The sequence below is a fragment of the Allobosea sp. P1_B10 genome (assembly GCF_056406735.1).
In genome coordinates this window covers 56,274-107,495 of the sequence record NZ_JBFTZP010000012.1, presented here as the reverse complement: position 1 = coordinate 107,495, position 51,222 = coordinate 56,274, and the positions used below count along the sequence as shown (strand labels likewise).

Annotated in this window: 46 protein-coding genes and 4 pseudogenes; 27 read left to right on the top strand and 23 right to left on the bottom strand. The window is 63.8% G+C overall.

Features of this window, described 5'->3' with window-relative positions; all coding sequences use genetic code 11:
- The coding region (locus tag AC1D2L_RS21205) for a helix-turn-helix domain-containing protein (RefSeq protein ID WP_476847881.1) at positions 1 to 157 on the bottom strand (157 nt) is incomplete at its 3' end.
- Between the two features lie 92 nt (positions 158 to 249).
- On the opposite strand from AC1D2L_RS21205, the pseudogene AC1D2L_RS21200 reads away from it, so the two are divergent.
- Positions 250 to 507 (top strand): annotated as a pseudogene (locus tag AC1D2L_RS21200) (integrase core domain-containing protein); the annotation flags it as partial.
- A 128-nt stretch (positions 508 to 635) separates the two neighbouring features.
- Here the strand turns inward: AC1D2L_RS21200 and AC1D2L_RS21195 are convergent.
- A complete protein-coding gene (locus AC1D2L_RS21195; protein ID WP_476847870.1) occupies positions 636 to 1,937 on the bottom strand; it encodes a DUF1214 domain-containing protein in 1,302 nt (433 codons plus the stop codon).
- Between the two features lie 26 nt (positions 1,938 to 1,963).
- Positions 1,964 to 2,923 (bottom strand): SphA family protein, encoded by a 960-nt coding sequence (locus tag AC1D2L_RS21190; protein WP_476847869.1) that lies wholly within the window; start codon positions 2,921 to 2,923, stop codon positions 1,964 to 1,966.
- Positions 2,924 to 3,121: 198 nt separating this feature from the next.
- Here AC1D2L_RS21190 and AC1D2L_RS21185 point away from each other — a divergent pair, with 198 nt between their 5' ends.
- Positions 3,122 to 3,610, top strand: a complete 489-nt coding sequence (locus tag AC1D2L_RS21185) for a cupin domain-containing protein (protein WP_476847868.1) — start codon at positions 3,122 to 3,124, stop codon at positions 3,608 to 3,610.
- Between the two features lie 210 nt (positions 3,611 to 3,820).
- A complete protein-coding gene (locus AC1D2L_RS21180) occupies positions 3,821 to 4,072 on the top strand; it encodes a helix-turn-helix domain-containing protein (RefSeq protein WP_476847867.1) in 252 nt (83 codons plus the stop codon).
- Between the two features lie 553 nt (positions 4,073 to 4,625).
- On the opposite strand, the gene AC1D2L_RS21175 is transcribed toward AC1D2L_RS21180, so the two are convergent.
- From AC1D2L_RS21175 to AC1D2L_RS21160, 4 genes are all read right to left on the bottom strand, one after another.
- Positions 4,626 to 5,453 carry an ABC transporter permease gene (locus tag AC1D2L_RS21175; protein ID WP_476847880.1) on the bottom strand — a complete coding sequence of 276 codons (828 nt, stop codon included), beginning with the start codon at positions 5,451 to 5,453 and terminating at the stop codon, positions 4,626 to 4,628.
- 5 nt (positions 5,454 to 5,458) lie between these two features.
- Positions 5,459 to 6,430, bottom strand: coding sequence for an ABC transporter permease (locus AC1D2L_RS21170; RefSeq protein ID WP_476847866.1), 972 nt, complete (start codon positions 6,428 to 6,430; stop codon positions 5,459 to 5,461).
- Positions 6,431 to 6,491: 61 nt separating this feature from the next.
- Complete coding sequence (locus AC1D2L_RS21165) at positions 6,492 to 8,099, bottom strand: ABC transporter substrate-binding protein (RefSeq protein WP_476847865.1); 1,608 nt, start codon at positions 8,097 to 8,099, stop codon at positions 6,492 to 6,494.
- A gap of 50 nt (positions 8,100 to 8,149) precedes the next feature.
- Positions 8,150 to 9,517 (bottom strand): M20/M25/M40 family metallo-hydrolase, encoded by a 1,368-nt coding sequence (locus tag AC1D2L_RS21160; protein WP_476847864.1) that lies wholly within the window; start codon positions 9,515 to 9,517, stop codon positions 8,150 to 8,152.
- A 119-nt stretch (positions 9,518 to 9,636) separates the two neighbouring features.
- Between AC1D2L_RS21160 and AC1D2L_RS21155 the strand changes: the two genes are divergently transcribed.
- The 8 genes from AC1D2L_RS21155 to AC1D2L_RS21120 all read left to right on the top strand — a co-directional run bounded on the left by AC1D2L_RS21155 (position 9,637) and on the right by AC1D2L_RS21120 (position 17,737).
- Positions 9,637 to 10,536: a LysR substrate-binding domain-containing protein gene (locus AC1D2L_RS21155; protein ID WP_476847863.1), complete on the top strand. Its 900-nt coding sequence runs from the start codon at positions 9,637 to 9,639 to the stop codon at positions 10,534 to 10,536.
- A 276-nt stretch (positions 10,537 to 10,812) separates the two neighbouring features.
- Positions 10,813 to 11,712: a MurR/RpiR family transcriptional regulator gene (locus AC1D2L_RS21150; RefSeq protein WP_476847879.1), complete on the top strand. Its 900-nt coding sequence runs from the start codon at positions 10,813 to 10,815 to the stop codon at positions 11,710 to 11,712.
- Between the two features lie 64 nt (positions 11,713 to 11,776).
- The gene (locus AC1D2L_RS21145; protein ID WP_476847862.1) at positions 11,777 to 13,363 is read left to right on the top strand and encodes an ABC transporter substrate-binding protein; all 1,587 of its coding nucleotides are present in this window, start codon (positions 11,777 to 11,779) and stop codon (positions 13,361 to 13,363) included.
- Positions 13,360 to 14,217, top strand: coding sequence for an ATP-binding cassette domain-containing protein (locus AC1D2L_RS21140; protein ID WP_476847861.1), 858 nt, complete (start codon positions 13,360 to 13,362; stop codon positions 14,215 to 14,217). Before AC1D2L_RS21145 ends, AC1D2L_RS21140 begins: the two co-directional genes overlap by 4 nt.
- Positions 14,214 to 15,203: an ABC transporter ATP-binding protein gene (locus AC1D2L_RS21135; protein ID WP_476847860.1), complete on the top strand. Its 990-nt coding sequence runs from the start codon at positions 14,214 to 14,216 to the stop codon at positions 15,201 to 15,203. The genes AC1D2L_RS21140 and AC1D2L_RS21135 overlap by 4 nt, the downstream gene beginning before the upstream one ends.
- On the top strand, positions 15,200 to 15,925 hold the full coding sequence (locus AC1D2L_RS21130; RefSeq protein ID WP_476847859.1) for a glycerophosphodiester phosphodiesterase: 726 nt from the start codon (positions 15,200 to 15,202) through the stop codon (positions 15,923 to 15,925). Before AC1D2L_RS21135 ends, AC1D2L_RS21130 begins: the two co-directional genes overlap by 4 nt.
- On the top strand, positions 15,925 to 16,857 hold the full coding sequence (locus tag AC1D2L_RS21125) for an ABC transporter permease (RefSeq protein ID WP_476847858.1): 933 nt from the start codon (positions 15,925 to 15,927) through the stop codon (positions 16,855 to 16,857). The genes AC1D2L_RS21130 and AC1D2L_RS21125 overlap by 1 nt, the downstream gene beginning before the upstream one ends.
- Position 16,858: 1 nt before the next feature.
- Entirely contained in the window at positions 16,859 to 17,737 is an 879-nt protein-coding gene (locus AC1D2L_RS21120; protein ID WP_476847857.1) for an ABC transporter permease, read from the top strand.
- Between the two features lie 457 nt (positions 17,738 to 18,194).
- On the opposite strand, the gene AC1D2L_RS21115 is transcribed toward AC1D2L_RS21120, so the two are convergent.
- Entirely contained in the window at positions 18,195 to 19,790 is a 1,596-nt protein-coding gene (locus tag AC1D2L_RS21115) for an arylsulfatase (RefSeq protein WP_476847878.1), read from the bottom strand.
- A 466-nt stretch (positions 19,791 to 20,256) separates the two neighbouring features.
- Between AC1D2L_RS21115 and AC1D2L_RS21110 the strand changes: the two genes are divergently transcribed.
- On the top strand, positions 20,257 to 20,664 hold the full coding sequence (locus tag AC1D2L_RS21110; RefSeq protein ID WP_476847856.1) for an ester cyclase: 408 nt from the start codon (positions 20,257 to 20,259) through the stop codon (positions 20,662 to 20,664).
- A 482-nt stretch (positions 20,665 to 21,146) separates the two neighbouring features.
- On the opposite strand, the gene AC1D2L_RS21105 is transcribed toward AC1D2L_RS21110, so the two are convergent.
- Complete coding sequence (locus AC1D2L_RS21105; protein WP_476847877.1) at positions 21,147 to 22,532, bottom strand: DUF1254 domain-containing protein; 1,386 nt, start codon at positions 22,530 to 22,532, stop codon at positions 21,147 to 21,149.
- Between the two features lie 252 nt (positions 22,533 to 22,784).
- On the opposite strand from AC1D2L_RS21105, the pseudogene AC1D2L_RS21100 reads away from it, so the two are divergent.
- From AC1D2L_RS21100 to AC1D2L_RS21075, 6 genes and pseudogenes are all read left to right on the top strand, one after another.
- Positions 22,785 to 22,937, top strand: a pseudogene (locus AC1D2L_RS21100) (IS3 family transposase); the annotation flags it as partial.
- A 300-nt stretch (positions 22,938 to 23,237) separates the two neighbouring features.
- Positions 23,238 to 24,272, top strand: coding sequence for an extracellular solute-binding protein (locus tag AC1D2L_RS21095; RefSeq protein ID WP_476847855.1), 1,035 nt, complete (start codon positions 23,238 to 23,240; stop codon positions 24,270 to 24,272).
- Positions 24,205 to 24,837 (top strand): annotated as a pseudogene (locus tag AC1D2L_RS21090) (ABC transporter ATP-binding protein); the annotation flags it as partial. The gene AC1D2L_RS21095 and the pseudogene AC1D2L_RS21090, both read left to right, overlap by 68 nt.
- Complete coding sequence (locus tag AC1D2L_RS21085) at positions 24,741 to 25,538, top strand: TOBE domain-containing protein (protein ID WP_476847876.1); 798 nt, start codon at positions 24,741 to 24,743, stop codon at positions 25,536 to 25,538. The pseudogene AC1D2L_RS21090 and the gene AC1D2L_RS21085, both read left to right, overlap by 97 nt.
- Positions 25,535 to 26,374: an ABC transporter permease gene (locus AC1D2L_RS21080; protein ID WP_476847854.1), complete on the top strand. Its 840-nt coding sequence runs from the start codon at positions 25,535 to 25,537 to the stop codon at positions 26,372 to 26,374. The genes AC1D2L_RS21085 and AC1D2L_RS21080 overlap by 4 nt, the downstream gene beginning before the upstream one ends.
- A 32-nt stretch (positions 26,375 to 26,406) precedes the next feature.
- Complete coding sequence (locus tag AC1D2L_RS21075; protein ID WP_476847853.1) at positions 26,407 to 27,177, top strand: ABC transporter permease; 771 nt, start codon at positions 26,407 to 26,409, stop codon at positions 27,175 to 27,177.
- Here AC1D2L_RS21075 and AC1D2L_RS21070 read toward each other — a convergent pair.
- The gene (locus AC1D2L_RS21070) at positions 27,145 to 28,137 is read right to left on the bottom strand and encodes a LysR substrate-binding domain-containing protein (protein ID WP_476847852.1); all 993 of its coding nucleotides are present in this window, start codon (positions 28,135 to 28,137) and stop codon (positions 27,145 to 27,147) included. The genes AC1D2L_RS21075 and AC1D2L_RS21070 overlap by 33 nt on opposite strands.
- Positions 28,138 to 28,377: 240 nt before the next feature.
- Here AC1D2L_RS21070 and AC1D2L_RS21065 point away from each other — a divergent pair, with 240 nt between their 5' ends.
- The 3 genes from AC1D2L_RS21065 to AC1D2L_RS21055 are packed head-to-tail and all read left to right on the top strand — an operon-like array spanning position 28,378 to position 32,368.
- Positions 28,378 to 30,081 (top strand): class I adenylate-forming enzyme family protein, encoded by a 1,704-nt coding sequence (locus AC1D2L_RS21065; protein ID WP_476847851.1) that lies wholly within the window; start codon positions 28,378 to 28,380, stop codon positions 30,079 to 30,081.
- Entirely contained in the window at positions 30,078 to 31,526 is a 1,449-nt protein-coding gene (locus tag AC1D2L_RS21060; RefSeq protein WP_476847850.1) for an amidase, read from the top strand. The genes AC1D2L_RS21065 and AC1D2L_RS21060 overlap by 4 nt, the downstream gene beginning before the upstream one ends.
- Complete coding sequence (locus AC1D2L_RS21055) at positions 31,523 to 32,368, top strand: amidohydrolase family protein (RefSeq protein WP_476847849.1); 846 nt, start codon at positions 31,523 to 31,525, stop codon at positions 32,366 to 32,368. The genes AC1D2L_RS21060 and AC1D2L_RS21055 overlap by 4 nt, the downstream gene beginning before the upstream one ends.
- A 148-nt stretch (positions 32,369 to 32,516) precedes the next feature.
- Here AC1D2L_RS21055 and AC1D2L_RS21050 read toward each other — a convergent pair whose 3' ends face one another.
- Positions 32,517 to 33,170, bottom strand: a complete 654-nt coding sequence (locus tag AC1D2L_RS21050) for a GntR family transcriptional regulator (protein ID WP_476847848.1) — start codon at positions 33,168 to 33,170, stop codon at positions 32,517 to 32,519.
- Between the two features lie 236 nt (positions 33,171 to 33,406).
- On the opposite strand from AC1D2L_RS21050, the gene AC1D2L_RS21045 reads away from it, so the two are divergent.
- From AC1D2L_RS21045 to AC1D2L_RS21025, 5 genes are read left to right on the top strand one after another with little or no spacing between them, the layout of a single operon-like run.
- Positions 33,407 to 34,855 carry an amidohydrolase family protein gene (locus AC1D2L_RS21045; protein ID WP_476847847.1) on the top strand — a complete coding sequence of 483 codons (1,449 nt, stop codon included), beginning with the start codon at positions 33,407 to 33,409 and terminating at the stop codon, positions 34,853 to 34,855.
- A gap of 24 nt (positions 34,856 to 34,879) precedes the next feature.
- On the top strand, positions 34,880 to 36,343 hold the full coding sequence (gene hydA, locus AC1D2L_RS21040) for a dihydropyrimidinase (protein WP_476847846.1): 1,464 nt from the start codon (positions 34,880 to 34,882) through the stop codon (positions 36,341 to 36,343).
- A 32-nt stretch (positions 36,344 to 36,375) separates the two neighbouring features.
- The gene (locus AC1D2L_RS21035; protein ID WP_476847845.1) at positions 36,376 to 37,041 is read left to right on the top strand and encodes an aspartate/glutamate racemase family protein; all 666 of its coding nucleotides are present in this window, start codon (positions 36,376 to 36,378) and stop codon (positions 37,039 to 37,041) included.
- A 25-nt stretch (positions 37,042 to 37,066) separates the two neighbouring features.
- Positions 37,067 to 37,996, top strand: a complete 930-nt coding sequence (locus tag AC1D2L_RS21030) for a dihydrodipicolinate synthase family protein (protein ID WP_476847875.1) — start codon at positions 37,067 to 37,069, stop codon at positions 37,994 to 37,996.
- Positions 37,996 to 38,778, top strand: coding sequence for an SDR family oxidoreductase (locus AC1D2L_RS21025; RefSeq protein ID WP_476847844.1), 783 nt, complete (start codon positions 37,996 to 37,998; stop codon positions 38,776 to 38,778). The genes AC1D2L_RS21030 and AC1D2L_RS21025 overlap by 1 nt, the downstream gene beginning before the upstream one ends.
- A 42-nt stretch (positions 38,779 to 38,820) precedes the next feature.
- Here AC1D2L_RS21025 and AC1D2L_RS21020 read toward each other — a convergent pair whose 3' ends face one another.
- The 12 genes and pseudogenes from AC1D2L_RS21020 to AC1D2L_RS20965 form a co-directional block, all read right to left on the bottom strand.
- Positions 38,821 to 40,272, bottom strand: coding sequence for an ABC transporter substrate-binding protein (locus AC1D2L_RS21020; protein WP_476847843.1), 1,452 nt, complete (start codon positions 40,270 to 40,272; stop codon positions 38,821 to 38,823).
- Positions 40,273 to 40,283: 11 nt separating this feature from the next.
- Positions 40,284 to 41,306 (bottom strand): ABC transporter ATP-binding protein, encoded by a 1,023-nt coding sequence (locus AC1D2L_RS21015; protein ID WP_476847874.1) that lies wholly within the window; start codon positions 41,304 to 41,306, stop codon positions 40,284 to 40,286.
- Positions 41,303 to 42,322 carry an ABC transporter ATP-binding protein gene (locus tag AC1D2L_RS21010; RefSeq protein ID WP_476847842.1) on the bottom strand — a complete coding sequence of 340 codons (1,020 nt, stop codon included), beginning with the start codon at positions 42,320 to 42,322 and terminating at the stop codon, positions 41,303 to 41,305. The genes AC1D2L_RS21015 and AC1D2L_RS21010 overlap by 4 nt, the downstream gene beginning before the upstream one ends.
- A complete protein-coding gene (locus tag AC1D2L_RS21005; protein ID WP_476847841.1) occupies positions 42,319 to 43,212 on the bottom strand; it encodes an ABC transporter permease in 894 nt (297 codons plus the stop codon). The genes AC1D2L_RS21010 and AC1D2L_RS21005 overlap by 4 nt, the downstream gene beginning before the upstream one ends.
- A 10-nt stretch (positions 43,213 to 43,222) precedes the next feature.
- Entirely contained in the window at positions 43,223 to 44,188 is a 966-nt protein-coding gene (locus AC1D2L_RS21000; protein ID WP_476847840.1) for an ABC transporter permease, read from the bottom strand.
- Positions 44,189 to 44,309: 121 nt separating this feature from the next.
- Positions 44,310 to 45,881, bottom strand: coding sequence for an ABC transporter substrate-binding protein (locus tag AC1D2L_RS20995; RefSeq protein WP_476847839.1), 1,572 nt, complete (start codon positions 45,879 to 45,881; stop codon positions 44,310 to 44,312).
- 49 nt (positions 45,882 to 45,930) lie between these two features.
- The gene (locus AC1D2L_RS20990; RefSeq protein WP_476847838.1) at positions 45,931 to 46,323 is read right to left on the bottom strand and encodes a VOC family protein; all 393 of its coding nucleotides are present in this window, start codon (positions 46,321 to 46,323) and stop codon (positions 45,931 to 45,933) included.
- Between the two features lie 288 nt (positions 46,324 to 46,611).
- Positions 46,612 to 46,707, bottom strand: a pseudogene (locus tag AC1D2L_RS20985) (short-chain dehydrogenase); the annotation flags it as partial.
- A 400-nt stretch (positions 46,708 to 47,107) separates the two neighbouring features.
- Positions 47,108 to 48,577 (bottom strand): phage terminase large subunit, encoded by a 1,470-nt coding sequence (gene terL, locus AC1D2L_RS20980; RefSeq protein WP_476847837.1) that lies wholly within the window; start codon positions 48,575 to 48,577, stop codon positions 47,108 to 47,110.
- The gene (locus AC1D2L_RS20975) at positions 48,546 to 48,950 is read right to left on the bottom strand and encodes a DUF5681 domain-containing protein (RefSeq protein WP_476847836.1); all 405 of its coding nucleotides are present in this window, start codon (positions 48,948 to 48,950) and stop codon (positions 48,546 to 48,548) included. The genes terL and AC1D2L_RS20975 overlap by 32 nt, the downstream gene beginning before the upstream one ends.
- Entirely contained in the window at positions 48,943 to 49,197 is a 255-nt protein-coding gene (locus AC1D2L_RS20970) for a DNA methyltransferase (RefSeq protein ID WP_476847835.1), read from the bottom strand. Before AC1D2L_RS20970 ends, AC1D2L_RS20975 begins: the two co-directional genes overlap by 8 nt.
- On the bottom strand, positions 49,116 to 50,255 hold the full coding sequence (locus tag AC1D2L_RS20965) for a ParB N-terminal domain-containing protein (RefSeq protein ID WP_476847834.1): 1,140 nt from the start codon (positions 50,253 to 50,255) through the stop codon (positions 49,116 to 49,118). The genes AC1D2L_RS20970 and AC1D2L_RS20965 overlap by 82 nt, the downstream gene beginning before the upstream one ends.
- 66 nt (positions 50,256 to 50,321) lie before the next feature.
- Here AC1D2L_RS20965 and AC1D2L_RS20960 point away from each other — a divergent pair.
- A protein-coding gene (locus AC1D2L_RS20960) for an IS5 family transposase (RefSeq protein ID WP_476847833.1) occupies positions 50,322 to 51,087 on the top strand; the annotation gives its coding sequence in 2 pieces (ribosomal slippage) (positions 50,322 to 50,647 and positions 50,646 to 51,087; 768 coding nt in all).
- Positions 51,088 to 51,222: the final 135 nt, after the last annotated feature.

The window sequence follows — 51,222 nt, the reverse complement described above, 5'->3', positions numbered from 1 at the left end:
CGTGGTCGAGCGACCCCGTCTGCGCCTTCAGCTTGCGCCACTTCGAGACGCAGGACGGGCTGATCTTCAGCGCCACGCCGATCGAGCGGATGCTCTCACCGGCATCGAACCGCGCCAGAGCCCGCTCGCGGAGATCTTCAGAGTAAGGTCGCGTCATCTCTGCCGGCCGCCTTCTCCCGGCAGACATCTTGAACCACGATCAAGCTGATTTGCGAATCCCGATTCCGATAAAACTCAGCGCGCTCTAGCAGTCCTTGGGAGAACGGCTACTGCGAGAGCTTTAACTCCAAGCTTCGTGACGAGCTTCTGAACGGCGAGCTGTTCTACAGCCTCGCCGAGGCCCGGATCGTCATCGAGGGCTGGCGTCAGCACTACAATACCCGGCGCCCACACTCCTCGCTCGGCTATCGGCCGCCCGCGCCGACCGCCGTGGTCTGGCCGGCCGCGCAAACCCAACCCGCTTCGCCGGCCATCTCAACCGTGGCCGCCAAGCCCACCATGCATTAGATTAGAACTGAGCCACCAAATGGGGGCAAGCCAATCCTGGGCAACGCTCGCGACCGTAAAGGTCGCGAGGGCAGGCAGGACTGCGGCGAAGAGACGACGGATCTTCATGGTCTCCTCCGAAGTCTTGGCTAGCGCTTGATAATAGGCGGAGGGAAATAAGTTCCGTTCGCAACGCCCTCAGTCGGGCGATAGAAGCGAAAGGTAAGACGATACTTGCTCGCCTTCGGGGTCGGCAGCCAATTCCCATCGGGAGCGTCCGCAGGCTTCTGATCGGCGAAGAACAATGTCAGCTCGCCATCTGGACCGTATTCAAACTTCGATTGATTATTGATCAGGAAACGGCTCAGGGGATTGGGCAACACGCGGAAGCGATGGCTGTCGACCGCGATGACCGACCAGAAGAACGTGGCGTACTGGGCTGGCAACTGGTCTTTCGGGAAGGTCAACGTGTAAACGTTGTCGCCGTTGAGTTCGTTGCCGGCCTGGTCCCTGCTTCCGCGATAATACAACACTTCGGGCTTGATGTTGGCCCAGATGCCGCCGTTGTTGATCAATGTCCGTGCGACATAATCGAGACCGTATTCGCCCACGACTCCGGGGCGGGCCCAGCCGTTATGGGCTGTGCCGTGGCCGAGTATCTCTCCCGCCTTGGCTATCGTCGCGAAAGCCTTGGTTCTGATCACTTGGTCGACGCGTTGACGCTCGGCCGGATCACTGATCGCCGCGGCTATCGATCGCGCCTTCGCCTGGAGGGTTTCCAACCCGACGCTGAGATCCGCCTCGCTGTCGAGGGCCGCATTGGCACTGTCGAAAGCCTCCGCGCCGGGCAGCGCTTCGGGCTCGAACATGATCGTCTTGGCGATCTCCGGGGGAGTGGGCGTGCCGGTCGCGCGAAGCGTGAACTGGTTCTGCAAAGCTGTCGCCGCATCTGGGTCGGAGCCCAGCTCGATGCGCGCGAGAACGCGTGAGGACTTCACCGGTAGATTGATCCGGGTCACTCCGGGGGCAAGGTCGACCTTGGAATCACGATAGCAGGCCGCGAACTCGCCGAAGGGCCGCTTGGGAAAGAGCCGCTCGTTGATGTTGGCAACCGTTTCGCCCCACCCGTTCAGGAAATGGACGGTGTAGTAACGGCCCTCGACCTTGGGAACAGTGACGATGGTGCAACTGCTTTCGTCAGCAGCGACCCATGCTTCGGAGTAGGCCACGTCGAGGTTCGGATTGGGCCAGTCCACCGCACCGGGCTTGCGATGGATGATCTCGTTCCACTTGAACCCCTCCTTGAAGTCGAGCTGCTGCTGACGGGCGACGAGAAGCCGCCCAAGGACATAGATGTAGGCGTTGCTGATGTCCTCGTCGGTCGGACGAGGAGCCTGCGCGGATGCTGCCGTCGACAGGACAAGCAGTGTTGCGATGATCAACTTGCGCATCTCAGCCCTCCGTTATGGGGCAATCGTTATATCGAACCGGGTTTTCCGGCCTTGGGCGTGGTTCCAAGGGGGAAGGCGATGCTCAGAAGCCCCATGGTCCCCTGGGCGCGGTTGGCCACCTCGACCTCGCGCATGACCTTCAAGCGAGTTGTGATCGGAACACCGCCAACCTCGAAATTATAACTGATACTGCCGCCGACTGCCGTCACGCGCCCCTTATGCGATCCGACGAGAACGCCGCCACCGCTGTCGCCGCTGGTCTGCTGGTAGTGACCGACGAGCAGACCGATCGACCACTCCTTGGTCAGGTTTTTCGTCACCGCGAGGTCCGCGTGGAAGGCATTGCCGCTCTTATAGTCGGTCGCCTTGTTGGTGCCGTTGATCTCGAACCCGACGGTGGTCGAGATATCGAGGCCGATGGCAGGATCGAGATAGGTCAGCGAGGCTGAGAGGTCACCGATCCAACGATTGAATGCCAGATTGGAGAGCTCTCCTTCCTGGTAGGCCCCGGCGGGGACGCTGACGGCAGCAGCCGTTGCCCAGTGGAACTTGCCCGAATGCCATCCGAGCGCCGCGGACACTATCGGATCGCCGATATTGAAGGTCGCGTCCCGCTCGCTGATGCCGATCGTGCGCCCCAGGCGAGGCGATGACACGACAACTCCGGCGCTGACGCGTGGCACGCCGATCGGCAGCGAGGCGCCGATGGCGAGGTTGCCGCCGAGTATCTCGACCGGCAGGACCCAGGTCGGAGTCAGGAAGCCCGCTCTGGCCTCGACGCGGACGTTTCCGAGGACGGCACCGCCGATCTGGGTGCGGATGCGGGCTGAGGTCCGCCCGGAATAGCTGTAGAGGTCTGTCTCGAAATAGAATCCCGGCGGTGGAAGGTAACCGGCCATCGGACCGTGGAAACCGGGCAGGTAGAGGCTCGCGCCGCCTTCCGTCGCATTCGCTGCTGGAAAGGTCCCTGCGAGCGTCAGTGCCATGCCCAGGGCGATCGACTTGACACTGGCGAGAACGCACCTCCGCTTCAGGCGGAAGCTTAAGGGATCTGAATTCATGGCATTCGATCCGTCTTCAGCATGAACCCCGCTAACGGCATCTTAGAGAGCTTGCGCTGCCAAGGGTATCGTGAAAGCACCCAAAACACGCCTATTCGTCCCACAGCCACAAGGAGAAGGCGGGTGAAATGGGGCTTTATGTCGGGAATGGAGCCCTCGGCGCAGGCGTCCAATGCCCGCAACGCGGACCTCGTCTTCTCGACCTGTGAGCATCCGCTGGGCCACCAGTTTGATGTGTGGCGTTCGGCGATCGACTCAATCACGGAGGCTTCCCGCCCGGCGGATGTTCCTTCCGGCACGGGGTACGACGCCAATCTGAGAGCGTTCAACCTCGGCAATCTGGTTTTGTCGTCCGAACAGTTCGATGCGATGGACTATGAAGTTCGGCCCCGGGAGCTGCGGCGGAACGGCGTCGATCACTGGATGCTGACGCTGAACAAGCAGGGATCGGCTGTGAGCCGAACCGGCGACTTCGTCATGAACAGCCGACCGGGTGAGCTCAGCGTGCGATCGCTGACGAGACGATTTTCGGGACACTGCTCTTGGGTCGAGCTCCTCTTTATGTCCCGAGGGACGCCTACCCACACCTTGCCGGGACGATCGATGTGCTGAACGGGACGTCTGCGTCGGGCGGACCGTACCGCTTGCTTGCCGACTACCTTCTGCTCCTGGAGGCAAGGCTGCCAACGCTCGACGATCGCTCCTTCCGTCAGATCGCTCAAGGTTGCGAGAGCATGATTACGAGCTGTCTTGCTCCCACGCAGGATTCAATCGATGCCGCGAAAACGCAGCTCGCGCTGACCATGCGCCAGGGAGATTAGGGTGCAACGTCTGGCCGCTGCGCATGCGAGCCTCGCTGACCTCGGAGCGGAAAGGAAGATTGCCGAGATAGCGTATGAAAACGGGTTCTCCTCCCCAGACGAATTCGGGCGCGCATTCCACCGTCAGTATGGCTATTCGCCGAAGGACGCGCGGTACCTACGCGCGCATGCTCATTCCTTGGTGATCCTGGATCGGCAGGGTGATTTCAATTCCCTGATGGAGAATCTCAGCCGAGCACATCGGCCTGGGTAGGATACTGGAAAGCGGACCTGTCAGAGTCAGCTTTGGGTCGAGAGTTAACCTTGATCCGGGCGGCAGGGAATGTCCGGTCCCTGGCGATTTGCCAATGTCTGGTTGTGGCGCAGCAGTGCCGACAGAATCAGGCTAGGATTATTGTGAATGCGGAGTAGGCCTGCGCCTCACGCGCACGTCATTCTCTACGAAGAAGCGCCGTAGAGCGTGCTGACCTCGGGTCGGCAACGGATTGCCCCTGCGAAACCGGCACATCGACCTGGCGCAGCTTCGCGACGATCTCTCCCGGCTTGTGGCGCTTCTTCGGTATGGCGGTCCTCCTGTCTGCCAAACGACATACTTCAGGGTTGACCAACTCAACGGGGGTGGATGAATCAGCGCCCATCCGGACTTCCGGCCCGCCCTGGAGGATTAATTCCGGCGAGCCCAGAGCGGCTCCTACGGCCAGCAATCCCCCTGCCTGCCCGGGGAAGCCCTGTCTTGGCACCAGCGTTTCATCGAGACAGGCAGCATGCGCGGCTGACGGCGAGGGTGGGGCGCGCCTGCGACTCCCTCAGCGATCCTGGAGCTTCGGGTTCAGCGCGTCGCTGAGGCCCTCGCCGACGAGGTTGATGCAGAGCACCGTTACCAGGATCGCGATGCCGGGGATCGCCGACATCCACCAGGCAGTGCGCAGCATGGTGCGGCCGACGCCGATCATGTAGCCCCAGGACACCACGTTCGGATCGGCGAGGCCCAGGAATGACAGGCCCGATTCCGTCAGGATCGCGGTGGCGACGAGCAGCGACGAGACCACGATCACCGGCGGCAGGGCGTTCGGCAGGATCTGGTGCAGCGCGATGCGCCAGCTCGACATGCCCATGGAGCGGCAGGCCTGGACATATTCGCGGTCGCGATGCGCCATGAACTCGGCTCGCGCCAGGCGCGCAACCGGAGGCCAGGAGACGATCGCGATGGCGGCCATCACGGTGACGAGCGACGGCCTGAAGATCGCGATGATGACAACCGCTAGCACGAAGGACGGGATCGTCAGGAAGAAATCCGTCAGGCGCATCAGCAGCGCGTCGACCGTCTTGCCGCAATAGCCGGCCGCCGCGCCGACCAGCACGCCAATGACCGTCGCACAGACGCTGGCGGCGACGCCGATCAGGAGCGAGACTCGTGCCCCGTGGAGCAGGCCTGCGAGCATGTCGCGGCCCGAGACGTCGGTGCCGAGCGGGAAGCGCGCCGAGGGCGGCTGGGCAGGGCGACCCATCATGTCGAACGGGTCGACCGTGTAGATCATCGGCCCGAAGATCGCCGCGAGCACGATCAGGCTGAGGACGAACAGCCCGACGACGGCGCCGCGGTTGCGGCGATAGCGCCGCCAGAGATGCAACATGCCCTTCATCGCGCGAGGATCCTCGGATCGAGCAGGCCGTAGACGAGGTCGACCAGCAGGTTGCACACGACCACCAGGATCGAGGAGATGAACAGGATGCCGAGCAGCAGGTTCAGGTCGCGCTGGAGCAGCCCGTCGAAGAGCAGGCGTCCGAGGCCCGGCCAGCCGAAAACCGTCTCGACCAGGATCGAGCCGCCGAGCATATGGCCGATCTGCACACCGCCCATGGTGACCACGGGAAGGAGCGCGTTGCGGGCGGCATGCCTGAGGCTGATCTGCGCTTCGGACACCCCCTTGGCGCGGGCGGTGGTGATGAAGTCGGAGGAGTAGACCTCCAGCATTGAGGACCGCATCAGACGCGCATAGACGGCGGCGTAGAACAGGCCGAGCGTCAGCGCCGGCAGCACGAGATGGCGGCCGATGTCGAGCGCACGTTCGAGAGGGGCCATCTCGGTCCCGATCGTCATCATGCCGCCCGAGGGCAGGACGCCGAGCGTCACCGAGAACAGGACGATCAGCATCAGCCCGAGCCAGAATTGCGGCGTCGCATAGCAGAGCAGCGCAAGCACCGAGACAACGCTGTCGACCCATTTGCGGTGGCGCATGGCCGCGACGATGCCGCACATCACGCCGACGACGATGGCGATGCCGATCGAGGTCAGCATCAGCAGCAGCGTGGCGGGCATGCGCTCGCCGATCAGTTCGAGGACAGGGCGCTGCTGGACGTTGGAGATGCCGAGGTCGAAGCTAACCAGCTTGCCGAGATAGACGAAGAATTGCTGGTAGATCGGCAGATCGATGCCGAAGGAGCGACGCAGCTCCTCGACGAATTCCTTGGAGGCGCCGCCCGATTGGGCGGCGATGATCTCTGCTGCATCGCCGGGGGCGAGATGCAGCAGAGCGAAGTTCAGCACCGCGATGCCCAGGACGCTGGGCACGACCTGCAACAGGCGGACGAGCATAAAACCGAGGGACATTGATCTCAGCTCCGCTGGTGTGACCGGGCGTTTACGGGATGCGGCGTCATGGCTGGCGCGCTCAGTCCTTGGTCACGCTGTCCCAGGACGAGTACATCGAGATCCCGTTGGTGATCAGGCCCTTCACCCGCTTGTTCCAGACATGGGTGTAGGACATCTCCATTAGGAAGATCACGGGCATCTCGTCGTGCAGGATCTGCTGCAGTTCGTCGAACTGCTTCTGACGTGCGACGGGGTCGATCTCGCGTGCTGCCAGGCCGAAAAGCTCGTCGACGCGGGCATTCTTGTAGCCCATCGAGTTGGTGAAGGTGGCGCCTTTCTTGATGAACTCCGAATGGAAGGTGCGCTCGACGCCGATCGAGGGATCGGAATAGTTGTGCGAGAAGGTGCTGGTGAGATTGAAGTTCCAGTCCGTGTAGACCGCCTTCAGCCAGCCACCGAGATCGGCGCTCTGGGTCTCGACCGAGATGCCGACCTTGCTCAGCTCCTGGCGCACATATTCGGCGAGGCGCTGCCAGTTCTCGCCATAGGGCAGGAAGTTCTGGGTGATCTTGAAGCGCACGCCGTTGGCGCCACGCGGATAGCCGGCTTCGTCGAGCAACTGGTTGGCCTTGCGGGGATTGTACTCGTAGGGCTTCAGCGCCTTGTTGAAGGCCGTGTTGCCGCTGACGACGGGGCCGCGCGCCGGCTTGCCCTGGCCGTACCAGATCACGTCGACGATGCGCTCGCGATCGAGTGCCAGGCTAAGCGCCTGGCGAACCTTGAGATCGGCGAGCGGCTTGTCGCGCATATTGACCTCGAGCCACATATTCGGGCCCAGTGCCTCGGCACCGGCCTGCGAGGCCACGAGCGAGGGCATCTTCTCCAGACGCTGCACTTCGGCCTCGGGCAGGCTGCTCATCGGCGCAAGATCGACCTCGCCCGTCTCCAGCGCGATCGCGCGCGCCGCGCCATCGGGCATGATGCGCTGGATGATCTGGTCGAGGCAGGGGAAGCCCTGGCGCCAGTATGTCGGGTTGCGCTCCAGCGTGATATGGCTGCCCTTGCGCCATTCCTTGAAGCGGAACGGGCCGGTGCCGACCGGGGTCTGCATGATCGGAGCGGCACGCACCGCCGCGACCGTCTTCACATCGATGCCGTCGAAGCCGTGCTTGGGCATGATCGGTGCCTCGCCCGCCTGGAACACGTTCATGAAATAGGGAACGGGTGCCTTCAGCTTGAACACGACGGTCAGCGGATCGGGCGTCTCGACCGTCTCGACATCGCCGAAATAGGCCTTTCCGCGCGAGTGGTAGGGGCGGATGATGTTCTCGACGCTGAACTTGACGTCCTCCGCCGTGAACGGCTTGCCGTCATGCCAGGTCACGCCGGCGCGGAGCTTGAAGGTGTAGGTCTTTTTGTCGTCCGAGATCGTCCAGGATTCGGCGAGCCCGGGCTTGGGCGTCAGCCCCGGCCCCTCGTAGTTGAGCAGGCTCTCATACATCTTGGTGGAGATCAGCGCGACCGGGACTGCCGAGGTCGCGATCGTCGAGAGCGACGTTGGCTCCAGCGAATACACATAGGTCAGGGTGCCGCCCGTCTTGGCGCAGCTTTGCGCCAGCGCGGTGGCGCTGCTCAAAGCCAGTGCGAACGGGACTGCCGCCAAAACGGCCGGAAGCTTCATACGCATGTCAGGACATCCCCTTTTTATGGTTGGACGCTCCGTGTTCGGAGTGCCTCCTAGTCCGCGTCGCACCACTCCGCGATAAATTCGATCAGGTGCTCGATCGCGGACAGGAAGTCGGCGATCGGGATATGCTCGTCGGGTTTGTGGGCCTGGGCGATGGTTCCCGGGCCGAAGATGATGCTCGGAATGCCGCCCTGGTTCACCAAATGGCGCATGTCGCAGCAGAAATGGCCAGGATGAGCCGTGCCGTCCCCGCTGCGGCGGGCCAGGACGCCGCCCATCACCCTGGCCACCTCGAGGTCAGCGCTCTGGTCGGTGGCGTCGTCGTGGTGCAGGAATTCGAGCCGGGCCGGATGGCGGCGCAGGCGCTCGTCGCCCGCATTGGCATCCGCAATCGCCTTGCGGAACCCGTCCATGATGTCGGTTACGGCGCCCAGTGACGGTGCGAAATAGGCGCCGCCCTTGATCACGACCTCGCCGGCCGTGACGGTCTCGTAATGGCCACCCGCGATCTTGCCCATCGTCAGCGAGAAGGGCGGCTTGGCGCCCGCCGGCGTGCCGGCATTGTAGCGGCGCTCGAGGTTCAGCAGCGCCTCGATCACCGGCGGCAGCATGTCGACGGCGCCGAGCCCTTCCAGTTCGCTGCCGTTCCAGCGCGCGCCCGGCGAGCGCTGCGTGCCGTTCAGCGTGACCTGCCAGTAGAGGCCGCCCGGGTGGCTGTAGGCGATGGTGTTGGAGGTCGGCTCGAGCACGACGGCCGCGTCGGCCGCCGCGCCGCGCGTGACCAGGTCGAGCGTGCCGTTGCCGGCGTGCTCTTCGTTGACGACGCAGTGCAGGGTGACGTCGCCCCGCAACTTGACGCCCGCTTCGCGCAAATAGGTTACCGCCAGCAGCGCGGCCATCAACCCGCCCTTCATGTCGGAGGTGCCGCGGCCATACATCAGCCCGTCGGCGATCTCGGCCCCGAAGGGGTCGCGGGTCCACTGCGCCAGCGGCTCGACCGTGACGGTGTCGATATGCGCATTGAGGATCAGCGAACGCCCGCCACCGGTGCCTTTCCAGTGGCCGACCACATTGGGGCGGCCATCATAGTTCAACACCGGCTGCAGTCCGCTGTCGCGCAGCGCCTCATAGGTCGGCAGGCCGGCATAGGGCAGGATCAGATCGTGTTCCCAATGCGTCGGATATTGCGCGACATCCGGGAACGCCTTGAACATTGCCGCGACATCCGGCTCTTCCTGCGTGACCTCGGCGCCGGTGACGGCGATGAGCTCCGCCATGCGCGACTGGGCAGGGCCTTCCTCGCCGGTGAGGCTGCGCATGCGCACGATCTCGGCGAGTGCCGCGATGCTGCGCTGCTCCTGACTCTTCGCCAAGGCGAGTGCGGCCTGACTGGCTGCCGCTGCTGTGTTGTCCGCCACGATAGTCGCCTCACGCTTATCCATGCAGCGAGAGGTTGCAGCCGCAGAGACCTATTAGACAAATTAGAAATTTTATATCATCAGAAAATAGAACTTATATTGGTGGCTGGTTTTTAGGCATGATCTACGCACAGATCCGCGCATTCGATGCTGTCGCGCGCGAAGGAAGCTTTTCGCGGGCCGCTCAGGTGCTGGGTCTTACCCAGCCGGCCGTGACGATCCAGGTCAAGGCGCTGGAGGAGCGGCATGGGCTCAAGCTCCTGCACCGGGAAGGGCGGCGGGTGCGCCTGACGGAAGCGGGAGAGCGGCTTTATTCGCTGTCACGGCAGCTTGCGAGCCTGGATGAGCTCATCGAGGAGACATTGTCCTCTGCGCAGGAACTGCAGGGAGGCAGCCTGCGCCTCGCTGTCGACGGGCCGCATATCGTGATGGGCCTGTTCGCCCGCTTCATGAAATCGCACCCCCGCGTGCGTCTCTCGGTGCTGACCGGAAACAGCCGCATCGTGCGGCAGGCGCTGCTCGATCGGCATGTGGATATCGGCATCCTGCCTGGCGTGGGCGACCACCCGCAGATCGAGGCCCTGCCGCTCTGGCACCATCGCGGCGTGGTGATCGTCGCCAACACCCATCCCTGGGCCAAACGCAGGTCGATCTCGATCGCCGAGCTCGACGGCGAACCGATGATCGGGCGCGAGGACGGCTCGATGACACAGGCGCTGGTCGACAACGCTTTTGCCCGGGCAGGCGCCGCCCCGCGCTATGTGCTCGAACTCGGCAGCCGGGAGGGCATCTGCGAGGCCGTCGCGGCGGGGCTGGGCCATGGCATCGTCTGGGAACTGGAAGCCTTCGGCTCGGCGCGCTTCACGACACTGCAGATCGAGGGCGAGGGTCTGCGCAGCACCGACTACGTCGCCTGCCTCAAGAGCGAGCGCATGCGCTCGGTGGTGAAAGCCTTCTTCGAGGTGAGCTCGTGCCTGCCGGAAGACCGCAGCGACATCCGCGCCCTGCGGTCAGTCTGAGGGCACCCACCCATCGAGCGCCTCCGGCCTTTCCTGACATCGGGAACGACCGCTTCTGGGTGCGGCGGCAAGACGGAAGCTGGCGCACCCTTATCGCTGCACTCACGCGCCGTATGGCGGGCTGCTAGTTCTCAGTGTCCCGATCCGCCAGTTAACTGCTGGAGTCGCTATCGTCTCAGCAGTCGCACCGCTCGGCGACTTGGCACCGCAACCTGCCTAGGGGCCGAAGCAGCCACTCCTCACAACCTTAATGCACGATAAATTGCGCAATTGGAAATGCGCAAATTAACTTGCAACCTCCTGATGGCTTCGGCTAGCAATCATCAAGGAGGTCGGCGAATGGACTTTTGGGAAAGAATCGCAGCCTGCAAGGCCGAGCTGACCGACGCCGATCGTCGCCTCGCCGACGTGCTTTTCGCTGACCGCACCTCCGGAAGCTTCCTGCCTGCGCATGCTGTTGCCCAGCGCGCCGGCGTGCATCCCTCGACGGCGGGCCGCCTCGCCCGCAAACTCGGCTTCGTCGATTACCGAGACATGCGCGCAAGCATCCAAGACGCTGTCGTCGCCGATCGCGATGCCTCGACACGCGTCCAGAAGCGCGTGAGCCGCGCGACCGGCAGCTCATTACTTGGTTCAGTCGTCGATGGCGACATCCGCGCGCTAACGCGCCTACCCGAGCAGATCAGCGAAGCGGAGATCAGTGAGGCGGCGCAGTTGCTTCGTGATGCCGGGCGCATTCTCGCCTTCGGCGAGGGGCATGCAGCGAGCCTCGCCGAACTATTCGCGCGTCGCCTGGTCCGGTCCGGCTACCGCGCGGCCGTGCTGAGCCATGCGGACTGGCAGGCGGCAGACCAACTGTTGGGGCTTGGGGCAGCGGACGCCGTCTTCGCTTTCGTGTTCCGGCATGACAGCCCGGGAGCCTCGCGGGTCCTAAGCTATGCGCGCGAGGCCGGCGCCCGCACGGTGCTCATGACGGACCGCCGCACCGCCCTGTCCCCCTGCGATTTGGCGCTGGTCGCGGACCGTGGTGATCCGGGCGAGTTCCATTCGCTCGCAGTACCCATGGCGCTCTGCAACACCTTGATCCTGGAGCTCTCCCGCATCGACGGCGGCCGTTCTCACGGCACGCTGTCCAAGGTGGACGAACTCCAGCGGCTGTTCCGAACGCGTCCCTGACGGCCGGGCCGTCACATCGATGAAACAGAGACCTCCGCAAGGAGGCGGATCACAGGAGGAATTGATGACGTACAGGATCCTGACAGCATCGCTGGCGCTCGCCGCCGCCGGGTTCGGCCTTGACGCACAGGCCCAGCCTAAGACGCAGCTCGTCGTCGCCGTGAACGAGCTCGCCCGAACGCTCGATCCCGCCGAGGGCATCGGCAATGTCGACGTGCGCGTGTTCTATTCGATTTTCGACACGCTGATCCGACGCGACTTCGCCCATCCCACCGCCGATGGCGGCGCCAAGCTGGTGCCGGGCCTCGCCGAGAGCTGGTCCTGGACCTCGCCGACGACCTTCGACGTCAAGCTCAGGACGGGCATCGTCTGCCACGACGGCAGCCCATTCGACGCCAATGACGTGCTGGCGACCTTCTCCGCCGACCGGCTCTGGGGCGACAAGCCGTATTATCCCGAAGGCAGGGTCTATTTCGGCGACTTCAAGGGCGTCGACAAGCTCGACGACTTCACCGTGCGCTTCACCACCGCCCAGCCCGACCCGATCCTGGAACACCGGCTGTCGAGCTACATGTCCTTCGTCATCTGCGACGAGGCATGGAACGCGCACCGCAAGGACGGTGTCGAGCCGCGCATCTGGATGGACAATGCGGCCAAGGCACTGCGCTGGAAGCCGGTCGGAACTGGTCCCTATCGCTTCGTCGACTACCAGCGCAACGATCGCATCACGCTGGCCGCCAACGACAAATATTTCGAGGGCGCCCCGGCGGCGAAGACGATCGTCTTCCGCTCGGTGCCGGAGGTCGCGGCGCGCGTTGCCGGCCTCGTCGCCGGCGATTTCGACATCGCCGTGGAGCTGCCGCCCGACCAGTGGGACGCTCTCAAGCGCTACAAGGACGTGGTCCTGAAGACCGAGCCGCTCGAGAACAGCCATGTGCTCCAGTTCAATACCAACGACCCGGTTCTCGCGGATAAGAAGCTGCGCCATGCGATGAGCCTCTCGATCGACCGCAAGGCGCTGATCGACGCCCTCTGGAAGGGGCAGACCTATGTCCCGCACGGCCATCAGCTGCCGAGCTTCGGGCCAATGCAGGTGAAGGAGAACAAGGGCTATCCATACGATCCGGCCCTCGCCAAGAAGCTGCTCGCCGAGAGCAACTACAAGGGCGAGGAAATCTCCTATCGCGTCATCGCGAACTACTACCTCTACAATGTCGAGGCGGCGCAGGTCGTCCAGGAGATGTGGCGCGCCGTCGGCATCAATGCGCGCATCGACTTCGTCGAGAGCTTCAAGGAGGTGCGCCAGAAGGGCGCGCAGGTCTTCGCCTGGTCGAACACCTATCGCGTCCCCGATCCGACGGGCGCGATCCTGGCGTTGTGGGGCCCTGCCACGCAGAACCAGCAGGGCTGGAAGCTCTACGGCGCCAGCAAGGCCTTCAACGATGCCGCTGCCGAGCTGAGCACGGAGGCCGATCCAGCCAAGCGCAAGGCCGCCTTCACCAAGCTGCTCGTGGCCTTCGAGGACGATATGCCGATGACGATGCTGTACAACCCTGTCACGGGCTACGGCGTGAAATCCAACGTCAACTGGACGCCCTACAGCCAGTACTACATGGACTTCCGTCCTTCGAACTTCTCCTTCGCCAAATGAGCCCGCAACCGGGCCTCGTAGCGGCGGGTGAGCCGCCGCTGCTTTCCGTCGAAGACCTGACCGTCGGATTCAGGACCACCTCGGGCTACGCCGACATCCTGCACGGCGTCTCCTTCGCCGTCAGGAGAGGCAGCACCACCTGCGTCGTCGGCGAAAGCGGCAGCGGCAAGAGCGTTTCCTGCCAGGCGGTGCTCGGCCTGCTGCCGGGGAACGGCAAGCGCACCGACGGACGCATCCTGTTCGAGGGGCGCGATCTGGCGGCCCTGTCCGAAGCGAAGATGACGAAGGTGCGCGGCCGCGGCATCGGCATGGTCTTCCAGGACCCGCTTGGCTCTCTGAACCCCGTCCATACCGTGGGCGGGCAGTTGCGCGAGACCCTACGGTTACACACCTCTCTGTCCGCGGCCGGGCGGGACGAGCGGGCGCTCGAATTGCTGCGCATGGTCGGCATCCCCGAACCGCGGCAGCGGCTCGACTCCTATGTCCACCAGTTTTCCGGCGGCATGGCGCAGCGGGTGATGATCGCCATGGCGCTCGCCTGCGAGCCGCGCCTGCTGATCGCCGACGAGCCGACCACCGCTCTCGACGTCACCATCCAGGCGCAGGTGCTCGATTTGATCGCACGGCTCAAGGATGAGCTCGGCATGGCGGTGCTCTTCGTCACCCATGACCTCGGCGTCGTCGCCGAGATGGCGGACGATGTCGTCGTCATGCGGCATGGCCGAGTCGTCGAGACCGGCCCGGCCGATCGCGTTCTGACCAGCCCGGAGGCCGCCTATACGTGCGAATTACTGGCGGCGATGCCGCGGCTGGATGCGCCGGCCCCGATCTACCGCGAAGACGTCGTCGCATGAGCACCGCAGCCGAGCCGCTCCTGCGCGTCGACAATCTTCAGCGCCGCTTCGGTGGGCGCAGGACGCTGTTCTCGCGACAGCACACCATCCATGCCGTCGCCGACGTGTCGCTGACCGTGCGGGCCGGCGAAACCCTCGGCCTCGTCGGCGAGTCCGGCTGCGGCAAGTCGACGACCGGCCGAATGCTGGTTGGGCTGGAGCGGCCGAGCGGTGGCGAGATCCGCTTCAGGGGCCGCGAGCTTTCGGGCCTGTCCGATCGCGAGTGGCAGGCGCAGCGCCGCGACATTCAGATGATCTTCCAGAACCCGCAATCGGCGCTCGACCCGCGCCTCACCATCGGGAAGCAGATCCGCGAGCCGCTCGACCTGCACGACATCGGGGAGCGTGCCGGGCGCGATGCCGAGATGCGTCGGCTTATGGAGGCGGTTTCGCTGTCGGCAGATCATGCCGGTCGCTATCCGCACCAGATCAGCGGCGGACAGGCGCAGCGGGTCGTGATCGCGCGGGCGCTGGCGATGCGCCCGAGCCTGATAGTCTGCGACGAGCCGGTCTCGGCCCTCGACGTCTCCGTCCAGGCGACAGTGACGCGGCTGTTGCGCGACCTGCAGGAGCGCTACGACATCGCCTATCTTTTCATCTCCCACGACCTGCGGGTGGTGAAGATGCTCTCCCATCGCGTCGCGGTGATGTATCTCGGCCGGATAGTCGAGGAAGGCCCGACGGAGGAGCTGTATCGCAAGCCCCTCCATCCCTACACGCTGGCGCTGCTCTCCGCGATACCGGACCTGGCGGGGCGCAAGCGGGGTGCCATGCGCGTCACCGGCGACCCACCTTCGCCGGCGGCGCCGCCGAGCGGCTGCCATTTTCACCCGCGCTGCCCCTTCGCCCGGCCACTCTGCGCTGCCGAGGCGCCGCCGCTGCGCCCGATCTCGGCTGGCCGCGCGGCCCGCTGCCATTTCGCCGAAGAGCTTCAGAACACGCAATGACCCGTCCGCTCGTCATCGCCCACCGCGGTTACTCGTCCCGCTGGACTGAGAACACGCTTGCCGCCTACCGCGCCGCCATCGAGATTGGGGCCGACATCGTCGAGACCGATGCGCGGCTTGCCGCCGACGGGGTCGTGGTCTCGTCGCATGACAGTTCGCTCGCGCGCCTCACAGGCATCGCTGTGGCGATCGCCGATCACACCAGCGCGGAGCTGCGCGAGATGGCGGCCGCCAGGGATGTCGCTCTGGCGACGCTGGCCGACGCATTGGGGACGATCTGCCCAAGCCGGCCGGCCCTGATCGACGTCAAGACGCAGGACCTCAAGGTCATCGACGCGATCGTCAGCGAGATTAGGCGGGGAGGCCATGGCGATCGCGTCTGGATCGGCGTTCGGGATGCCCTGCAGGTATCCCATGCTCGGCTGAGCCTGCCCGGCGCCCGCATCCTCGCCTTTCTGCCGCAAGGAGCCAATCCCATGCATTTCGCGGCCGCCGGAGCCAGCGCCTTTCGGCTCTGGGAAAGCGATCTCGACAGCGCCGCCGCCGCCGCTCTGCCGGCTGGATGCACGGTCTGGGTGACGACGGGAGGCCGCGGCACGGGCCGCGAGCCTGGCGATGTAAGCACAGCCGAACTCGATGCCGTGCTGGCGCATCGGCCTGACGCCGTTCTCCTGAACGATCCGGCGCTGCTGCTGCGCGACGTCCCGGCGGGAGCATCGTGATGCGGCCGGGCTACATCCTAGGCAAGCTCGGCCGGGGCCTGCTTACGGTCTGGATCGTCGTCACCTTCACCTTCGTCGCGCTAAACCTGTCCGGCGACCCGATCGAGATGCTGGTGGGCGATCAGGCCACGCCGGAGGTCATCGAGCATTACCGCGCGAAATTCGGCTTCGACCGACCGCTACGGCAGCAATACCTCGCCTATCTCTCCGGCGTGGCCCAAGGCGACTTCGGCCTGTCGCTCTCCGACCAGCGGCCCGCATTGGAGCTGATCGCCGACGCGCTGCCGCATACGCTGCGCCTCGGCTTGCTCGCCTTCGCGCTGGGGCTGGTCCTCGGTGTCGGCGCCGGCATCGCGGCGGCGCTCAACCGCAACAAGCCGATCGATCGGATCGTCATGAGTTTCGCAGTGCTCGGCTTCAGCGTGCCGAACTTCTTCCTCGGCATCCTGCTGATCCTGCTGTTTTCGCTGCAGTGGCGGATGCTGCCGAGTTCGGGCGACGCGACGGCCTGGCATCTGATCCTGCCCGCGGTCACGCTGGGCACCCATTTCGCCGGGACCTTCGCCCGCTTCACCCGATCGGCGATGCTCGAGGTGCTCAACCGGCAATATGTCGTCGCCGCCCGTGCCCGGGGCGTGCCGTCCTTCCTCCGCGTGCTCAAGCATGCCCTACCCAACGCCGCGATCCCGATCGTGACGATCATCGGCCTGAAGCTCGGTGACGTCGTCGCCGGCTCGATCATCGTCGAAACCGTCTTCGCGGTGCCCGGCGTCGGGCGGCTCCTGGTCAACGCCGTTACCTCGCGTGACTTCGCGCTGGTGCAGGCGATCCTCGTCATGGTCGCCGTGACGATGGTGCTGACCAATCTCGCCGTCGACGCCATCTACACGCTGATCGACCCGCGCATGCGCGCCGCGCGGCAGGAGGGCTGAGATGTCGCCGTTCGGTTTCCTGCGCCGGTCCGACGATGCGCCCGTTACCGCCGAGGCCCGCTATCCCGTCCTTGTGATACTTGCTTTCGCGGTTCTCGCGCTGATCGTCGTCGTCTTCCTGTTCGCGGACTGGCTGGCGCCCTATGACTATCGGACGCAGTCGCTGCTCCGGCGCCTGCGTCCGCCGGTCTTTCTCGGCGGTGGCTGGGACTATCCCCTCGGTACGGACGAACTCGGCCGGGACATCCTTAGCCGCCTGATCTACGCCATCCGCTTCAGCGTCCTGGTCGCGCTTGGCGGCACCCTGATTGGCGCCTGCGTCGGCACCTTCCTCGGCGTCGTCGCCGCCCATTTCCGCGGGTGGGTCGAGGAGGCGGTGATGATGCTGGCGGATGTTCAGGCATCGCTGCCCTTCATCCTGATCGCGCTGACGCTGATTGCGCTCTTCGGCGGCAGCTTCATGCTGTTCGTCTTCATCATGGGCTTCTATGGCTGGGAGGTCTTCGCGCGGCTGACACGCGGCGTGGTGATCTCCGCCAAGTCGCAGGGCTACGCGACAGCCGTGACCGCGCTTGGCGCCCCGGCGACGCATGTCTACCTGCGCCATATCCTGCCGAACATCCTGAGCGTGCTGATCGTCCAGTTCACGCTGAACTTTCCGCAGGTCATCCTGCTGGAAACCTCGCTCAGCTTTCTCGGCCTCGGCATCCGGCCGCCGCTGACGAGCCTCGGGCAGATGCTCGGTGCGGGCCGCGCTTATCTGACCTCGGCCTGGTGGATCGCGGTCTTGCCCGGCACCGCCATCTTCCTGACGACGCTGTCGATCTCGATCATCGGCGATTGGGCGCGCGACCGTCTGGACCCGACATTGCGGAAATAGCTAGATGTCGCCGACGAGGACCAAATGCACGGCAGCAAGAGCCGCGGTGCTCTTCACCATGCGACCAAGAGCCATTTTCACGCCGCGATCTATTGACTGCCGATCACCGCATTTTGGGAACCGTGTGCTTCAAGTCCTTTAATGGTCGAGAGCTGCCATCCACCAGGCGAGAGCCGAGGGTCCGCTGGCGCAGGGCCGACCAGTATCCGACGTGCTCGCGCAATGACCGGCTTGGGTGGATTTGCAGACGTTCGCCTCCGCGACCGTAAGAACCCGTATCCCGCTGATCCGGAAGTCGGGGCGTTGCCGGAGACCGGGCATTTCGATCCCCGGAACGTCCAACTCGATACCGGCCAAGCCGACTTTGCACCGATGAGGTCGTGCCGAACTCCCGCAAGACTTCATCTTGGCCCCGCGGCAACCGAACGCCGCGGCTACGACGGACGAAGTTCGAAGCCTACTTGACCATCGCCGTCCTTGCGGCCTCGATCTTCGTCTTCACCGCATCGAGGTTGAAGCTCGCTCCCCTCTGCATCGGCGGAAACTCGATGGCGGTCATCGCCAGCTTCTCGACCTGGTCCTGGACAAAGACGAAACGCCAGAACTCATACTGGAACCAGGAAAAGTAGTTTTGCGAGCCGGATTTCGTACCGTTGTCTGGCCAGCCCGTGCGCTCGAACGGGTCGAGGCGAAGGTTGGTCAGAAAGGGCACATCCGCCTTGGTCTTGTCGCCGAGCCAGCCACCGGGCTGGTCAATGAAGCGATACTTGTAATCGCCGATGCGAACCGCGCCGAGATCGCTTTCACCGAAGTACCAGATTTCGTTTCGGTTGGACGGGCCCTTGCCCGTGATCAGCTCCGTCTGGTCGTAGCCGTCCAGATAGACCTTGTAGGTGCGATCTCCGATCTGCTTACCCTTTTTCAGCTCTTCGGCGATGTTGGGGTTTCCTGCTGCGGCGACGAAGGTGGGAAACCAGTCGAGCCCTGAAATCAGCCCGTTCTCGACCTTGCCTGCCGGAACCCGACCGGGCCAGCGGATCATCGCCGGCGCGCGGAAGCCGCCCTCCATGACCGTGCCCTTGCTCTGTGCGAAAGGCGTCTGTCCGCCATCGGGCCAGGTGAAGACCTCGGTGCCGTTGTCGGTGGTGAAGACGACGATCGTGTTGTCGTCCACCCCCATGTCCTTGAGCTTCTGCATCACCAAACCGACGTCATCGTCGAGCTGCGCCATGCCGGCTTCGTGGATCGACCAGCCATTCTTGGAGTTACGCAACGCCTGGTACTTCGGCGACAGATGCGTGACGATGTGCATGCGGGTTGGATTAAGCCAGAGGAAGAACGGCTTGTTGTCGGCCTTGGCCTTGTCGAGGAACTTGAAGGAAAGGTCGCGGATTTCGTCGTCCACAGTCTCCATGCGCATCGGGCACAACTCACCCGCATCCCTGATCGTCTGCTTGCCGATCTTGCCCCAACGTGGATCGACTGTGGCGTCGTCGGTCGTGGACGCCAAAGAGTGGACCATGTTGCGCGGGCCGACCTGCGACCTGAGATCTTGCGGATAGTTCGGGTGGCAGGGATCTTCCATCGCATCGAGGTGGTAGAGATAGCCAAAGAACTCGTCGAACCCGTGCACGGTCGGCAGGAACTCGTTTTTGTCGCCGAGATGATTCTTGCCGAATTGGCCCGTGGCGTAGCCCATTCCCTTGAGCACGTTTGCAATCGTGGCCGCCTGCGCCGGCAAGCCGGTAGGGGCGCCGGCCTGGCCAACTGTCGTCATGCCGGTGCGGATCGGCAGTTCGCCGGTGATGAAGTTGGCGCGGCCCGCCGTGCAACTCGCCTCGGCATAATAGTCGGTAAACAGCATGCCCTCGGCGGCAAGCTTGTCGAGGTTGGGCGTGCGCCCCGCCATCATGCCGCGATGGTAGGCGCCGATGTTCCAGATGCCGATGTCGTCGCCCATGATGACGACAATGTTGGGTCGTTGTTGCTGCTGTGGTTGCTGGGCGATGGACGGCGAGCTCATTCCCGAAATCAGGACGATTGCTCCAGACATACTGAGCCATTTGCTCCGAGTATTCATGTCGGACCTCCTGTTAGGGGTTTCTGTCGATTGCTGTCAGCGATGTCAGTCCCTCGGCATTCTCGATATGGAGTGCAGCGCGAACGAGCAGAATCTACCGGGATGTAGAAGTCCTCGATACTGCACCTGAGGACAGTAACGGACGGCAATGTATGGCCCCCGCCAACCGGAAAGCAGGCATCGTGAAGGTCTGGTAGGGCCAAGTTCCGATGCCTTTGCTGCGAGGGGACAATGTCCACTGCGGGTCGCCAGCGGACCTCGCGTCTACCCATTCGAGCATCCGGCTCTGGGCATTGAGCCAGTGTCCGCTACTGACGCACTGCGCAACGACTGAGTAGGGTCGAGAAGTTCCGGCGAGTTGTGCTTGAACTGATCTGTCGACGATAATGGATTTTGCTGCTGACCAGCGAACCGTGAACAACGCCGGAAAGGTTTGGATATGCGCCTTGAACAGAACAAGCTCGTAATCCGCGACTTCATCAACGTTGTCATCAACGAACGAAATCTCGATGCAGCCGGAGCCTTCGTGGCCGACGATGTCGTTGAGCAGGCGCCATTTCCAGGACAAGGGCCAGGTTTGGAAGGCTTGAAGGACGTGCTGCGCGGGCTGTTCTCCGCCTTCCCTGACATGCATTGGATCATCCACGAACAGTTTGGCGAGGTCGACAAGATTCTCACGCGCTTCACTTGGACGGGTACACAGAGCGGAGATTTTCTTGGCGTTTCGGCGTCCGGCAACCGCGTGTCCGTTTGGGGAATGGTGATCGACCGGATTGAGAGCGGTCGGATCAAGGAAACGCGCATTCTGATGGATGTGTTCGGGCTGATGCACCAGATCAGCGGGTAGCGGAGAGGACCTGACACCCGCGCCACCTTCGTGATCGGTTTACAGTTGTTTTGGAAGAGCGGCGAGGCGCGGGATGCGTCGCTCGTCGTGAACCGTCTCGCCAACAATTGCCGATTTGACCTACTACAAGGGGTCGATCGACGTCTTGTCCTAGAGCCGCCAGCGTCTGCTTTGGCCAAAGTGTGTTTCGGCGTGCAAGTTTGGACGCCGATCAGGGGGCAACGTCCGGCAATATTGCGTGCCGTTTGACACTCTACCTCGGCATCGAGGTTGACGATGCGCTTCTTCTTTCGGAGCAAACGGACCCTTAACGCCGGGCACGGCGGGTATCCGCCGTGCCCTTTCGCTATTGAGCCGACGGCAAAATTGGGTCGGGAGCGGAGGTTCGCGCGGACGCGCGCAGACGCTCGGCGCGACTCTGGGAAGGCGAGCGCTAACGTTGATGTGCGCTGGCGCCCGCCTGAAACCCCGCTCCTGAAGCGCTACTGCAAGACCAAGCTGGGAAGCGCCTGAATTTTTGTGACAGGCGGTGGATTCCATTTACCGGTGAGCGCTTCGGACTTCGGACCATAGAGCCGCATGGTCAGGTTGAAGCTGCCTTTTGGTGCCGGAAGCCAGTTCGCTTCCTTGTCCTTGCCCGGGCTCTCGTTCTGGAAATACAGGTTGAGCGAGCCATCCGCGTTATATTTGAAGGGCATCCAGCTGCTCACAGCGAAGCGATTGAGGCTGTTGGCGACCTGAAAGCCTTCGGGGTCATAGAGTGTAACCGACCAAAAGGCGTTCACCGGCGGCGTCGCCCCCTTCTCGAAATGCAGCGTGTACTTGTTGGCGCCATCGAGCGGCCTGCCGGCTTCGTCGCCGAGATTGAGCGGATAGATTGCGTCTTCGGGAAGATTGGCGCCCAAGCCCTGCTGCGCAACGATGGCGCGCTTGAGATAGTAATTCCCATAAACACCCATCGTATCGGTGTTCATCGACCAGTGGTTGGCGACCCGAGCAAGCGTCGGCAGCTTCCATTCCATCAGCTTCTGCCCGGCTTCGGGCGCAGCTCCGAGGCCCTTCTGCACGGCGGGCGGGAGCTTCTCGAAATCGAAGCTCTGGCCGGGGACGATGCCGATCCGCTTCATTTGCGCGACGATCGGCTGGTCCGTGAGATGCGGTGGATGGAGTTTCATCAGCTCGGCGGCGTAAGCGAAGTATTTGCCGGCTGGCATGGTATCGACCTGAACCTTCGGCGCGGTCTTCATGTCGACGCTCGGGTCGATCTTCGCTTCGATCGGCCTTGGGCTCTTGCCCCAGTCGGAGAGTGCCGTGACCTTGTAGCCGGCCTGAATCTTGTGCACCGCCTCATAGTCTGGCGGCCCGTCCGTTTTCGTCCGGCCGATGACCCAGACATAGGGCGTCGGCGCACTGATACGCGTCATGCCGTCAGGAACGGCGGCGTTCCATCCAGCAGGCGTAACCAGAAAATTGCCGGCTTGCGTGCCGGTCGTGCGCCATCCCGGGGATGCGAAGACATCAGTCCACATGTCGAGTATCGGCAGGAGATAGAAGCGTCCGCTGGTATCAGGCGCGGAGACGACCACAGGTTCCTTGGTGAGATCGAGCCACGCAATGGAATAAAGCGTGTCGAAGTTGACCCGCACGACCAACTTCAAATTGGCAGGAGGAAATTCGGGGACGTTGACGAACGTGTTCATCGGCCCCTTGCCGAACTCTTTCCCCGGTTCGATGTTCGTTGATTGCTTCCGCGTGATGTCCATCGAGATCAATGGGTAGAAATAGATGTAGGCATCGACGCCAATGGCATGAGCCTCGACCTCGGTCAGAGCCGGAGGCGCGGGTTGAGCTCTCGCTCCTTGCTCCATTGCAGGACTTGCACAGAAAATGAGAGCCAACGCGATCGCAGATTTATTCATGGTACCCTCCCGACAGTTCAGTATTCACTGATGCTGCCCGAATTCTGGAATAGAATTCGGCCGAAGATTTGCGATAATCGCTCGGTGCAGACGCTGAGGCGGATAGGTTGGCGGGCGGCTTTTGAAAGTGTCCGGCCGCCGGGGCATTCTGACCATGTGTGAGGGTGCGTCAATCCGGATTGAGTTTCACAGCCCCGGACAGCCTTGGCCAACTGGCGCTCAGACTATAACTCCGAATGCCCTCACTCCCAGCTCGGGTGGCAGACGCCGTCTTTCTTAGCTTCGACCTTCACCCGTTGTCGGATCCTGGCGCCGCGCTATGCGAAAAGCACAGCGCCAGAACCCTGCGTTTGATCGGCCCGGACGGGCTCGACAACCGCCAGAAACGAACTCAGCGCAGGATAAAAGCGGGGGTGAACGTCACAAGCACAGCATGAAAATTGGCCGGGTCGGCGGCTATGCGACACGGCCTTGACCTTCGAAGCCCATCAGCGTGGCAACTGTTTGAAAATTCGCATGCGCGCCGATCGGTCATCATAACTTCCTGGAATGAAGTTCGCCCTGATTTGAATTTGCAATGGCCGTTGGTGCGATGGATTCTGACGTCATCGAAGGCTGCGAAGAACGGGCCGCGATACAGCCGGGAGAAGCACGATGAGCATGAAACGTTGGATCTACGCCCTGTCGATGATGGCAGTTGGCTCTAGCCCAAGCGTCGCAGAAGTCATCCACGCAACCTGGGGCGGCGGCGGCGCGGCCGTCCTGCGGGAGTATTTCCAAGTTCCGTTCACCCAGAAGACCGGCATCGCCGCTCGCATGGCGGAGGTGCCCAATACGGCCGGTGCCGTCCGCTCGCCGTCCGCCTCGCAATACAATGTCGTCGAGGTCACCTATTTCGAGGCGATCGGCCTGGCCAAATCGAACCTGCTCGAGGCCTTCGAGGACAAGGACATTCCCGCGATCGCCAACCTGCCGAAGGAAATGGTCGTCCGGAACCGGGAGGGCAAGATCGTCGGCCTCGCCACCCATTTCGGCTATTACGGCATCGCCTTCAACAACACGCTGGCCAAGGCCTCGGATTTCCAGTCCTGGAACGACCTGGCTGCCCCCCGCTGGAAGGGGAAGCTCGCCGTGACGCGCCCGGTCTACGCGACATCCTACGATCTCACCATCCTCGCCCATGCCAATGGTGGCAGTGCCGCAAAGATCGAGCCGGGCATCGAACCGCTGCGGGCGATCATCGCCAATGCTTTGACCACCTATACGTCGCTTGCCCATATGAACACGCTGCTGACACGCGGCGAGGTCACTGCCGTGCCATTCTACTCGACGCGAGTCTGGACCCTGCGTCGCGACGGCCAGAAGAGCATCGAAATGGCCATTCCGAAGGAAGGCGCGTTGATGCTGCCCTATGTCGTGGTGGTGCCGAAAGGCTCCGCCGATCGGGCTCAGACCATTACCTATCTCAATGCGCTGCTAGATGCCGGAGTCCAGACGCGAATTTCGGGGCAGAACGGCTCGATTCCGACCAACGACAAGGCTGTCCTGCCACCCGAATATGAGCGCGACCTCGGGATGACGCGCGAGGCGCTGATGAAGCGGATGTATATTCCGGATTGGAATGTCATCGTCAGCGACTACGAGGATCGGCTCAACCGGGTCGAGCAGATCGCCGCCGGCAAGCGCTAGACGCCGCTCGCCAGTCGCGATCCGCGGAGCGCGCTCTCCATCCCTCTCGCCACCCCGGCGGATTCGATCAATGTCCCCTTCTTTGCCTGAAGTCCTAGCCTTGCCCGAAACCCTCGCGCATGCCGCGCTGTCCCGCGCGGCCCGAGGCTCCATCCAGGTTGCCGGCGTTGCGAAGGCCTATGGCGCGACGACCGTGCTTTCGAGCCTCGATCTCGCGGTCGAAGCCGGTACCTTCGTCACGCTGCTCGGTCCTTCCGGCTGCGGCAAGACCACATTGCTGCGATTGATCGCTGGCTTCATCCCGCCCAGCGCCGGGGCGATCGCGATCGACAGGCGCGACATGGCGGGCCTGCCGCCGCAGCGCCGGCCGATCGGCATGGTTTTCCAGAACCTGGCGCTGTTTCCTCATTTTTCGGTCGACGAGAACGTCGCCTACGGCCTGCGCCTGCGCAATGTGCCGGAGGCGGAATTGCGCCGGAAGGTCGGGAACTTCCTCGACCTCGTCGGGCTCGGCCACCTCGGCAGCCGGCGCATCTCGCAACTGTCCGGCGGCCAGAAGCAGCGGGTGGCTCTTGCGCGATCGCTGGTGCTGGAACCCTCGATCCTTTTGCTGGACGAGCCCTTGTCGGCGCTGGATCTCCAACTCCGCAAGCAACTCCAGCTCGCCCTCAAGGAAATCCAGCGCGAGCTTGGCACCACCTTCGTCTTCGTCACGCACGACCAGGAAGAAGCGACCCTGATGTCGGACCGCATCATCGTGATGAGCTCCGGCACGATCCAGCAATACGACACGCCGCCCGCGATCTATTCGCAGCCCGCCAACCTTTTCGTCGCCAAGTTCATCGGCGAACTGAACGAGATTCCCGGCCGCATCGCCGCGACAACGCCCGGCGCGGTCGAGATCGACTGCCCCGGCGGCCGCTACAGCTTGCCGGCAAGCGCTCTGCGCGGCTTCATGCTTGCCCCCGGCACCGACTGCGTGATCGGCCTTCGCCCGAACGGATCGCGATCCTGCCGCCGGACGCGGATGCGGGCGGACGCATCGCGCTGCCGGGAACCGTCGTCGAGCGCATTGCGCTGGGACCCGTCGTGCGCTTCATCCTGCGCTGCGGCGAGCAACGGCTCGTCGCGGTGCGACTGGCCAGCGACGGCGCGGCTCTCCCGGAAGCCGGCTCCGCCTGCCGCATCGCCTTCGAACGCGCCGACGCGCAAATCTTCGAACCGCTCGCAGCTCCGGCCGCCGCGAGCTTCGGAGAAAAGCCATGACCGAGACGCAGCCGGCCTCGCCGGCCAAGGCCCTGCTGCTGCTGCTGCCGGTCCTGGCGCTGCTCGCCCTTTTCTTCGTGGCGGTCTTCCAACTCTTTTCCAACGGCTTCGCCGACGCCGATGGCTGGTCACTGCGCTATTTCCGGCAGATCCTGAACCGAAGCGACTATCAGGTGATCTTCGCAAGGACGATCCTGTCCTCGCTGACCGTGGCGCTGCTCTCTGTTGCGCTGTCCTATCCCATTTCGCTCCTGCTCTGGCGGCTCGAACGCTGGCGCAATGCCTTGCTGATCGTGGTTCTCGTCCCATGGCTGGTCAGCCTGGTCGTACGCACCTATGGCTGGCTCGTTCTGCTCGGCCCCAAGGGCGTCATCAACGGCATGCTGGCCTGGACTGGCATCGTCGAGCAGCCGCTTTCGCTGATGTTCAACGATCTCGGCATCGTCATCGGCCTGACCCATGTGCTGATCCCCTTCGCGGTGATCTCGATCCTGTCCTCGCTGCTGGCGATTGAGAGCAATCTGGAGGAGGCCTCCGGCGTGCTCGGCGCGAGCCGGTTTCAGACCTTCCGGCGCATCGTGCTGCCGTTGTCGCTGCCGGGCGCGTTCACGGCGCTGATCGTGATCTTCCTGGCGAGCATCGGCGCGATCGTCACGCCGATCGTTCTCGGCGGCATGTCGCATCAGTTCGTCGGCTCGCAGATCTATCAGGAGGTCATGTACACCTTCAATCTGAACAAGGCCGCTGCCTGGTCGATCTGCCTGCTCGCCATCAGCTTCCTCTCGCTACTCGTGCTCAAGTCCGTCGAGCGCCATCTGATTGGGGCCGTGGAGTGATCGGGATGTGGGCAAATTCCAGATTCTCGACCTTGGCAAGCGTCCTGCTGCTGCTTTCGCTGCCGGCGCCGATCATGATCATCATCGGCGCGTCCTTCAGCGACACGAGCTATATCCAGTTCCCGCCGGAGGGGCTCAGCCTGCGCTGGTATCGAGACGCGCTGTTCGACCCGCGCTGGCCGCGCGCCTTTGCGATCAGCGTCGCCATCGCCGCCGTGACGGCGGTGATCGTCACCGTCGTTAATTTCATGGCGGCCTATTACACGCAGCGTCATGCGCCGAAGCTTGCGACCTGGCTCGAACTCGCGATCTTCTCGCCGCTCTTCTTCCCGCATGCCGCGATGGGCGTCGCCATGGTCGCGCTCGTGGCTCAGTTCGGGCTGATCGGAACGGCACCAGGCATCGTCCTCGCCCATCTGATCGTGACGCTGCCCTTCTCCTACCGTCCGATCCATATCGCACTGCGCAGCCTCGACCCGGATCTGGTGCGCGCCGCCAATGTGATGGGCGCGAGCGAATGGCGCGCGCTCCGGGATATCGTCATTCCGATGTGCCGGTCGGGAATCCTGACCTCGCTGCTCTTCGCCGGGATCATCTCCTTCGACGAGGTCACGGTGACGATGTTCCTGATCGGCCCCAACATCTCGACCCTGCCGGTCCAGATCTTCTCCTTCGTCCAGGATTCGGCGACGCCTGTGCTGGCGGCGATCTCAACGATCAGCGTGCTGATCACCTTTCTCGCCGTCATGATCCTCGATCGCGTCGCAGGGCTAACCTTCTTCGTCCGCCACGACGGCGCCTGAGGTCGCGCCGTCGCGCAGGCGTTTCTGCGGCAGGCGGATTGTTAGGCTCTCGACTGCGCGTGGGTCGTTGCCCTCGGCGAGCGCCGCGATCCGTCCCCGGAGCTCGGCCAAAAAGGCCTCGGCCAGAGGCGAGACCGGCCTGTTTCGCGAGACGATGGCGTTGAAAGTGAAGGCGATCGTCGGCTCGAAGCGGCGCGCCACCAGCCCCGGCCAGAAGCCCTGATGCACCGTCATCGGCTCGACGATGGCGATGCCGAAGCCGCGCGAGACGAGCGCATTGGCCTCGACCGATGAGAACACCTCAGTCCGCATCTTGCGCGTAACCCGCTGCTGCTCGAACACCGCATCTGTCAGGTGGCGCATCCGGCTGTTGCGGGTGAAGGAGATGAACTCCACCCCTTCGAGATCGCGCGGCACGACGACCTTTCGCCCGGTAAGCGGATGGTCCTGCCGCATCACGCAGACGGCGTCGGCATTGAACAACGGCTCGGTCAGCAGGTCGGGGTGATGGAAATGGCTGACCGAGAAGCCGATATCGACTTTCTGTCCGAGCACGTCGCCGCCTACCACGCTGGACACGTCGAGCGCGACCGAGATCGCGGGATTGACTTTGGCAAAGGCGACAAGCGCGTCGGCCACCAGCGTGTGGCCGATCGAAGCCGCCGAGACGATCCGCAGCTCGCCTGAACGCAGATCGCGCAGGTCGCGCGCGAAGCGCTCGACATCGCTGAGCGAGGCGAAGAGCCGGCGCACCTCCTTGTGAAGTAGTTGCGCTTGATCGGTCGGGATCAGGCGCTTGCGCTTGCGTTCGAACAGCGTCAGCGCAAGGTCGATTTCGAGCCCTGCCAGGATCTTGCTCATCGCCGGCTGCGAAACCCGCATCCGCTCGGCCGCGGCCGTGACGCTGCCTGTCTCCATGAACTGGACATAGGCCTCCAGCTGCCGATGGGTGATCCGCATTGAGGGCCTCCGTAACTCGCTTTGGTCAATTATAACCAGCGGGCATGTTTTCTAGTCAAAAAGCAATTTGCGGCTTTCGTTCGGCAGCGGAATAATAGGAGTCGGGTCAGATGGATCGCTGGAAGTACACCAGAGGCCGTCGCCATGCGATATTTCCGCCTAGGTTTCAACCGCGCTCGATCATCGACGGAAAACATAACTTCCTGAACTGTTTGATGCGAACCTTTTTTCGAGATGCCCATGTTGCGCCTGCCCGTCGAGACCGAAACGCCCGCCTGGGCCGATGACTATGTAGCGCGCATCGCCGAGATGGACGTCGCGGCGCGGCATCGCGAGATGGAGCGTTTCATCTTCCCCCGCAATATCGGGACACTGCTGCGCGAGGCCGCCGCCGAGACGCCGGACGTGCTGGTGTGGAATTTCTTCGAGAGCGGCGAGACGATCACCTATACCGCCCTCGACGAGGCGGTCGACCGGATGGCCGTGGCGCTCGACTCCTTTGGCGTGACGCACGGCATGCGGGTCGGCGTGATGCTGCCGAACTGCCCGCAGATGCCGATCGTCTGGCTCGCTCTGGCGCGGATCGGCGCGGTCATGGTGCCTGTCAACCTGCGCTATACCGGCCGCGAACTCGCCTATGTGCTCGGCGATGCCGGAGCCGCGGCGCTCGTCATCCACGACGAATGCGGCCCGCAATATCGCGAGGCGGCAGAGGTGGCAGAGGCCGGGACATTTCCGCGTCCTGACCGCGTGCTCAGGATGGCGGCCGCAGACATGCGGGAAACGCTGCTGCCGGGCGCGATGACGCTGGACGCGCTCGTCGCTTCGGTTCCCGAGGGCGCGCGGCATGACGGGCCGGAGCCCGGCCATGACGACCTCATGAACATCCAGTACACCTCGGGTACGACCGGCTTTCCCAAGGGCTGTATGCTGACGCATCGCTATTGGCTAAGCGCCGGCTTCGTGAATGGTTTCCGCGATGCCCGTCGCTTCCGCCGCGTGCTTGCCTCGACGCCGTTCTTCTATATGGACCCGCAATGGCTTCTGCTGCTGTGCTTCTACCAGCGCGGCACGCTCTTCGTCGCCAAGCGCCAAAGCGCTAGCCGCTTTGCCGCTTGGCTGCGCGAGCACCGGATCCATTTCTGCCTGTTCCCGGAGATCGTCTTCAAGCAGCCGGAAACGCCCGAGGATTGCAGGACCGAGCTAATGCGCGCCAACATCTACGGCCACCGCAAGGAGGTCAACGCAGCCTTGCGCGAGCGCTTCAACGCGCCGGCGATGGAGGCCTTCGGCATGACCGAAGTCGGCCCCGGCCTCTACATGCCGCTCGATGCGCTGCATATGGTCGGCTCCGGCTCCTGCGGCATCCCGGCGCCGTTCCGAGAGGCGCGGGTCGTCGACGAGCAGGGCAGGGACGTCGCGCGCGGCGAGATCGGAGAGTTGGTCCTGCGCGGCCCGGGCCTGATGCTCGGCTACTACAACCGCCCAGAAGCCAATCGTGACAGCTTCTTCGGCGACTGGTTCCGAACAGGCGATCTTTTCCGTCAGGATGCGGAAGGATACTTCTACATAGTCGGCCGGCTGAAGGAGATGGTGCGGCGCGCCGGCGAGAACATCGCGGCGCGCGAGGTCGAGACCGTGCTGCGCAACATGGCCGAGATCGAGGAGGTCGCGGTCGTTGCCGTGCCCGATGAACTGCGCGGCGAGGAGGTCAAAGCCTATGTCCTGCCCGCGTCCGGCATCGATGGCGACGACAAGCTGATCGGGCGCATCGCCGGGCATTGCGAGGCCAATCTCGCCGCCTTCAAAATCCCTCGCTACATCGCCTTTGTGGACGACATCCCGCGCACCGCCTCGCAGAAGGTGGCGAAGAAGGCATTGACGGCCGGCGTCGTGGATCTGCGCCTCGGCGCCTTCGACAGGGTGGAAGGAATCTGGCGATGAGCATGCCCCTGTGGAGCCGCAGCGCGGCCGAGCTTCTGCCCGATCTGAAGTCCGGCGCACTTGCGGCCGAGACATTGATGAACTCCGTGCTCGGGCAGATCGCGGCTCGCAACGAGCCGGTCAACGCCTTCTCCCATGTTGCTGATGAGAGCGCTCTGGCTGCCGCCTGCGAGGCCGACCGGACGCTCGCTGCAGGCGTCGCGCCGGGCCCGCTCCACGGGCTGCCCTTCAGCGTCAAGGACCTCGTCGCGGTCGCGGGCATGCCGCTCGAATACGCGTCGCATGTCTTTGCCGGCCAGGTCGCCGAGAAGGATGCGGAGGCGGTTGCCAGGCTGCGCCGCGCCGGAGCGATCCCGTTCGCGAAATCGACCACTCCGGAATTCGGCCACAAGGTTCTCACCGATTCTCCACGCCACGGCATCAGCCGCAATCCCTGGAATACCGACTACAGCTGCGGCGGGTCGAGCGGCGGGGCGGCGATCGCCGCCGCAATGGGCTTCGGCCCGCTTCATCTGACATCGGACGGCGCCGGCTCCGGCCGCATCCCGGCCTCCTGCTGTGGTGTCGTCGGCCTGAAGCCGAGCTGGGGCGCGGTGCCGCACGAAACGACGACGGACCTGTTCGGCTCGCTGACCTGCCTCGGCCAGATGGGCCGCACCGTCGCGGACGTGACCCTCATGTTCAACGCGATGAAGGGCCCCGACCGGCGCGATCCGCTCTCCTTCGGCGGCTCGGCCGGACCCGTCCCACTTCCTGACGATCCCGTCGCGGCGCTGAAGGGCCTGCGGCTGCGCTATGCGCCGCGGATGCTCAATCGCTGGCTCGCCCCGGAAGTGGAGGCTGCCGTCGGCGAGACGGTCGAGCGTCTGCTGGCGGCCGGCGCTGCGCGCGTGTCGATGCCTGACGACATCGCCTTCGACACCGCCTCCGCCCTCGTGCTGATGCGCGCCTACCAGCATGCCCGCTTCGGTTCTCTGCTCGAGTCGCATGGCGCGCGCATGGACCGCACCGCCCGCCTCGGCCTGACCCTGCAGCCGGAAGCGCAGACCTATTCGCGCCTCGCCCATGCCCAGCGCGCCCGCTCCGAAATCTATCGCGAGGTCGAGCGCCTGTTCGATGGGGCGGACATATTCATCACGCCTACAGTCGCGACGCCTGCGCTGCCCGTTGGCCAGCAATCGGACGGCCCGCTCGTCGTCGACGGCATCGACCACGGCCCGCTGCGCGACGCCTGGTATCCCTACACCATCCCGTATAACGCCAGCGGGCACCCTGCGATTTCGGTGCCCTGCGGCATGAGTTCGGGTGGCCTGCCCATCGGCCTTCAGATCGTCGGCCCCTGGCATGGCGAGGCGCAGCTTCTCGCGGTCGCCGCGGCAATCGAGGCGCTCAGCCCCTGGGCGGCAAACTGGCCGACGATGTCTGGCACGGAGCATCGCTCATGATCATCGACTATGGCAGTCGCCCGCCGCTTCCGGCCTTCGGCCCGAAGGGAGCCGAGCACCTGCAGCGCTACCGGCAGGTCTATGCGGCCAGCGAGTCCGCGGCCGAGCCCCAGCAGGACCTTGCCGGCTATCTCTCGGAGTATGACAGGGCTGGCGTCAACCATGTCTGCGTCAAGGCGCGCGACCTGGAGACGACCTATGGCTGGCGCATCCGCAACGAGGATGTCGCGGAGTTCTGCAAGGAGCAGGGGCCGCGCTTCATCGGCTTCGCCGGGGTCGACCCCAACAAGGGAATGACTGCGGTGCGCGAGCTCGACCATGCGGTGCGGGTGCTCGGCCTGCGCGGGCTCAACCTGCAATGCTTCGAGCATCATCTCGCGATCAACGATCGCCGGATGTATCCGCTTTATGCCAAGTGCATCGAGCTCGAAATTCCCGTGAACATCCATTGCTCGATCAACTTCGCCGACAGCGCGCTGATGCGCTACGGACATCCCTCGCTGCTTGATGAGGTGATGGTGGATTTCCCGGAGCTCAGGGTGTGCGCCTCTCCGCCGGGCTTCCCCTGGGTGCATGAACTGATCGGCGTCGCCTGGCGCCATGAGAATGTTAGCATCGGTCTCGTCGCGGTGAGGCCGAAATACCTCCAGGTGGCGGGATCAGGCTACGAGCCGCTCCTTCAATACGGCCGGACTGTGCTAAAGGACCGGATCATCTTCGGCAGTGCCTATCCGCTTGGCCCCATCGCGCGCACGATCGCCGAGATCAAGGCGCTTCCGCTTGGGGAAGAGGTGCAGGACCTCTGGCTCTACGGCAACGCGAAGCGCTTCCTGCGCCTGTAGTGCCCATGGGTACGGGAGGTGTTTTCCGTGCGGCTTCCTCATCCGCCTGATGTTGCGGGGCTTGTGGCACCGTCCGAAGGATCGCGGCCGAGAAGCGCGCGATGCCAGTTCGACGCCAGCATCTCCGCGAGCGCCACATCGTCTACGCCTAGAAGAGACGTCGCAAATGAGCCATGACGCTTGCGCGCACGTTGTCGATATGGGTTCGCATCGCGCTCTGCGCGCGCTCGACATCGCGATTCAAAATCGCGTCGATGATCTCGAGATGTTCCAGGACGCCCGGTTGGAAGCGTTCCGGCACCCGGCCCATGTCGAAGATCTTCGTCTTCTGCCGGAGATCGCTGATCAGTTCGGCCAGCAGGCGCGAGCCGGCAAGGTCCGCGATGACCTGATGGAGCCTGTCATCGACGGTCACGTGTTCCTCGGGGGTCGGCTCAAGGCCGTCGCGAAATTCCGCGATACGCGCGGCGATCTCGCGCAGGTCATCTGATCCGCCTTTTTCGGCGGCACGTCCCGCTGCCTCGACTTCGAGCAGGCGGCGCACGTGCAGGATCTCGATAAAGTCGTCGACCGAGAGCTTCCTGACCACAGGCGTCAGGCCTGCGGCACGCAGCACCAGCCCTTCCATCATCAAGCGCATGGTCGCTTCGCGAACAGGCGTCCGGGATACGCCGAGACGCTCGGCGAGCTTCTTTTCCTGGAGCGATGTGCCGGCGGGGAGGGCCCCACTCAGGATCATGTCGCGCAGGCGCTCATAGGTGGAATGACCGAGCGTGGATATCGGGTCTTCGTGCGTGTTCACCGAGTACGCCTTTTCATCCACGAGCCACCCACACCCCAGTCGGGCGAACCTTGGCCGCGCTAGCTAAATCACCAATGCGCCGAACCTGGCAAGGGCGGGAGCGACGGCGGAAGTCATACCGGATCCCGCTCTTTCCAGCTCGCCATCCCATGTGTATACCGAATGTATGTTTATGTCATCAGGTGACGCCCGGGTTCGATCTGGTCGAGCCTGAGCTCTGAACGCGGGTTTTCGATATGGCCGATCTCCTCATCACGGGTGGCACGCTGATCACCATGGATCCGGCGCGGCGCATCATCGAGGACGGCGCCGTCGCGATCACAGGCAATCGGATCGTCGACATCGGCACCAGCAGCGAGATCCGTGCCCGCCATACCGCGCCGCGCACCATAGATGCGGCACGCAAGGCTGTGATGCCGGGGCTCATTGACGGTCACGCCCATGCCGGCCACGGCCTGATCAAGACGATGGGCGGCGGCCGCAGCGACCTCTGGTACGACGCGTGCAAGCAGGCCTACACGGTCGGATCGACAGACGCGTTCTGGCGTGCCGAGGCCCAGCTTGCCGCCCTCGAGCGGCTGCGCTTCGGTGTCACCACCGGCATGTCGCTGCTGGGCGGTGGCGACAGCATCATGCGCACGGACGATCCTGCATATGCCGACGCCCATTGCGATGGCGTGCGCGAAGTCGGAACGCGCTCGATCGTTGCGATCGGCCCGACGCGTCCGCCGCATCCGCGCACCTATGCGGTGTGGAAGGGCTCCACGCGTCGAGACCTCAGCGTCAGTTTCGACCAGCAGATGGCGACCTGTGGCACCGTCATCGACCGGTGGCACGGTCGCCATGACGGGCAGATCCGGATCGCCATGCTGACGCCGACTTTGCGCGACGAGCATGTCCGCGATCTCGATGCCGACACGCTGGAGGAGGCCAGGCGTCAGACGCTCGCTGCTCGCGCCCTGTCGCGCGACACCGGCACTATGTTCACCCAGGACGGGCACACCACCAACAGTGTCGCCTACGCCCATGCGCTGGGCCTGCTCGGCCCCGATGCGCTGCTCTCGCATTCGACGAATCTGACCGAGCGCGAGATCGCGATCTGCGCGGAAACCGATACCCGCATCGTCCACAACCCCAGCGCCGTGGCCTCGATCCTGGGGCGTTGTCCCGTCCCGGAACTGCTCGATGCGGGCGTGACGGTCTGCCTCGGCTCGGATGCGACGGCGCCCGATCGCTCGGGCGACATGTTCAGGCACATGCAGCAATGCATGCACTACCATCGGACGCATTTCAAAGACCCCGACGTGCTGCCTCCGGGCCGGGTCCTCGAGATGACGACGATCGAAGCCGCGCATGCCCTGGGATTGGGCGCCGAGATCGGATCGCTCGAAATCGGCAAGAAGGCCGACATCATCCTGGTCGACCTCGCCCGGCCTCATCTCTACCCGCTCAACATGCCAGCCTATCGCGTGACCTGCTTTGCCAATGGCAATGATGTCGACACCGTCATCGTCGGCGGACGCATTCTGATGGAGGGACGGGTCGTCAGCAGCGTCGCGGAGGACAAGGTTCTCGAAGCCGCGCAGCGCGAATGCGAGCTCATGCTGGAGCGCACGGGCTTGCGTCACCTGCTTGCGATGCCGAATGATTTCTTCGGCCACACCCGCTCGAGCGGCCGGCATTGAACGTCCGCAACTGAGGTGCCCACGATGACTGGATATACATACGACACCGTGATCCGCGGCGGCATCATCGCCACGGCCAACGATGTTTTCCGTGCCGATCTCGGCATCAAGGCTGGGCGCATCGCTGCGATCGGGCTCGAGCTTCCCGCCGGTGCGAGCGAGATCGAGGCCGGGGACAAACTAGTCCTGCCCGGCGGCGTCGACACCCATTGCCATATTGAGCAATTGTCGGGCGGCGGGCTGATGAATGCCGACACCTTCGAGAGCGCCACGCGCTCGGCCGCCTTTGGTGGCACGACGACGGTGGTGTCCTTCGCAGCCCAGCATCGCGGCGCCAATCTGACGCGTGCGGTGGAGGAATACGCCGAGCTCGCGCGGCGCGGCGCGATCATCGACTACGCCTTCCATCTCATGGTTGCGAACCCCGACGAGCAGACGATCAGCCATGATCTGCCCGCGCTGATCCGCGCGGGGCATCGCTCGGTGAAGGTCTTCATGACCTATGACGCCGTGCAGGTGAACGACCAGCAGATGCTGGACGTGATGCTGGCGGCGCGTGCCGCCGGCGGGCTGGTCTGCGTGCATGCCGAGAACCACGGCCTGCTCAAATGGATGGGAGACCGGCTGGTGGCCCGCGGCTATGTCGCGCCGAAATATCACGCGGTGAGCCATCCGCGCGCAGCCGAGGTCGAGGCCTTCCATCGCCTGATCGCCTTCTCCGAGCTGCTCGACCAGCCGATCGTGATCTTTCACGTCTCGACTGCGGAAGGCGCGGCCGTGATCCGCGAGGCGCGTGGGCGCGGCGTCAAGATTTTTGCCGAGACCTGTCCGCACTACCTGCTGATGACGGCCGAGGAACTCGACAGGCCGGGAATCGAGGGCGCGAAGTGGATCTGCTCGCCGCCGCAGCGGACGGCAGGAGACCAGACCGCGCTGTGGCGCGCTTTGGCACTGGGCGACCTGCAGATCCTGTCCTCCGATCATGCTCCCTATCGCTTCGATGCGAGCGGGAAGCTGAGCGCTGGCCACAACCCCGGCTTCAAGCAGATCGCCAACGGCATGCCGGGATTGGAAATGCGGTTGCCGGTCCTGTTCGACGCCATGGTCAGCCAAGGCGGGCTCGGGCTGAAGAAGTTCGTCGAGCTGACCGCGACCGCGCCGGCGCAGATCTATGACCTCCCGGGCAAGGGCTCGCTTGCCGTGGGCATGGACGCCGACATCGCGATCTGGGACGCGACGCGCCAGGTCACGCTCACCGACACCCTGCACGACAACACGGGCTACAATCCCTTCGCCGGCCGGACGATCACGGGCTGGCCCGAGACCGTGCTGCGCCGCGGCGAAGTCGTCGTGGCCAACGGTGCAATCAGCGCCGAAGCCGGCTCGGGCCGCCTGCTCCTGCGCGAGGCGGGAGATGCGACGCGGCCCACTGGCAACGCTTCGCCGGAATTCGATCCTCAGCGCAATTTCGGGGCCGACCTCTACTGAGAGGCGCCACCATCACCTCTGGAGCAACCGGCATGGGCGGCACGATCTTCATCATCAACCCCAACTCGTCGGAGGCGATCACGGCGGGGATCGACGAGGCGGTCAATCCGCTGCGCATTCCCGGCGGGCCAAAGATCGCCTGCGTGACCGTGCCCGGCGGTCCGGCGGGCATCCAGACACAGCGGGATGTCGAAAGCGTCATCGGCCCCATGCTGGCCAAGGCGCGGGAGCTCGAGGACGAAGCCTCCGCGTTTGTCGTCGCCTGCTTCAGCGATCCCGGCCTCCATGCGTTGCGTGAGCAGAGCCGGCACCCGGTCCTGGGCATCCTGGAATCGGGCGTGCTGACTGCCATGACGCTCGGCCACAGGTTCGGCGTGATTGCGATACTGCCGACCTCGATCCCGCGGCACCTTCGCTACCTCGGAGCGATGGGGGTCATGCAGCGTTTCGCCGGAGACCTCTCGATCGGCATGGGCGTCGCTGAGCTCGCCGACGAGGCGCGCACGCGCGAACGCCTGACGGCGACGGGCAGGGCCCTGCGCGACAACCACGGCGCCGACGTCGTGGTGATGGGCTGCGCCGGCATGGCCCGCTTCCGCCGGCCGCTCGAGGATGCACTCGGCATCCCCGTCGTCGAGCCGACGCAGGCCGCTGCCGCGATGGCTGTGGGCCGCGTCCTTCTGAATTCAGAACTCTGAAATCCGCATCTCCGAAAGGTCCATGATGGGAATGCTCACTGAAGACGCCTCGGGCGTCTATGTGATTGCTGTGACTCCGTTCACCGATGATGGTGCGGTCGATCTGCAAAGCACAGACACGATGGTCGACTTCTACCTGGAGACGGGCGCGACCGGCCTCACCGTGCTCGGCATGATGGGGGAAGCGCCAAAACTGACAGCAGCCGAGTCCCTCGGCGTCGTGGAGCGTGTGCTGTCACGCGTGGCCGGTCGCGTGCCGGTCGTCGTCGGCGTCTCGGCGCCCGGCCTGGCCCCGATGAAGGAATTGACCGCGCAGGTGATGGATGCCGGTGCGGCCGGCGTCATGGTTGCGCCACCCTCCACGCTGCGCACCGACGACCAGATCTATGCCTATTACGAGGCCATGGCCGAGGCGTTGGGCGATACGCCCTTCGTGCTGCAGGACTACCCGCTCGCGACCGGCGTGCAGATCGCGTCGCCGCTGATCGTCAAGATCGTCAAGAACTTGCCCAGCTGCGTTATGGTCAAGCATGAGGATTGGCCCGGGTTGAACAAGATCGGCGCCTTGCGCGCCGCCAGCGACCGCGGCGAAACCCGCCGGATCTCGATCCTGTGCGGCAATGGCGGTGTCTTCCTCCCCGAGGAACTCACCCGCGGTGCCGACGGCGCCATGACGGGCTTCGCCTATCCGGAGATGATGGTCGAGGTCTGCGATGCGCACGCGGCCGGGGAGGTCGAGCGCGCTCACGACATCTTCGATGCCTATCTGCCGCTGGCCCGCTACGAATTGCAGCCCGGCCTTGGCCTCCAGATCAGGAAGCACATCCTGGCGAAGCGAGGGGTGATCGCGTCTGCTGCCTTGCGCAGGCCTGGCGGCCGCCTGTCCGCCGGCGATATCGCCGATGTCGAGCGGTTGATCGCGCGCCAGCAGCGCCGTCTTGCGGAGATTGGCTGATGGACCTCGGACTCAAGGGTAAGCGCGCGCTGGTGCTGGGCGCCAGCAAGGGGCTCGGTCGGGCCATTGCGGAAGGACTGTCCCGCGAAGGCGCGCATGTCATCGCGGCCGCGCGAAATACCGACGCAATCGCAAACTGGGCGTCCGGACTGGGCGCCGCGGCCGGTCCTGTCAGCAGCGCGCGTCTCGATCTCGCGGACTTCGCATCGGTCGAGACACTGATTGCCGATGTCTTGCGGCAGGGCGGCGTCGACATCCTGGTCAATAACTCCGGCGGGCCGCCGCCGGCTGACGCCCGCGATGCGACGCGCTCCGACTGGCTCGCACAGTTCGAGGCGATGGCCGCCAACCTGTTTCACATCACGCAGCAGCTTCTGCCGACGATGATCGAGCGCCGCTTCGGCCGCATCATAACGATCGGCTCGTCGGGCATCGCGCAGCCTATTCCGCGGCTGGCGCTGTCCAACGGTATCCGCTCAGCCATTCTCGGCTGGTCGAAGACGCTGGCAGGGGAGGTCGCGGCGCATGGGGTGACCGTCAACATGGTCCTTCCGGGACGGATCCAGACCGAGCGTGTCGACCAACTCGATCAGGCCGCGGCGGGGCGCACCGGGCAGCCGCTCGACACCATCAAGGCGACGTCGCTCGCCGCGATACCGGCAGGCCGCTACGGATCGGCGGAAGAATTTGCCGACGTCGCGGTATTCCTGGCAAGCACGCGCGCGTCCTATGTGACGGGCGCGACGATCCGGGTCGATGGCGGCGCCATTCGCGGCGTATGAAACTCCGGTCTGGGCGCCGCCAAGGCGCCCAGACCGTCTGCCTCAGAAGGCTGGCAGGGACCGGACGTCGAGAACGCCATCGTGGCGCATCGCCCAGCCCGGATAGTCGCCCTTGAGACCGATCACGCGGCGGTGGTTGTAGAGATAGAGCCAGGGCGGATCCTGCTGCAGCAGGCGATAGCATTGCTGGTAGATCGCCTCCCGTGGCTCCGGCGCGACCGTCCTGCGACCCAGGTCGATCAGGCGCTCGACCTCCGGGTTGTGATAGCCTTCCCACCAGGAACCGCGAACGCGTGCGTCGATCTTCTCGTGGAGTACGCGAAAGGCGCTCATCGGGCTGGAATCGAAAACACAGAGGTCGTGGATCGCCTTGAGGCGGACCTGATTGGCGTAGAGCGTTCGGTCGCTCTCGATATGCCGTTCGAAGCGGACCCCGAGATCGGCGAGTTGCGCCTCCACCTGGTCGGCCAGTGCCTGTGCCTCGTCGGGCAGCCGCGTGGGGCAGTATAGCTGCAGCGTCAGGCCGCTGCCGTAGCCAGCCTCGGCAAGAAGCTTGCGGGTGCGCGCTTTGTCCTGGACGAAGGGGGCGGCCTGCCGGTCGGCGCCGAAATGCACGGGGCTGATGAAGCCGTGAAGCGGTTGCCCAGCGCCGGCGAGCACTGTGCTGACCAACTCCTCGCGATCGAGACCGAGATTGAGCGCGAGCCGGACGCGCGGGTCGCGCGCCGGGCCGCTTTGGGCATTGAACATGAAGATCAGCGCGGTCGGCGCGAGGAAGGTCTGCAGCGTGAAGCCGGGGAGGGCGTCGAATTCGCTGGCAGCCGCCGGGTCGAGTCCGTTGGCGATCTCCACCGTGCCGTCCCGCAAGGCAGCCGCGCGGACGGCCGATGTCGCACCATGTTGCCAGACCATGCGCGCGAAAGCGGGAGGTCCGTCGAAATGGCCGGGATTGGCGGAGGCCTCGATGCGCTCGCCGGGAACGTACTGTTCCAGACGGTAGGGCCCGGTCCCCACAGCCCGTTTCACGAGATCGTCACCCGCATCCGCGATAGCGCGCGGTGAGACGATGTGGCCATAGGCAAGGATGTCGAACAGGTCGGCGAGCGGCTCGGCAAGCGTCAGCCTGATCCCATGGCAGCCTGTGATCTCCACCGTCATGCCGGCGAGATATTGCGCGTAGACGCCGGGAGCGCCGAGCGTCGCGCCCATATCGGGTCGCGCCATCCGCAGCAGCGAAAACCGCACGGCCTCGGCATTGCAGGCATCGCCATTGTGAAACGAGACGCCCTCGCGCAAGCGAAAATCGAAGCAGCGCGCATCCTCGGAGGTCGACCATTCGGTCGCCAGGGCGGGATCGTACCCGCCCGCGTCGTTGCGGCGAACCAGCCCATCAAAGAGTGCGCCGAAAACGGTCAGCACATCGTTGGAATCGGTGCAGGCATGGGGATCGTCGAGCGCGATGCGCGCCTGGCTGATCCTGACCGTCATATTCATGCGCTTGTCCTTCAGGCGGTTTGCGACATGGCGTCGGCATCCTGCAGATGGCAGGCGACGGATCGTCCCGATGCTTGCGACCGCAGGACGGGGCGCTCGACGGCGCAGCGATCGAAGGCGAGCGGGCAGCGGGTCCGGAAACAGCAGCCCGACGGCAGGTTGAAGGCGCTGGGCACCTCGCCCTTGATCTCGTCCGCAGCAGGGGCGAGCGGCTCGCCCAGGACCGGCGCGGCGGCGAGAAGCGCGCGCGTATAGGGGTGCCTGGGGTCCTCGAATATCGCGTCGCGAGGGCCGGTCTCGACCATGAAGCCCAGGTACATCACGCCGATGCGGTCGCTGATATGGCGCACCACCGAGAGGTCGTGGGTGATGAAGAGATAGGAGAACCCGAGTTCGTCCTTGAGGTCCATCATCAGGTTCAGGATCTGGGCCTGGATCGAGACGTCCAGCGCCGAGACAGGTTCATCGGCGATGATCAGGTCGGGTTCGACCGACAGCGCGCGGGCGATGCCGATGCGCTGGCGCTGGCCGCCTGAGAACTGATGCGGGTAGCGGTCGGCATGTTCAGGGCCCAGTCCGACCTTGGCAAGAAGTGCCAAGGCGCGCTCCTGCACATCGGGGACCGGGCCGGGCGCGTTCTCCAGATAGGGCTCCATCACGATGTCGCGGACGCGCTGGCGCGGATTGAGCGAGGCGTAGGGATCCTGGAAGATCATCTGCATGGTCTTGCGGATCGGCCGCATGCGGCCGAAATCATGCGTCGTGATGTCCTGCCCATCGAGCACGATCTGGCCGCCGGTCGGCTCGTAGAGCTTGATGATGGTCTTGGCGAGCGTGGACTTGCCGCAGCCGCTTTCGCCGACGATCCCAAGCACCTCGCCGCGCTCGATCTGCAGGCTGACGCCGTTGACGGCGTGCACGATGCGGCGTGGGGCCGTGATCCGCCCGCCACTGAACCGCAGCCGGTCGAAGAAGCCGCCGCTCGCGTCGAAACGCTGTTCGAGATTGGTGACCTGAAGCAACGGGGCCATCAGCGTCTCGCCTCCAGCGGAAAATGACAGGCGACCGCGCAGCCCGCGACATCCTCGGCCAGCCTGGGTTCGACCTCGCGGCAGATGGGCTGCGCGGCGGGGCAACGCGGCGCAAATGTGCAGCCCGGCGGGAGCTTGCGGATGTCGGGAACCGAGCCGGGGATCTGGCGCAATCGCGTCTGCCGCCGGTCGTCATGGGGAATCGAGTCGAGCAGGCCGCGCGTATAGTGGTGTCGCGGACGGCGGATGATCTCGGCAGTGGGCGCCCGCTCGACGATGCGGCCGCAATAGAGCACCACGACATGGTCGGCCATCTGCGACACGGCCGCGAGATCATGCGTGATCAGGATCAGCGAGGCGCGGGTCTGCTCGACCTGCCGTTTCATCAGGCGCAGCAACTGCGCCTGGATCGTGACGTCGAGGGCGGTCGTCGGTTCGTCGGCAATCAGCAGTTTCGGCCCCGCGATCATGGCGATGGCGATGACGACACGCTGGCGCATACCGCCGGAGAACTGGTGCGGATAATTGTTCAGCCGTTCCTCCGGCTGGGAAATCCCGACCTCGCTCAGCATTTCGATGCAACGGGCACGCCGTTGGCTTGCAGGGATCTCGGTGTGGAGCCGCAGCATCTCGTCGAGCTGGTTTCCGATCGTGTAGAGCGGGTTCAGCGCCGTCATCGGATCCTGGAAGATCATCGCGATCTGCTTGCCCCGGATCTTGCGCATTCCGGCGTCGTCGAGCTCAAGCAGATTCTGGCCCTCGAATTCGATCCGCCCCGCCTCGATCCGGCCCGGTGGATCGATCAGCCCCATGATCGAGAAGCCGACCATCGACTTGCCGCCGCCGGACTCGCCGACCAGGCCGAGGACCTGGCCGGCGGCGAGGTCGAAATCGACGCCGTCGACGGCTTTCACCACACCACCGAAGGTATGGAAATACGTTTTGAGGCCGGAGACGGAGAGCAGCGGCGCGGCGGGGCGGGCTGTGTCTGGCGAATGTGGGCTGGAGGGAGCTGTCATTTCAGGCGCGGGTTCAGTTCGTCGCGAAGGAAGTCGCCGAGCAGATTGATGCCGAAGACGATGAGCATGATGAAAAGGCCGGGAAAGACCGAGATCCACCACAGTCCCGAGAAGAGGACGTCGAAGCCGTTCTTGATCAGAAGTCCCAGCGAGGGCTCCGTGATCGGCACGCCGACGCCCAGGAATGAGAGCGACGCCTCGATCAGGATGAAGGTCCCGACCTGGATCGTCGCGACGACGATCAACGGCGTCAGGACGTTGGGCAGGACATGGCGCAGGATGATCTTGCGGTTCGGCAGTCCCGAGACGCGCGCGGCCTGGATGTATTCCTTCTGGGATTCGCGCAGGGTCGAACCGCGAACGATGCGGGCATAGACGACCCAGCCGACGGAGATGAGCGCGATCAGCACCTTCTCCACCCCCGTTCCGAAGGCCGACATCAGGAACAAAGCGGTCAGGACCGAGGGAAAGGACAACTGGATGTCGGCGACACGCATGATCAGGCTGTCGAGCCGGCCGCCGTAGAAGCCCGCGACGAGACCGAGCCCGGTGCCGATCAGGCAGGAGCCCAGCATCGCGGCCAGGCCGATAAACAGCGAAATGCGGCTGCCATAGACGATGCCGGCCAGCACATCGCGGCCCTGTCCGTCGGTGCCAAGCAGGTATTGCGGTGTACCGCCTTCGAGCCAGGCCGGCGGCTTGAACGAGTCCATGAGTTCGAGCTGCGCGATGTCGTAGGGGTCCTGGGCGACCAGGGCTGGACCCAGCGTCACCATGCCGGCGAACAGCAGGACGATGATGTTGCCGATGATGGCCGAGGTGTTGCGCCGGTAATTGTAAAATAACTCCGAGGCGGCGAAACGCGAAAGACTGGCGGAGAGAGCGTTCATCGGGGCTGCTTCACTTGATCTTGATGCGCGGGTCGATGAGCGCGTAGAGCATGTCGACGAGGAAATTGACCACGACGAACATGAAGGCCACGAACATCAAGTAGACGACGATGACAGGGCGGTCGCCGCGATAGATGGAGTCCACCAGAAGCTTGCCGATGCCTGGCCAGGCGAAGATCGTCTCGGTCAGGGTGGCGAAGGCGATGAGATCGCCGAGCATCAGGCCAAACACCGTCACCAGGGGGATCAGGGCGTTCTTGAGCCCGTGCTTGAAGAGGACGCCCCTGCGGTCGGTGCCCTTGGCGCGCGCGAATTTGATGTAGTCCTGCTTCATCACCTCCATCATCTCAGCGCGGATGATGCGCATCAGGATGGCCAATGTGCCGACCGAAAGGGTCAGGGCGGGCAGGATGAGATGGAGCATGCCCTGCCAGCTCAGGAAGCTGACGCGCAGTCCCAGCCATTCCTGCGTCGGGCCGCGGCCGGACGAGGGGAAGAGCTGGAGCTTCACTGCGAAGACGAAGATCAGCACCATGCCGAGCCAAAAGCCGGGCAGCGAGATGCCTATCAGAGACCCCGCCATCACGGCCCGGCTGCCGGCGCGTTTGGGGTTGGCGCCGGCATAGACGCCGAGCGGAATGGCGACGACCAGGGCGAACGCCATGGCAAGCGTGACGATCTCTAGCGTCGCCGGCAGGCGTTCCAGGATGAGCTGCAGCGCAGGTTGCCGGAACACAAAGGAGCGGCCGAAATCGCCCTGCACGAGGTTGGTGAGAAAGCGCCAGTATTGCACGAGATGGCTGTCGTCGAGGCCGAGCAGACGTCGCGCCTGGGCGATCTGCTCATCCGTCGCATCGAGCGGGACCATCATATAGGTCGGATCGCCCGTGAAGCTCATCATGATGAAGACCAGGACCGACACCGCCCAAAGGACGACAATCATCTGGATCAATCGCTTGATCAGATAGCCGAGCACGCCAGGGACCCTTCAAGGATAGGAAAACGAAGACGCAGCCGGTCTTGTCCGGGAGCGACGACGAGCGGGCAAATGCCCGCTCGCGCAATCAGAGAGACGAAATTCGCGCGAGGTGACGACGTCAGTTCACGTCCATCTCATAAGCCCAGATGAACTTGTCCATCCGCGGAACGACCTTGACGTTCTTCTTGGCCGCATAGATGTCCTGCTCGTAATGCAGCGGGATCATCGGGATCTCGCGCACGGCGATCTTGGTCGCCTCCTGCAGGAATTCATTGCGCTTCTTCATGTCCGCGGTCGCGTCGGCCTTGTCGATCCAGCTATCGAACTCTTCGTTCGAGAACGCGCCGCGATTGGCCTGTCCGAAGCCGGGCTTCTTGCCACGGCTGTACATCAGAGTGCTGTACATGTTGCCGGCGTCGCCCGAGGGCGTATCCCAGCCGCTCATGATGAAGCTCGACTTATCCGAGGGTACGCGGATGTAGCCGAAGAAGTTCGAGCGCGGCATCAGGTTGAGCTTCAGGGTGACATTGATGCGCGCGAGCATGCCGGCCAGCGCCTGCGCGATGGCACCGTCATTGACGTAGCGGTTATTGGTCGTGTCCAGGGTCATGGTGAACCCCTTCTCGAAGCCGGCTTCCTTCATCAGCGCACGCGCCTTTTCAAGGTCAAAGGCGTGAACCTTGCGGAAGTCGAGGCCGGGGACATATCCGAGATGCGACGAGGGGACATACTGGTCGCTCGGCGTGGCGAAGCCGTTCATGACGACGGACTTGATCGCTTCCGTATTGATCGCCCGCGTCAGCGCCTCGCGCACCCGGCGGTCGCGCAGCGGGTTGACCGGCAGATCGATGGTCGGCGACTTCTCGCGGGTGTCGAGCGCGATGACCATGTTGAGCAGGCTTGGACGCGTGATGACCTCATAGGCCGGGTTCGCGCGCACGCCGGCGACGTCGCGCACCGAGAGGTCCTGGATCACGTCGACACCACCGGTCAGCAGCGCCGCCGTGCGTGTCGCCGGATTGGTGATCGGCTTGAAGGTGACCTTGTCGATCTTGGGCTTTCCGCGCCAGTAGTCGGCGAAAGCCGCCAGCGTGATCCGGTCTTCCTTGATCCATTCGGCGAGCTTGTAGGGCCCGGTGCCCATGGGCTTGAAGCCCATCTGCTCATCGCCGATGGCCTTGGTATATTTCTCGTTGACGATCAGGATCTCGGCCAGCGCCATGTGCAGGACGGCGTAGGGCTTGGGTGTCTTGATCTCGACCGTGTAGTCGTCGACAGCCTTGGCCGATGCGATGTTCGCCACGAGGTTCGACATCAGCGCCTTCTTCAGGCGCTCGAGCGTGTAGACGACGTCGGAGGCCTTGAGCTCTTCGCCGTTGTGGAATTTCACGCCCTTGCGCAGCTTGAAGACCCAGGTCGTGTCGTCGACGACCTGCCAGCTTTCCGCCAGGCCGGGCTCGAACCCGAGTTCCGGGGTACGGCTCACCAGCGAGTCGTAGAAGTGATAGAACATGATGTTGCCGGTGAGCTCGTTGGCCGCATGCGGGTCGAGGATCACGGCGTCGGCGGTGAGGGCGATCGTGACCGCCTTCTCCTGGGCCAGAGCCCCGCCGTGCAGCGCAACGCCGCCCAGTAATGCGAGAGCCAGCGCGCTGCGGCGCGAAAGATGTGCGATGCCGTTCCTGATCATGTGACCGCTTCCTGCTGCTGCTGTGTTCGACATTGGCTCAGGCGCGGCCTCAATCGAGGGCGGACTGAATCTCGATCTGGTAGCCTTCAGGATCGTTGAAGACGAAGGCGCGGATCTTCAGCTCGGCATTGCTGCGCGGCGGGCGCAGGCCATCGACCCCGACGCTTTCGATGTAGGCGTACCAGGCATCGACATCGGCGACGCGGATGCAGATCTGGACCGGCTTGACGGCGTTGGCGCGATGGCTGCCGCGGCTTTCGTCGACCAGGCCGATGTGACCATTCGAGATGACCCGGTAGATCTTCGACCAGCCCTGGTCGATCTCCAGCGTCAGTCCGATGACGTCCTCGTAGAAGCGCATCGCTCGCGGCAGATCGACATAATACAGGAACGTGATCAGCTTCTGCGTCACGTCGTGCGGGGGGCGTTCAATCTGTTTCATCGGTAAGCTGCGACCCGTTCCCATACCCGATCGATCGCGAAAGCGAAGCTTTGCGCAACCAAGCGTTCCGACCCTGATGGCCCGTTGTTATGCTGACGGTATACCGAACGTATTTCCTGTCAAGTAGCTCATCGACGCCTTTGGAAAAGTGGCTTGCACGAATGAAAGTGGCCATCCAGGAAAGAGCAAAAGGTTCATTTCGCGCGCTCCGACTTCCGCCAACCAGGAGGCAGTGGCCTTGATGAACGACTCAAGCTGCCGGACGTCCCATTCGCCGGCGCCGGGGCTCACCTGATTGAGCGCTGCCTTCGAGGCCCGATAAGCGTACCAAATGCCGCCGCGCTGCTGGTCAGGGATTGACGGTACCTTGGAAGAGCATGCGCTCTAATACTTGGCTTCCAACCGGAGCAGCAGCTTCCCGCGTCAGGCGGCAACCCGGTTAGCGTTCCATTGCCCGGCTTGGCCTAGGATCATGTCGGGATCGCTGAAACGGCAGTGAAAGATTTCATGATACAAAGCCCTCTCGCTCTGCTGGCCTACCTCGGAGATCGTACCCATCGAGAGCCACAAGGCTGATTGCATCAGCCTCGATCATCAGGAGGCGGCGACTGTCGCAGTCCGGCAGCGTCCCGCCGTGAGGACCGAATAGGGCCTGCGGTAGCAGCGCAGCCGCCACTCGAGCCATCGGCCATCTCACCCAGTTTGCGTTTGAAACGATAGCCGGAACAACCTGCAGGTCGGCCACGGAACCGGAAGCGGCCCACATCGTGTCGTGTCCTAAAGATTATCCTGCAAGCTTGGCCCATAGAGAAGGCCCCGATAGAGCACTCTTAAAGCAGTCGAGAAACTGCGTTGTCGAGTCGACCTGATCGTCGTGGCGGGTGCCGGGAAAGCCGGTAATCTCGCGGAGATATGCGTCGAGCCAGGGCGCTTCGCGCGGTACCCGGATTCTTCCGCCTTCGAACTCTGCAGCCTGATTGAATAGCCTCATCTGCTTGTCAGCACCGTGCGGCGGCACATAGGCTCGCACCGCGATGCCTTCCGCTGCCAAATCTTGAATGAGGGCGCTGCCTGAGCCCTTATCCTCGATCACGATGTGGTCGGGGTTGTGGCGTGCGCTCTGTGCCAACACCGCGCGTTTTAAATTGGGATAGGCGAGCTTTTCGCGAAACCCATCGACAAGGAAAAAGCAGTTCTCGGCAAGCTGCCATGTCGTGCAAACCGAGTAATCATGAACATAGTCGGTATTTGTCGCGGTGTCCCAGTTCTGCACGATACTTAAAGGCCGCACCGGCAGGTCGGCAGGGTCATAAGTGCCTAGCCAGAAGGCCTTGATGAGGTTGCCGCCGATCGGAATAGGGGTCTGCTGATATTGGCTGGCCCATATGTAGCTGCCTATGCTGGCGCGTCGGGCGAGCAGCTCTTGGACACTCTCACGCTCGGGGTGCAAGGCGTCGCCTGCGCTTCGGCGGAACACGCGTCTGCCGCACCAAGGCTCGTAGGCGAGAACCTCATACTCCTCGGCAATGGCCGGCAGCGCAACTATTGTCCAGTTCCTGGCATCAGCTTTCTCTAGCACATGGCCGGTCAGATCGTTTTGGTGGAGCCTTTGCTTCACGATGATGATGCAGCGGTTTCGCTGATCGTTGAGGCGAGACAGCAGCGTGTTGTCGAACCATTCATTGACGGCGGGACGCGCGGTCTCCGAGAGGGCATCATCGGCTTTGATCGGATCGTCGATGATGATGAAATCGGCACCGCGGCTGGTGAGCTGGCCCTCGATCGAGGTTGCCATGCGCCCGCCACCGGCGGAGGTGCTGATATCATGCACCGCCTGCCGAGCAATACGCGTCGCAAAGAGGCGCTGATACCGAACGGAACCCATCAAACGCCGGCAGTCGCGTGCCAGCTTCTCAGCCAGATCCTTGCCATGGCTTACGCAGATAAGGTGAGCGTCTGGCCTATGGCCGAGCAGCCGGGCGGGAAAAGCAACCGTGGCCAAGACTGATTTGAGACCGCGTGGTGGCAAGTTGATGATCAGCCGTCGGATGCGCCCGGCGCGGCAGTCTTCCAGCCGCGCCATCAGCACTTGCAGATATGGCGCCATTTGCAGGACCTGCCCCGGATTAAGCTCACAAAGGCGAGCCTGAGGAATGTCGCAAAATCCTGACGCATCAGGGCCCTGCGCGCGGCCAGGCTGAGCGCAGCTGAGATTGCATCGCTCATTGCTGGGTTCCGCCGTCGTCATCGACATCGCGTCTCACACGCTGCAGGATGTCGGCGGTGAGCATACCGTCATCCGCGCTGATCATCGCGTGAGGAACGGCTTCCGCGCACTCGGCGAGTCGCCGCATTTCCTCAAACATGATCTGGATGGCGCGGGGATCGTCGGCGGCGGCCTTTCGAGCCAACTGGCGGATCACGAGGCGGCGCAACTCAATATGGCGCCGTTTGCCCCCTTCATTGATCGGTACCTTCGCTCCAAACTCTTCGATAAGAAGTGTCGCAAAATTCTTGGAACTTCTCGGCCTGCCCTTGGGGTTTCCGGATTGTCCCGGCTTGAACTGGTGCTTGCGGGGAGGGCGGCCGTAGCCGACGCTTTCATCGTCATTGCGATCGTCAACCATCGACCGCTTCCTCAACCTCTGCCGTCATCTGGTCGAAAGTCTTGTTCGAGGCAGCATGCACCGCCTGCGCGCCAGTCCAACGCTGCCAGCGCCGGATCGCGACATCTACGTAAAGCGGGTCGAGCTCGATACCGTGGCAAACGCGGCCGACCTTCTCGCAAGCGATCAGTGTCGTGCCCGAGCCAAGGAAGGGGTCAAGGACCCGATCGTCACGGGCCGTGACGTCCAGAAGGGCGTCTGCGACCATGTTGAGCGGTTTGACCGTCGAATGCAGGGCGTTGAGTCCCCCTCATCATTGGGCTTGGAAAAGCTGTTGGCGCTTGGATAGGCCCAGACGTTCGTCCGGTTGCGGCCGTGCTTACCGAGCTCGACATTGCTGCGGTGCTTGGCACCCGGGACTTTAAGCACGCTGACGAACTCGTGGGCGGACCGATAGAGCGAGCCCATGCCCCCATTGTCCTTGGCCCAGATGCATGTGTTGAGATGATCGAGGCCGACGGTACGCCAGGCCGAAATCAGCTCGAACTGGTGTCGCCAGTCGAGGCAGACGAAGAGGACCGCGCCTGGCCTGCTGAACCGCGCCATCAATGCCAGCGACGAGCGCAGAAAGTTTGTGAAGGTCTCCTCGCTCATCTCACCCGCGGCCATGACAAACTCGCGATGATTCCATCTATCGCTGCTGCTGACGAAGCCACGAATGGGGACATTGTAGGGAGGATCGGAGACGACGGCACCAGCTAGGTCGTTGCCAAGCACGGCAGCGTAGGATGCTGTATCCTGAGCGTCTCCACCGAGCAGCCTGTGCGCGCCGAGCTGCCAAATGTCGCCGGCTCGGCTAACCTCGACCCCAGCCTGAAGCGGTGCTTCGTTCGGCTCGGCCCTCCCCTTGCTCGGCTGATATTCGATAATGAGATCGATTTCGGGCATGTCGAAGCCTGAGAACTCGACATCGATCTCGGGCAAAGTGATCAGATGCTGGAGTTCGATTGCAAGAATGTCGCGGTCCCAACCCGCGAGTGTTGCCAACTGATTGTCCGCAAGGCAGTAGGCACGGATCTCGTCTTGGGAACGATGATTGACCCGAACCATAGGGACTTCGGTCAGGCCTAAATTCTTGGCAGCAGACAATCGGCCATGACCAGCGATGACAACACCTTCGGCCGTTGCCAGGATTGGATTGAGAAATCCGAAGTTCTTGATGCTCTTCTCAATCAACCTGATCTGGCGCTGGCTGTGCGTGCGAGCATTGCGTGGGTTAGGGTATAATGAGGGGATGGGGACCCATTCGCTAGGCCGTAAATCCATAAGAGCGTCCGGCCGATTCCAGCGGCGGCGATTTCGTGTTTCAAGCTCTGAAAGAGGAGCTTGGCGATGGGACGCTACGAACTCAGTGATTTCGAATGGACTGCGATCGAGCCGCATCTTCCCAACAAGCCGCGCGGCGTGCCCGGTGTCGATGACCGCCGGGTTCTGAACGGCATCTTCTGGGTGCTGCGGTCGGGTGCGCCCTGGGCGGATGTGCCGGCTCGCTACGGCCCCCCGACGACGATCTACAATCGGTTCAACCGCTGGCGCAAAGCTGGCGTTTGGGATCGGCTGATGGACGCGGTCACAAAGGCTTACGACGGCGACCTCCAAATGATCGACACCTCGGTCGTGCGGGTCCACCAACAGGGTGCGACCGGAAAAAGGGGGGCGAGATCGTTGTCTCGGTCGCTCGCGAGGCGGGCTCACCACCAAAATCCATGCCCTCGTCGATGCGCAAGGGCGCCCGATCCAGCTCAAGCTGACGGCGGGACAAGCCAGCGACATCGCCGGCGCCGCCGACCTGATCGGCCATCTCGCTCCCGGCGCGATGCTGATGGCCGACAAAGGCTACGACGCCAACGCCTTGCGCGCCCTCGTCGGTGAACGCGGAGCCTGGGTCAACATCCCGCCCAAGAGCAATCGGAAGGACCCCATCTGCTTCAGCCGGCACCTCTACAGGGACAGGAACCTGATCGAGCGCTTCTTCAACAAGATCAAACAGTTCCGACGCGTCGCCACACGCTACGACAAGCTCGCGGAGAACTTCCTGGCAAGCCTTAAGCTCGCATGCGTCAGAATCTGGCTACGCGGTAATGAGTCTACGGCCTAAGTCAGCGCTATTATACCCGGCGCCCGCACTCCTCGCTCGGCTACCCGTCGCCATCACCAACCGCCGTGGTGTGGCCGGCTGCGAAAACCAAACCCGCTTCACCGGCCCACGTGCGCGCGGTAGCCAACCCCACCA

What these genes read in the sequence shown, in the direction of transcription:
- AC1D2L_RS21195 (WP_476847870.1), bottom strand. Translation starts at nt 1,937, where the DNA reads ATGCGCAAGTTGATCATCGCAACACTGCTTGTCCTGTCGACGGCAGCA.
- AC1D2L_RS21190 (WP_476847869.1), bottom strand. Translation starts at nt 2,923, where the DNA reads ATGGCACTGACGCTCGCAGGGACCTTTCCAGCAGCGAATGCGACGGAA.
- AC1D2L_RS21175 (WP_476847880.1), bottom strand. Translation starts at nt 5,453, where the DNA reads ATGTTGCATCTCTGGCGGCGCTATCGCCGCAACCGCGGCGCCGTCGTC.
- AC1D2L_RS21170 (WP_476847866.1), bottom strand. Translation starts at nt 6,430, where the DNA reads ATGTCCCTCGGTTTTATGCTCGTCCGCCTGTTGCAGGTCGTGCCCAGC.
- AC1D2L_RS21165 (WP_476847865.1), bottom strand. Translation starts at nt 8,099, where the DNA reads ATGCGTATGAAGCTTCCGGCCGTTTTGGCGGCAGTCCCGTTCGCACTG.
- AC1D2L_RS21155 (WP_476847863.1), top strand. Translation starts at nt 9,637, where the DNA reads ATGATCTACGCACAGATCCGCGCATTCGATGCTGTCGCGCGCGAAGGA.
- AC1D2L_RS21150 (WP_476847879.1), top strand. Translation starts at nt 10,813, where the DNA reads ATGCGCAAATTAACTTGCAACCTCCTGATGGCTTCGGCTAGCAATCAT.
- AC1D2L_RS21145 (WP_476847862.1), top strand. Translation starts at nt 11,777, where the DNA reads ATGACGTACAGGATCCTGACAGCATCGCTGGCGCTCGCCGCCGCCGGG.
- AC1D2L_RS21140 (WP_476847861.1), top strand. Translation starts at nt 13,360, where the DNA reads ATGAGCCCGCAACCGGGCCTCGTAGCGGCGGGTGAGCCGCCGCTGCTT.
- AC1D2L_RS21135 (WP_476847860.1), top strand. Translation starts at nt 14,214, where the DNA reads ATGAGCACCGCAGCCGAGCCGCTCCTGCGCGTCGACAATCTTCAGCGC.
- AC1D2L_RS21130 (WP_476847859.1), top strand. Translation starts at nt 15,200, where the DNA reads ATGACCCGTCCGCTCGTCATCGCCCACCGCGGTTACTCGTCCCGCTGG.
- AC1D2L_RS21125 (WP_476847858.1), top strand. Translation starts at nt 15,925, where the DNA reads ATGCGGCCGGGCTACATCCTAGGCAAGCTCGGCCGGGGCCTGCTTACG.
- AC1D2L_RS21120 (WP_476847857.1), top strand. Translation starts at nt 16,859, where the DNA reads ATGTCGCCGTTCGGTTTCCTGCGCCGGTCCGACGATGCGCCCGTTACC.
- AC1D2L_RS21115 (WP_476847878.1), bottom strand. Translation starts at nt 19,790, where the DNA reads ATGTCTGGAGCAATCGTCCTGATTTCGGGAATGAGCTCGCCGTCCATC.
- AC1D2L_RS21110 (WP_476847856.1), top strand. Translation starts at nt 20,257, where the DNA reads ATGCGCCTTGAACAGAACAAGCTCGTAATCCGCGACTTCATCAACGTT.
- AC1D2L_RS21105 (WP_476847877.1), bottom strand. Translation starts at nt 22,532, where the DNA reads ATGGAGCAAGGAGCGAGAGCTCAACCCGCGCCTCCGGCTCTGACCGAG.
- AC1D2L_RS21095 (WP_476847855.1), top strand. Translation starts at nt 23,238, where the DNA reads ATGAGCATGAAACGTTGGATCTACGCCCTGTCGATGATGGCAGTTGGC.
- AC1D2L_RS21080 (WP_476847854.1), top strand. Translation starts at nt 25,535, where the DNA reads ATGACCGAGACGCAGCCGGCCTCGCCGGCCAAGGCCCTGCTGCTGCTG.
- AC1D2L_RS21070 (WP_476847852.1), bottom strand. Translation starts at nt 28,137, where the DNA reads ATGCGGATCACCCATCGGCAGCTGGAGGCCTATGTCCAGTTCATGGAG.
- AC1D2L_RS21065 (WP_476847851.1), top strand. Translation starts at nt 28,378, where the DNA reads ATGTTGCGCCTGCCCGTCGAGACCGAAACGCCCGCCTGGGCCGATGAC.
- AC1D2L_RS21060 (WP_476847850.1), top strand. Translation starts at nt 30,078, where the DNA reads ATGAGCATGCCCCTGTGGAGCCGCAGCGCGGCCGAGCTTCTGCCCGAT.
- AC1D2L_RS21055 (WP_476847849.1), top strand. Translation starts at nt 31,523, where the DNA reads ATGATCATCGACTATGGCAGTCGCCCGCCGCTTCCGGCCTTCGGCCCG.
- AC1D2L_RS21045 (WP_476847847.1), top strand. Translation starts at nt 33,407, where the DNA reads ATGGCCGATCTCCTCATCACGGGTGGCACGCTGATCACCATGGATCCG.
- hydA (WP_476847846.1), top strand. Translation starts at nt 34,880, where the DNA reads ATGACTGGATATACATACGACACCGTGATCCGCGGCGGCATCATCGCC.
- AC1D2L_RS21035 (WP_476847845.1), top strand. Translation starts at nt 36,376, where the DNA reads ATGGGCGGCACGATCTTCATCATCAACCCCAACTCGTCGGAGGCGATC.
- AC1D2L_RS21030 (WP_476847875.1), top strand. Translation starts at nt 37,067, where the DNA reads ATGGGAATGCTCACTGAAGACGCCTCGGGCGTCTATGTGATTGCTGTG.
- AC1D2L_RS21025 (WP_476847844.1), top strand. Translation starts at nt 37,996, where the DNA reads ATGGACCTCGGACTCAAGGGTAAGCGCGCGCTGGTGCTGGGCGCCAGC.
- AC1D2L_RS21020 (WP_476847843.1), bottom strand. Translation starts at nt 40,272, where the DNA reads ATGAATATGACGGTCAGGATCAGCCAGGCGCGCATCGCGCTCGACGAT.
- AC1D2L_RS21010 (WP_476847842.1), bottom strand. Translation starts at nt 42,322, where the DNA reads ATGACAGCTCCCTCCAGCCCACATTCGCCAGACACAGCCCGCCCCGCC.
- AC1D2L_RS21005 (WP_476847841.1), bottom strand. Translation starts at nt 43,212, where the DNA reads ATGAACGCTCTCTCCGCCAGTCTTTCGCGTTTCGCCGCCTCGGAGTTA.
- AC1D2L_RS20995 (WP_476847839.1), bottom strand. Translation starts at nt 45,881, where the DNA reads ATGATCAGGAACGGCATCGCACATCTTTCGCGCCGCAGCGCGCTGGCT.
- AC1D2L_RS20990 (WP_476847838.1), bottom strand. Translation starts at nt 46,323, where the DNA reads ATGAAACAGATTGAACGCCCCCCGCACGACGTGACGCAGAAGCTGATC.
- terL (WP_476847837.1), bottom strand. Translation starts at nt 48,577, where the DNA reads ATGTCGATGACGACGGCGGAACCCAGCAATGAGCGATGCAATCTCAGC.
- AC1D2L_RS20975 (WP_476847836.1), bottom strand. Translation starts at nt 48,950, where the DNA reads ATGGTTGACGATCGCAATGACGATGAAAGCGTCGGCTACGGCCGCCCT.
- AC1D2L_RS20970 (WP_476847835.1), bottom strand. Translation starts at nt 49,197, where the DNA reads ATGGTCGCAGACGCCCTTCTGGACGTCACGGCCCGTGACGATCGGGTC.
- AC1D2L_RS20965 (WP_476847834.1), bottom strand. Translation starts at nt 50,255, where the DNA reads ATGGATTTACGGCCTAGCGAATGGGTCCCCATCCCCTCATTATACCCT.